General features: G+C 42.5%; 38 protein-coding genes and 3 pseudogenes (1 of these 41 running past the window's edge). 21 read left to right on the forward strand and 20 right to left on the reverse strand.

The window, feature by feature from the left end; translation table 11 throughout:
* The first annotated feature begins 182 nt into the window (after nt 1-182).
* Complete coding sequence (locus ACP7AE_RS00960; protein ID WP_426241045.1) at nt 183-1,451, forward strand: tyrosine-type recombinase/integrase; 1,269 nt, start codon at nt 183-185, stop codon at nt 1,449-1,451.
* 254 nt (nt 1,452-1,705) lie between these two features.
* Here ACP7AE_RS00960 and lldD read toward each other — a convergent pair whose 3' ends face one another.
* The 3 genes from lldD to ACP7AE_RS00975 all read right to left on the reverse strand — a co-directional run bounded on the left by lldD (nt 1,706) and on the right by ACP7AE_RS00975 (nt 6,451).
* Nucleotides 1,706-2,848, reverse strand: a complete 1,143-nt coding sequence (gene lldD / locus ACP7AE_RS00965) for an FMN-dependent L-lactate dehydrogenase LldD (RefSeq protein WP_426241046.1) — start codon at nt 2,846-2,848, stop codon at nt 1,706-1,708.
* 127 nt (nt 2,849-2,975) lie between these two features.
* Nucleotides 2,976-4,682, reverse strand: a complete 1,707-nt coding sequence (gene dld / locus ACP7AE_RS00970; protein ID WP_198329965.1) for a D-lactate dehydrogenase — start codon at nt 4,680-4,682, stop codon at nt 2,976-2,978.
* A gap of 62 nt (nt 4,683-4,744) precedes the next feature.
* Nucleotides 4,745-6,451: an L-lactate permease gene (locus ACP7AE_RS00975; RefSeq protein ID WP_193007398.1), complete on the reverse strand. Its 1,707-nt coding sequence runs from the start codon at nt 6,449-6,451 to the stop codon at nt 4,745-4,747.
* A 294-nt stretch (nt 6,452-6,745) separates the two neighbouring features.
* Between ACP7AE_RS00975 and ACP7AE_RS00980 the strand changes: the two genes are divergently transcribed.
* The gene (locus tag ACP7AE_RS00980) at nt 6,746-7,651 is read left to right on the forward strand and encodes a LysR family transcriptional regulator (RefSeq protein WP_426241047.1); all 906 of its coding nucleotides are present in this window, start codon (nt 6,746-6,748) and stop codon (nt 7,649-7,651) included.
* 206 nt (nt 7,652-7,857) lie between these two features.
* Here ACP7AE_RS00980 and ACP7AE_RS00985 read toward each other — a convergent pair whose 3' ends face one another.
* A complete protein-coding gene (locus ACP7AE_RS00985; protein ID WP_426241048.1) occupies nt 7,858-10,248 on the reverse strand; it encodes a TonB-dependent receptor in 2,391 nt (796 codons plus the stop codon).
* Nucleotides 10,249-10,677: 429 nt separating this feature from the next.
* On the opposite strand from ACP7AE_RS00985, the gene ACP7AE_RS00990 reads away from it, so the two are divergent.
* Nucleotides 10,678-10,953, forward strand: a complete 276-nt coding sequence (locus ACP7AE_RS00990) for a hypothetical protein (RefSeq protein ID WP_426241049.1) — start codon at nt 10,678-10,680, stop codon at nt 10,951-10,953.
* Nucleotides 10,954-11,142: 189 nt separating this feature from the next.
* On the opposite strand, the gene ACP7AE_RS00995 is transcribed toward ACP7AE_RS00990, so the two are convergent.
* The 5 genes and pseudogenes from ACP7AE_RS00995 to ACP7AE_RS01015 all read right to left on the reverse strand — a co-directional run bounded on the left by ACP7AE_RS00995 (nt 11,143) and on the right by ACP7AE_RS01015 (nt 16,993).
* Nucleotides 11,143-13,440 (reverse strand): TonB-dependent receptor, encoded by a 2,298-nt coding sequence (locus tag ACP7AE_RS00995; RefSeq protein WP_426241050.1) that lies wholly within the window; start codon nt 13,438-13,440, stop codon nt 11,143-11,145.
* Nucleotides 13,441-13,614: 174 nt separating this feature from the next.
* Nucleotides 13,615-14,415, reverse strand: a pseudogene (locus ACP7AE_RS01000) (siderophore ABC transporter substrate-binding protein); the annotation flags it as partial.
* Nucleotides 14,414-14,728 (reverse strand): annotated as a pseudogene (locus ACP7AE_RS01005) (iron chelate uptake ABC transporter family permease subunit); the annotation flags it as partial. The pseudogenes ACP7AE_RS01000 and ACP7AE_RS01005, both read right to left, overlap by 2 nt.
* Before the next feature lie 32 nt (nt 14,729-14,760).
* On the reverse strand, nt 14,761-15,699 hold the full coding sequence (locus tag ACP7AE_RS01010) for an ABC transporter permease (RefSeq protein WP_426241051.1): 939 nt from the start codon (nt 15,697-15,699) through the stop codon (nt 14,761-14,763).
* Between the two features lie 337 nt (nt 15,700-16,036).
* On the reverse strand, nt 16,037-16,993 hold the full coding sequence (locus ACP7AE_RS01015; protein WP_426241052.1) for a helix-turn-helix domain-containing protein: 957 nt from the start codon (nt 16,991-16,993) through the stop codon (nt 16,037-16,039).
* Between the two features lie 193 nt (nt 16,994-17,186).
* On the opposite strand from ACP7AE_RS01015, the gene ACP7AE_RS01020 reads away from it, so the two are divergent.
* Entirely contained in the window at nt 17,187-17,492 is a 306-nt protein-coding gene (locus tag ACP7AE_RS01020; protein WP_201540808.1) for a cupin domain-containing protein, read from the forward strand.
* Nucleotides 17,493-18,017: 525 nt separating this feature from the next.
* Here the strand turns inward: ACP7AE_RS01020 and ACP7AE_RS01025 are convergent.
* Together ACP7AE_RS01025 and ACP7AE_RS01030 are read right to left on the reverse strand one after the other, a co-directional pair.
* The gene (locus ACP7AE_RS01025; RefSeq protein ID WP_426241053.1) at nt 18,018-18,377 is read right to left on the reverse strand and encodes a hypothetical protein; all 360 of its coding nucleotides are present in this window, start codon (nt 18,375-18,377) and stop codon (nt 18,018-18,020) included.
* 340 nt (nt 18,378-18,717) lie between these two features.
* Entirely contained in the window at nt 18,718-19,674 is a 957-nt protein-coding gene (locus tag ACP7AE_RS01030) for a hypothetical protein (protein ID WP_426241054.1), read from the reverse strand.
* Nucleotides 19,675-19,911: 237 nt separating this feature from the next.
* Between ACP7AE_RS01030 and ACP7AE_RS01035 the strand changes: the two genes are divergently transcribed.
* The 9 genes and pseudogenes from ACP7AE_RS01035 to prpF all read left to right on the forward strand — a co-directional run bounded on the left by ACP7AE_RS01035 (nt 19,912) and on the right by prpF (nt 30,880).
* Entirely contained in the window at nt 19,912-20,925 is a 1,014-nt protein-coding gene (locus tag ACP7AE_RS01035) for a LysR family transcriptional regulator (protein ID WP_201540805.1), read from the forward strand.
* Nucleotides 20,926-21,211: 286 nt separating this feature from the next.
* Complete coding sequence (locus ACP7AE_RS01040) at nt 21,212-22,510, forward strand: NRAMP family divalent metal transporter (protein WP_426241055.1); 1,299 nt, start codon at nt 21,212-21,214, stop codon at nt 22,508-22,510.
* 354 nt (nt 22,511-22,864) lie between these two features.
* A complete protein-coding gene (prpB, locus tag ACP7AE_RS01045; RefSeq protein WP_045454699.1) occupies nt 22,865-23,755 on the forward strand; it encodes a methylisocitrate lyase in 891 nt (296 codons plus the stop codon).
* A 93-nt stretch (nt 23,756-23,848) separates the two neighbouring features.
* Nucleotides 23,849-24,490, forward strand: a complete 642-nt coding sequence (locus ACP7AE_RS01050; RefSeq protein WP_426241056.1) for a DUF2059 domain-containing protein — start codon at nt 23,849-23,851, stop codon at nt 24,488-24,490.
* 104 nt (nt 24,491-24,594) lie between these two features.
* Nucleotides 24,595-25,734: a bifunctional 2-methylcitrate synthase/citrate synthase gene (prpC, locus tag ACP7AE_RS01055; protein WP_426241057.1), complete on the forward strand. Its 1,140-nt coding sequence runs from the start codon at nt 24,595-24,597 to the stop codon at nt 25,732-25,734.
* 343 nt (nt 25,735-26,077) lie between these two features.
* Entirely contained in the window at nt 26,078-28,711 is a 2,634-nt protein-coding gene (gene acnD, locus ACP7AE_RS01060; RefSeq protein WP_426241168.1) for a Fe/S-dependent 2-methylisocitrate dehydratase AcnD, read from the forward strand.
* 201 nt (nt 28,712-28,912) lie between these two features.
* A pseudogene (locus ACP7AE_RS01065) lies at nt 28,913-29,173 on the forward strand (type II toxin-antitoxin system Phd/YefM family antitoxin); the annotation flags it as partial.
* A 101-nt stretch (nt 29,174-29,274) separates the two neighbouring features.
* Nucleotides 29,275-29,535 carry a Txe/YoeB family addiction module toxin gene (locus ACP7AE_RS01070; protein ID WP_037025847.1) on the forward strand — a complete coding sequence of 87 codons (261 nt, stop codon included), beginning with the start codon at nt 29,275-29,277 and terminating at the stop codon, nt 29,533-29,535.
* Nucleotides 29,536-29,626: 91 nt separating this feature from the next.
* Nucleotides 29,627-30,880, forward strand: a complete 1,254-nt coding sequence (gene prpF / locus ACP7AE_RS01075; RefSeq protein WP_201539057.1) for a 2-methylaconitate cis-trans isomerase PrpF — start codon at nt 29,627-29,629, stop codon at nt 30,878-30,880.
* Here the strand turns inward: prpF and ACP7AE_RS01080 are convergent.
* The gene (locus ACP7AE_RS01080) at nt 30,877-31,341 is read right to left on the reverse strand and encodes a DMT family transporter (protein WP_426241058.1); all 465 of its coding nucleotides are present in this window, start codon (nt 31,339-31,341) and stop codon (nt 30,877-30,879) included. The genes prpF and ACP7AE_RS01080 overlap by 4 nt on opposite strands.
* Before the next feature lie 141 nt (nt 31,342-31,482).
* Between ACP7AE_RS01080 and ACP7AE_RS01085 the strand changes: the two genes are divergently transcribed.
* The 3 genes from ACP7AE_RS01085 (at nt 31,483) to ACP7AE_RS01095 (ending at nt 35,696) form a co-directional block, all read left to right on the forward strand.
* A complete protein-coding gene (locus tag ACP7AE_RS01085) occupies nt 31,483-33,309 on the forward strand; it encodes an ABC transporter ATP-binding protein (protein ID WP_426241169.1) in 1,827 nt (608 codons plus the stop codon).
* A 71-nt stretch (nt 33,310-33,380) separates the two neighbouring features.
* Nucleotides 33,381-34,007 carry a GNAT family N-acetyltransferase gene (locus ACP7AE_RS01090; protein ID WP_426241059.1) on the forward strand — a complete coding sequence of 209 codons (627 nt, stop codon included), beginning with the start codon at nt 33,381-33,383 and terminating at the stop codon, nt 34,005-34,007.
* A 144-nt stretch (nt 34,008-34,151) separates the two neighbouring features.
* The gene (locus ACP7AE_RS01095; RefSeq protein ID WP_426241060.1) at nt 34,152-35,696 is read left to right on the forward strand and encodes a bifunctional 2-methylcitrate dehydratase/aconitate hydratase; all 1,545 of its coding nucleotides are present in this window, start codon (nt 34,152-34,154) and stop codon (nt 35,694-35,696) included.
* 117 nt (nt 35,697-35,813) lie between these two features.
* On the opposite strand, the gene ACP7AE_RS01100 is transcribed toward ACP7AE_RS01095, so the two are convergent.
* The gene (locus tag ACP7AE_RS01100) at nt 35,814-36,605 is read right to left on the reverse strand and encodes an SDR family oxidoreductase (RefSeq protein WP_426241061.1); all 792 of its coding nucleotides are present in this window, start codon (nt 36,603-36,605) and stop codon (nt 35,814-35,816) included.
* Between the two features lie 240 nt (nt 36,606-36,845).
* Between ACP7AE_RS01100 and ACP7AE_RS01105 the strand changes: the two genes are divergently transcribed.
* Both ACP7AE_RS01105 and ACP7AE_RS01110 read left to right on the forward strand, forming a co-directional pair.
* Nucleotides 36,846-38,210, forward strand: coding sequence for a DUF2868 domain-containing protein (locus tag ACP7AE_RS01105; protein ID WP_426241062.1), 1,365 nt, complete (start codon nt 36,846-36,848; stop codon nt 38,208-38,210).
* A gap of 130 nt (nt 38,211-38,340) precedes the next feature.
* Nucleotides 38,341-39,981 carry a DUF3482 domain-containing protein gene (locus tag ACP7AE_RS01110; protein ID WP_426241063.1) on the forward strand — a complete coding sequence of 547 codons (1,641 nt, stop codon included), beginning with the start codon at nt 38,341-38,343 and terminating at the stop codon, nt 39,979-39,981.
* Between the two features lie 34 nt (nt 39,982-40,015).
* Here the strand turns inward: ACP7AE_RS01110 and ACP7AE_RS01115 are convergent, their stop codons facing one another.
* From ACP7AE_RS01115 to ACP7AE_RS01125, 3 genes are all read right to left on the reverse strand, one after another.
* Nucleotides 40,016-41,035 carry an ArsA family ATPase gene (locus tag ACP7AE_RS01115; RefSeq protein ID WP_426241064.1) on the reverse strand — a complete coding sequence of 340 codons (1,020 nt, stop codon included), beginning with the start codon at nt 41,033-41,035 and terminating at the stop codon, nt 40,016-40,018.
* A 33-nt stretch (nt 41,036-41,068) separates the two neighbouring features.
* Nucleotides 41,069-41,362 carry a cory-CC-star protein gene (locus tag ACP7AE_RS01120; protein ID WP_201539064.1) on the reverse strand — a complete coding sequence of 98 codons (294 nt, stop codon included), beginning with the start codon at nt 41,360-41,362 and terminating at the stop codon, nt 41,069-41,071.
* 112 nt (nt 41,363-41,474) lie between these two features.
* Nucleotides 41,475-43,154 (reverse strand): carbon starvation CstA family protein, encoded by a 1,680-nt coding sequence (locus ACP7AE_RS01125; RefSeq protein WP_055125815.1) that lies wholly within the window; start codon nt 43,152-43,154, stop codon nt 41,475-41,477.
* A gap of 296 nt (nt 43,155-43,450) precedes the next feature.
* On the opposite strand from ACP7AE_RS01125, the gene ACP7AE_RS01130 reads away from it, so the two are divergent.
* Entirely contained in the window at nt 43,451-44,119 is a 669-nt protein-coding gene (locus ACP7AE_RS01130; protein WP_055125814.1) for a hypothetical protein, read from the forward strand.
* Between the two features lie 102 nt (nt 44,120-44,221).
* Nucleotides 44,222-44,785 carry a hypoxanthine-guanine phosphoribosyltransferase gene (locus ACP7AE_RS01135; RefSeq protein WP_045447249.1) on the forward strand — a complete coding sequence of 188 codons (564 nt, stop codon included), beginning with the start codon at nt 44,222-44,224 and terminating at the stop codon, nt 44,783-44,785.
* A gap of 80 nt (nt 44,786-44,865) precedes the next feature.
* Here ACP7AE_RS01135 and ACP7AE_RS01140 read toward each other — a convergent pair whose 3' ends face one another.
* The 4 genes from ACP7AE_RS01140 to ACP7AE_RS01155 all read right to left on the reverse strand — a co-directional run bounded on the left by ACP7AE_RS01140 (nt 44,866) and on the right by ACP7AE_RS01155 (nt 56,835).
* Nucleotides 44,866-45,384 (reverse strand): MepB family protein, encoded by a 519-nt coding sequence (locus ACP7AE_RS01140; RefSeq protein ID WP_426241065.1) that lies wholly within the window; start codon nt 45,382-45,384, stop codon nt 44,866-44,868.
* A 37-nt stretch (nt 45,385-45,421) separates the two neighbouring features.
* Entirely contained in the window at nt 45,422-47,635 is a 2,214-nt protein-coding gene (gene recD / locus ACP7AE_RS01145; protein WP_426241066.1) for an exodeoxyribonuclease V subunit alpha, read from the reverse strand.
* Between the two features lie 74 nt (nt 47,636-47,709).
* A complete protein-coding gene (locus tag ACP7AE_RS01150; protein WP_426241067.1) occupies nt 47,710-52,239 on the reverse strand; it encodes a UvrD-helicase domain-containing protein in 4,530 nt (1,509 codons plus the stop codon).
* Between the two features lie 69 nt (nt 52,240-52,308).
* Nucleotides 52,309-56,835, reverse strand: a complete 4,527-nt coding sequence (locus tag ACP7AE_RS01155) for an exodeoxyribonuclease V subunit gamma (RefSeq protein WP_426241068.1) — start codon at nt 56,833-56,835, stop codon at nt 52,309-52,311.
* Nucleotides 56,836-57,292: 457 nt separating this feature from the next.
* Here ACP7AE_RS01155 and ACP7AE_RS01160 point away from each other — a divergent pair, with 457 nt between their 5' ends.
* Nucleotides 57,293-57,671 carry the 5' portion of a hypothetical protein gene (locus tag ACP7AE_RS01160; RefSeq protein ID WP_426241069.1) on the forward strand. 143 nt of this gene lie beyond the right edge of the window, so the window shows 379 of its 522 coding nt (coding positions 1-379); it begins with the start codon at nt 57,293-57,295; its stop codon lies off the right edge, out of view.

Genomic DNA, 57,671 nt, shown 5'->3' on the forward strand with positions numbered 1-57,671 from the left:
GTTTTATAAAATGATTAATGAATAACAGTGTCCATGTTGGTGTCCAATAGCTATCTAAGCTTCCCAGAAGACGCTTCTCAGGATTTATAAAACGTGCGCAAAGGTTGTTCTAACTCTAAGTATAGAGATAATAGATTAACATTCACAATTTACCTAGCTTATAAAGCTGACGGATGTACATCATGGCTGTCGATAATTTAAATGATATCAATAAACTTGAATGCCGAGATAAAGATTACTCGGTCAGTGTCTCAGGTATCGCGGGTTTAAGTATTCGTATTTATCCAAATGGTAAAAAGGAATACTACTTACGGTACGCTCATCCGCATATCGATGGTAAGCGCCCCAGAATAATGCTAGGTAAGGTCGAAGATATCAGTCTATATGAAGCTAAGTATAAAGCAGAAGCTGTACTTAGCACGGTCGCACAAGGCTCCGACCCTAAAGCCATTCATAAAAAAGAACAAGTCAATAAGTATGCTCATCTAAAGAACGCCACATTTTCTGAAATCACACAAGCGTGGCGAGATCACAAAACGTCAAGTCGTCACCATAGTAAATCTAGAAAGCGCGCGTTTAGTGACTCAACCCTTAAATTTTGGGATTTGTGTCTAGGATATATGTGCCAAGAAATTGGCGACTTAAGAATGAATGATATCACGAGCGAGATGATATTGAGTGTATGTGAGGCGATTCAAAACAATGAAAATCAAGCAACCTTCGTTGGTGCCAGCACTCGGCTTTATACTGAAAAAGTCTTCTCATTTGCTGTCGCAAGAGGATTATGCGATAGAAATGTAGCTATTGATACACGTGGCGAGCTCGCACCTGCCAGTTCAGGCAACCACTTACCAGCCATTACCAAGCCTGATCAGTTTGCCACCCTCCTGAACGATATGTCCAATTTCAAAGGTGCAAGTAAAATCACATTGGAGGCAATGAATTTACTGCCATATGTCTTTGTGCGTAGTATCGATTTGCGGTCTATGCGTTGGCAAGATATAGATTGGGATAATAAGCTATGGGAGTTTTCCCCAACAAAAGGCGAAGGTCGTGATGACATGGTATCGCACTTAGTTGTACCACTAGCCACTCAAGTAATTGAGCGCTTAAGAAAAATACAATCAGTCACAGCTCATAAAGAACATGTATTTGCATCGATACGTGCCTCAAGTAATCCTTATATTAGCAAAGCAACACTAGTACAAATATTTCATAGGCTTGGCTACAAAGATATTCAATGCGCTCATGGATTTCGAGCATCTGCTAAAACCTTACTTATGGAACAGCCTGAACTGCGTTATTCAGATATCGTGACTGAGCTGCAATTAGGACATCGAATAAAAGATACGCATGGTGGCGCTTATAACCGATTAGATGAAATAGATACTCGAATACTGATGATGCAAGATTGGGCTAATTATATAGATAAGCTTCGGGGTTCAACGTAATGATTGCTTTACGTTGATCATATCACTCAACAATAATATGCCTATTAGCATTCACAATAATCTTTTGCATAGCATCTCATTCCCAGTCATCACATAACAACCAAAACACCCTAACATTCGATTGTTGGTAGCCTAGATATTGGAATTTCTGCAACCTCGCGCTTGTGTTCAACGACCAAGCCGACGGCTTCTAAGCTCCGGTATCTTATTTGCAATAGCTCACTTCGTGTACTGACAAACTCTATAGCCTCGGTTTAATTATCCAGTTTTACCAAACAGTCAGAATTAATATCAGCAATCGTTTTGGCACCAGTCAAGGTCATTGCGACGCGTATTTCTTTATCTAGAAGTTCTAACAAATTGCTTACCCCTGCACTGCCATCCGCTGCTAAAGCATAAATAAAGGCGCGCCCTAGCATGCAAATATCAGCGCCCAAAGCCAACATACGCACAATATCTAAGCCATTGCGTATTCCAGAGTCGGCTAAGATTTTAATCTCTCCTTTAACCGCATCGGCAATAGGAGGCAGAGCACGTGCACTGGATAAAACACCGTCCAGCTGTCGCCCACCATGATTGGATACGACTATGCCGTCGGCTCCAAAACGCACCGCATCTTTGGCATCTTCGGGGTCCAAAATACCTTTGATGACCATAGGCCCATCCCAGTACTCGCGAATCCAATCTAAATCTTTCCAAGAAATAGAGGGGTCAAAGTTATTACCTAGCCAGCCTATATAGTCTTCCAATCCTGTTGTCTTGCCTAAATAAGTAGAGATATTACCCAGATCGTGCGGACGGCCATTTAGTCCTACATCCCATGCCCATTGCGGATGTGTCATAGACTGGAAGTAACGGCGCATAGCGGCATTTTTACCGCTCATACCGGAGTGCATATCTCGGTAGCGTGCCCCTGGTACTGGCATATCTACCGTAAAAACCAAGGTCGAACACCCCGCCGCTTTGGCACGCTCCAAGGCATTTTTCATAAAACCTCGGTCCTTTAATACGTAAAGCTGAAACCACATTGGACGGTTAATTTTAGGCGCTACTTCTTCAATCGGACAAACCGAAACTGTCGACATGGTAAACGGAATGCCTTTTTGATCGGCTGCCATAGCGGCCTGCACTTCTCCGCGGCGGGCATACATGCCTGTCAGACCCACGGGTGACAACGCGACAGGCATAGACAGAGTTTCATTAAATAACTGCGTCTCGAGACTAAGCTGTGACATATCATTCAGTACACGTTGTCTAAGGGCAATTTTTGATAAATCTTCAACATTATGTTTTAAGGTATATTCCTCATAAGCACCGCCATCTATATAATGAAATAGAAATGGTGGCAGTCGGCGCTTGGCAGCAGCCCTGTAGTCGTTTGGAGATGAAATAATCATACGCTTGCCCTTATTCTGTTAGATATCTATGTAATATTTTTGAATCTCTAATTATTTATTGATTAGTGCTAAACGATGGATGCAATTGGCTTGTTTTTGAAGCAGCAAGCTTAGCCCAAACTGCCTATTACAAACAGCACGAGCAGTTACGTTTGGTTTTTGACATTTTACCGATGCCGGGATTAAAGCTATTGGTTGGGTCTAGACTTTTATAGAAATTCTGCAAATCAGGCTCTGCTTCGTATAGATGACCGACATTATGCTCAGCAGGATATTTGGCTCCGCGTGCGCTCAATAGCTCTAACATCATCTTTTTAACAAGCTTGGCATCACTGCCCTTCTTTAATATATAGTCTTGATGAAACACATAACAAAAGAAATGTCCGTAATACAGCTTCTTTTCTAAGTGTTTTTCAATGTCTTCAGGCAAGCTTTCAAGCCACTCTAGCTCGTTACGTGGTATGGCAATATCCAGCGCTAATATCTCACCGACCTCTTTTTCATGTATAACTTCATAGCGTAATGCGGCACCGGCTGCGGCAAAACGATTTAAAAGCGCGCTTTCTGATTCTTCCTGACTACATTCAAAATAGTTACCCGTGTCCGACGCATCAAAAAACGTCTTCAGAAAATCTTGAGCCTCTGCTATACCTTCATCACTCATTTTTATGATGAGGTGATGCTCGTATTGATTACGGTACTCCATCATGCGCTTGGGCAAATGCTTTGGAAATAGAGTAGCGATAAACTGCATGACTTTGTCAGTGAAATGCTTTGGCATCCATGACCACTTATGAAATTTTGCATCCATAGCGCCTTTGATAGAGAACAGTCTAGGTAAAGCATTTGTACCGAGATGCTTGATACTCAAGAACGTGTCTTTACCGTATTTAGCGGAGACATCAAATATATCACGATGCATATACTCGCCCACTTCAGGGATATTGTCGAAGCGGGATAGTATCTGTCTTCTGAGCTGTGCAAGCTCACTCACACTGTTGGTGCCTATGTAGAAAGTTTGCTCTTTTGCCGCTATTGGATAAGTGTCAAGACGTACTGCAAATACGGCAAGCTTGCCAGCACAGCCGCTTGCTTCATACAGTCTGCGCTTGTCCGCATTAAAGCGACTGGGCGTGCTTGCATCAACATCTTTTACTCGGGCGATGTACTCTCTGTCAGATGCGAGCTTACCAGTGTCAGGTAATTCTCTTCTATCAAAATGACCGTTTTGCAAATTCGTTAATATTTCTTCAGGAGTATCACCCAACTTGACGTCTAGATGATTGACTAGCACCAGTTGACCGTGTTCATTTATTTGGGCAAACAATGCAAGCTCGGTGTAAGCAGGCCCTCTTTTAACCAGAGCTCCACCAGAGTTATTAGATATACCACCAATAATAGACGCACCTAACGTCGAGGAACCGATGACAGAGTGAGGCGCTCTATTGACAGCATTAAGCTGACTTTGCAACTGATGCAATGTCGCCCCAGACAAGCTAATCACTTGCTCGCCATCATTCACCAAATACAACTGGTTTATGGCAAGCGTATTAATCACCACAACGGGTCTATCGTAGTCATTACCGCTTGGTGTTGAGCCTTCAGTCAGGCCTGTTTTTGCCGCTTGCATAATGATAATACAGTCGCCTTCAACGCACACTTCTAGGCTACGCCAAATGTCCAGCAATGTTTGCGGAAACAAAACCGCTAAGGCACTGCCGCCACCAGAGCGCCACCCCATTCTATAGTGCTCATTTTTCTCTGGATCAGCTTGTACATTACTCGCGCCTAGCAAGTTGGTTAGTTTATCTAACACCTGATCAGGACTAAGCATGCCTTGAGAAGCTTGATTTGACGAAGATATATGACGCTCCTTATCTTGTAATGGTGTGTCACTCATGATGCCAAGGGACCTTGAAAACCAAAAATATAAATGGCGGCCATGACGATGATGCCACAGAACAACACATAGTATATGGTGGGTAAAATAGTACGCCTAAGTGTGGCGCCCTCCATACCAAGTAAACCCACCGTTGCTGATGCAGCCACCACGTTATGTATGGCAACCATATTACCGGCTGCGGCACCAACCGCTTGCGCTGCGATGATTAGAGAAGGTGAAATATGTAAGCTCATGGCGGCTTCATATTGGAATTGACTGAACATCATATTAGATACGGTATTAGAGCCTGCGATAAATGCACCTAAAGCACCAATGGTTGCACTAATCAATGGAAAAACATTGCCAAAAGTACCTGAAAACAACTCTGCACTGGCGACTGGCATACTCGCCACATCTGATAAGTTTATGCCTGAATTAATAAAAATTCTAACCATTGGAATCGTAAAGATAAGTACAAAACCTGCCCCTAACACAGTCTTACCTGATTCTTTAAAGGCACTGTTTAGTGCGCTGACGGGCTTTCTAGTTTGAAAAGCGGCGGCAACCAAAGCACTAATTAGTAACAAGCCGCCCGGTAAGTATAAAGGACTAAAACTGGCACTGATATCTGTCTCACCTAAAATCGAGGTTAGGTCTACTGCTACACTGTTAAGTAAAGACTGAAAGCCTGTAAATACTCTTGAAAACACCAGTAAAAGGGCAACCAATAAATAAGGGAACCACGCCATAAGGGTGGACATCTTCTTATCACTCAAGGTTAGCGTAATATCTTCTTTACTGACCACTAACTTACCAAGCCATTCACTCGGCCAGTTTTTTTGCGGTTCAAAATCCCATGTGGTTTTTGGTACCAAAAACCCTCTTTTAGCAGCATTAACAACGACAGTAATACTGACCAAGCCACCGACCAGTGACGGAAACTCTGGCCCTAAAAAAACACCGGTTATCATATAAGGGATTGTAAATGCCAAGCCTGCAAAAATTGCAAACGGCCAAATCGCAAAGCCTTCCCGCCAGCTTTTGTTTTTACCAAAGAAGCGAGTGAGCATCATCACCATAAAAAGTGGCATAAACGTACCAATGACACCGTGAATAATGGCGACTTGACTGGTAATCAGTTGTAAAAATTCGCCCCACTGTACTCCTTGTTGTGCCAGTTGAGCACTAATGGCAGCTTTATCTAACCCATCATTTACCCCTATCACAATAGGCGTACCGACCGCACCAAATGATACAGGTGTACTTTGTATCATCATTCCCATCAACACCGCACCCAGCGCCGGAAATCCTACTGCCACCAGCAAAGGCGCTGCAATAGCGGCAGCTGTACCAAAACCAGAGGCGCCCTCAAGAAAGCAACCAAAGCACCATGCAATAATAATGGCTTGCACACGCCTATCTGGCGATACATTAGTAAACCCAGCACGGATAACGGCGATTGCACCAGTATGTTTTAATGTATTCAACAAAAAAATAGCACCAAAGACTATCCACAATACCGAAACCGTAATGACCAAACCCTGAATAATAGATGATGACACTCGGTTAAGCGTCATATCCCATATAAAAATGGCAAGCGCAGCGGTAACCACTAAAATGATAGGCATTGTTTTTTTAGCTGACCATTGCAAACCTATCAGAAAAATACCACAGAGAACGATTGGCAGTAATGCCAAAAGCCCATATATTGTTTGATTCAAAATTACATCCTTTTGATTGTGTGATCTTCCTTGAACTAAGTCATCGAAGCCTTTATTTTGACGAATCTATGATGACTAAGTTGTATTAAATATTCACAAATAGGGACTGCTTATTTACTAAAGCTGTCTTGTAGACAAAGCCGAGCACGACTTGCGACAGTTTATGTCCCAATGTTAAAAATGCCCTGAAATAGTCTACGCCTTGTTAATTCATTGATATATTGCATCAATGGACAATGTTATTTTCCTTTTTTGCTATAATTAGAAACACATTACTAAAATTGGAGAACAAGTGTGACCAAAGCTGACGACATGATTTTATTCGTTCAAGTTGTCGAAGAAGGGTCATTCTCTAGAGTCGCTGAAAAATTATCATTGACGAACTCGGTAGTGAGCAAGCGCATTGCGAGATTAGAAGAGAACTTAAATATACAACTGCTTTATAGAACCACTAGAAAGTTGAGCTTAACCGATGCAGGCAGGGCGCTTTATAACAAAGCTAAAATTGCTAAATCCGCCTTTCAAGAAGCTGAAAATGCTGTCACGGGTTACGGCGAAGATATGAAAGGTCATATACGTATAACCATGCCTGTGGTCTCTGCGAATTTCATATTTAGCGAATCTATTGCCGAATTCTGTAAACAACACCCTGAAGTATCAGTAGAGTTACAAATTACCAATCGATTGGTTGACTTGATAGAGGAAGGATTTGATTTGGCACTAAGGACCGCTGTGCTTGAAGATTCTTCACTCATTGCAAGGCGCCTTATAGATAGCCAGTGGATTATATGCGCGACTCCAGCCTATTTAGAGCAACATGGTGCGCCTCAAACTCCTGAACAGTTACAAAATCATGAGTGCTTGGTTTATAGGTTTGATAATACGGCTAACAGTACATGGCCGCTATATATAGACGGCAAAGAGCAATTAATATCTGTCCCTGGTCGGTTTCATAGCAATCATCTGAGTGCAATTAAACAAGCCGCGCTTAGCGATTTAGGTATCGCTTTTTTACCACAAGTGTTGATCTATGAGGAGATACAGAAAAATACACTCACGCAGATTTTACAATGTTTTACCAGCAAGAAGCTGGGGCTATATGCGGTTTATCCTAAGGCCAGACAACCGGATCAAAAGTTAAAACTGCTCGTTGCACATTTACGAGACTCATTACATCAAAAACAGGCTTACTACTACTAAGTAATAAGCCTGTTTTTGATGTATATAAAAAAACTAATGAAATAAAAAAGCTAATAAGAGGTTGTAATGACTATGAGCCATAGAGATTACTTTTTTTGTATATATGGCATGTCATTAATTAGAACATTCAAGGATTTAGCGGTCTTAAAATTAAAAATATAGTGAAGAGTTTTTTATGAGCAATAAAAACTGATCTGATATTATTTTTAATAATCCACAGTGTAGCTCAAGCCGTAAGTTGTACCCGAGGCAGGCAAACGATTCAAGTCGCCATAGGTTGTTTGGTGATAGACCGTTAGATAATCTTTATTGAGTAAGTTATAAATCCCATAGTCTACTCGACCTACCGGCATTTTGACTTGTCCTAATACATCAAGTGTCATATAACCTGTGACTGGCAATGCGCTAGAATCAGGGTCTTTTTGTTGATCCTTAAAGGCTTTATCATCACCGCCAATTGCTAATGCTTGTAGACGTACATTGCTGCCTTTATCAAAGTTGTATTGCGCAAATGCAGTGCCTTTAAGGGGTGTCAAGCGTACGGCATCAAGCTCCAACCAATCACCATCTTTATCATACTGACCACGAGTATAGGCGACACTGCCACCCACTTGCCATTGATCATCAATATCATGGCTGAGCGAACCTTCTATTCCGTAGACGCGCTCATCAGTATCGACCACTTCTACCGTATAGTCATTGGTAAAGCGTACCGTTTTATCTGATTTATTATAAAAACCGCTCAAGCGTGCAGCAGTATTGCCATGCTTGCCCTGCCAGCCCAACTCGTAATTGTCGATTGCGATAGGTTGTACATTGTCTGAGTTGACGACAAAGCCTGCCCGTACATCACGTAGCGCACGCTGAATGTCAGCAGTGGTAAAGCCTTGTGAAAAATTGGCAAATACTTGGTCATTTGGGGTTAATTGATAGCTGGTACCGATATTAAATAGGGTTTTATCGTGGTCTGTATTGCCCTTTTCCACTTGACCAGCCTGATAGTCAATGCCATAATCATCACTGACACCACTGATGCTAGGATCATTAAAATACTCTTCGAGCAATTGCTCATAAATGGGCGTGAAAGTAGCCGTTTCTGCTTTGAGTTTTTGATAGCGCACGCCAGCACTGGTATGCCATTTATCAGTGATATCTATATCCGCATTGACAAAAGCGCCCCATTTATCGATGGTGGTATCTGGTCCGCCATTATAAGTAAGACCATTAGTTTGAGCGCTCAAACCATTACTAGCAATAAACATGTTTAAGTCTTGACCTTCATAGGTTTGCTCACTTTTTTCGCGTTCAAAGTCAGCACCATAGCTAAATAGCGTCTTTTTACCTGCGATTTCGCTATCCGTTTGCATGGCTGCGCGTAGACCCATCACTTCAATATCTGCTTCTGATTGAGTGACGAATGTTGCCGCGCCCAAAAGCTTACCTAGCGTGTCTTTATCAGTAAGGCCATTGGTAGCCCAAACTTCAGCTGCTTGGTCTGCTGCACTTTTCCCAGAAGGATAAAAACGGCCTTTTTCGTCTCGATAGTAGCCAGTCACGCTCAAATTTGAGCCTGCAATATCATCATTATTATAGTTTAAGTTCACCGATGTTTTAGTGGTATAAGGCTCGTTTTCTACATTGGCACCGTCAATCGCTTTTAAAGATGGTGGTAATTTTTTCGGTTTTAATAATACTTGTAAATTTTTACCATAGTCTGGACCATAGTCAGTATCCTGCTCATCATTATAGTAAGTCACTGCCAAATCAAGACGTTGGCTGTCAGTGAGCTCTATACCCAAGCTACCATTAACACTTAGCGACTCGGTATCTTGTTGGTCAGTTTGATTGACGTCTGGACTGATGCGATTATCGTGGCTATCGAATTTGCCGCCCTTACGATCATAATCCACATCTAGGCGACCATAGACTCGCTCACCGCCATAACCCAATGTTTGCCCCACATGATAACCCACTGAATCTGAGTCAAAATTACGACTGCTACTGACGCCGACTCTGGTTTGCCTGATAGAGCCATAACCTACCATAGATTTTGTGACGAGATTAATCAGACCACCAGCCGCGCCAGCCCCATAAATACTGGTCGCACCAGAGAGCACCTCTACCCGCTCAAGCTGCGCAGGGTCGATACTGTTTAGCTCGCGTGAAAGGCTGCGTGAGCCACTCAATGGCACACCATTCAGCAAAAACTGCACGGGACGGCCATGCATGGTCGTGCCGTAGTTACTGGTTGAGCCACTACTTGCCCCCAAACTTGGAATCAGCTGAGCCAATATATCTCCAGTAGTACGATTGCCTGTCGCCTGCATCTGCAGCTCATTTTCGGTAATTACCTGTGTGACGGCGGGCATCTCACTAATTTTTTGTGCCAAAGCCGTTCCTGTCCTTGCTGTAGCAGTGACCGTAATGGTATCTAAAGTCACGTTTGGTAACTCACTTGAGACGGCGTTGACAGCTAAGTCTTCTGAAAGCATCGTATTTGAAGCGATGTCCATAGCACTGACATTGTTTTGTGCATATAGTTGCTGGCTGATACAAAGGGTAAGAAAGGATAGAGCAACTTGATGGTGGCGTTTCATATTCACTTCACTTAATTGGAGGATCAAAGAGTGGTAAAAGTTATATTTAGCTAATAATGCTGTGTGTACTAACTTTGTGAACAATATTGTAAATGATAATCATTGTTGTTTCTATAATTATTTACAATATCGAAAACCCTTATTGCTCCCAAAAAATACTGCTCCAGCGTCACTCAAGATTCGATATCTATCTATGATTGCCTTGGTAGAATAGAGGGTGCCAAACGTACCAGAACGCCAAATGAAATAGCGCTGACTATATTGCCTTTTGAGAGAACGGCAATATAGTCAGCGCTATTATTTCAGCGGCTTTATTAGTTTGCTTAATTTTGACAACGATTGGCGTAGCAGTCATGAGCCGAATGCTCAAGCTAAGGTGATTGTGATCTTTGGATGGGCGGTGGAAGCTGCTGGTGACGTCGATATACTATGGATTTAGAACAACAATTCACAGAAGTGGCTCGCCGTGGTAGTACGCTACTGCTCATTTCATTAATATTAGACCAATACGGTCTTATGAATTTGCCGGCAAGAGAGATAAATACTGGCTGTTCAGTAGGTGTCACTTTCGTTCTGCTAGGCATGATTATGGAGCTGTGGCTCACTCCTTCATTTACCAACACAAGCAATGCTAAAGTTAACGTGGCTAGCAATTTAAGTGCCATAAAAAGCACTCCAATAGAGACCATTCTATTTATGCTTTAGGTAACAACTTGCCAGTAGAATAACGAGTAATTATTGATATCGCTAAATCTACGTCTCATCTACTTTTTGAGCCTTGAACTCACAGAAGAGTGAATTATATGCTAATAAATTTCCTATTTTGGTGTGGCAAATCTTTAGCACTATAATTCACTAATCTATAATGATATTACAAACACGCCTTAACTCAAATCAAAAATCCATTGTGGCTGACAGCATAAATGTACGCGGCTCACCCAAGCCAAGACTGGTATAATGTGGCTTTGCCCAATAGGCTTTATTGGTTACGTTAGCAACACTTGTTCTCAATGTCAGCGGCTTTTTATCAATAGAGGTGGCATAACGTGCGCCTAAATCGTATATAGTGCGACCTGGTAATGACAGTGAGTTGCCTGCGTCAAGATATTGCTTAGATATCGAGTTTGCATTAGCTGTTAATGTTAAGACTTGAACGAAAGGTAGATCCCATTCAACACCAAGCTTAGACTGCCATTGTGGGACACCTGTAGCTCTATTACCCTCATTAACGCTACCAAGCGTCTTGGTTAGCTTCGCATCAATATATGAAACCCCACCCATTAGGCGTATATCTTCAATGGGTGAGCCAAAAAACCCCCATTCAACACCTCGGTTACGCTGTTCGCCAGCATAAGAAAAGATATTACTAACAGGGTCTAAATAGCTATTAGGTTTCTCTATTTCATAAACACTTAGGGTGTGTGAGAACTCACCAAGATCAAGCTTTACGCCAAATTCTTTTTGTTGCGTCTTATAAGGGGCAAACATTTCACCAGCATTTTCTGCATCTATCGGTGCAGTAGAACCTTGGCTCAAACCTTCTATATAGTTAGCATATAAAGAAACTTGATCGTTTACTTTACTTAGTAGCGCTATTGATGGCGTAGTCGCACTTTCGTTGTAATCCTTTGCTGATGCCAGCATACCTGCTTGTTTGCTTTCTACCTGTTGATGTCGCAGTCCTAAAGTTAGCTGATATTTATCCTCAGCAAAAGACAGTGTGTCTGCAAGACCATAGCTGGTCAAATTCGTTTTTGTGTTCAGTAGCGCAGGAGAATTGAAGGGAATATTACGCGACTCCCATACTGGTTTATATATGTTCGTGACCCAATCTTCAGCTAATAAACCCCTTCTAGCACTTAAATCATAATCCTCCTGATAGTCAACGATGTTAAATGCCAATTGATGATTAACTCGTCCTGTTTGGAATTTACTTTTTAACCCTATCTCAGCAGACTGTCTTTCGACTTCATCATCAACTTCTCCAAGATTAGTCCGATAATCTCCTGCGGCATTGATAATCTGCGCGACAGAGGCACTCTGCGACTTAAATTTTGTTTTGCTATTTCCGCCCGCACCATAAATCATTAAATCGTCAGTCACATCATATTCACCACGTATCATTATTCCCTTATCTTCACTATCATTAAATGCCCAACTTGGGTTCAATAAAGTCTCTGGTTTGGGCGGCTTAGGAATCGACAATCCTGGTGCTAGAGTGAGACCGCGAGTCGGTCCATCGACACGATCTTTACTGTGATAAAGAGCTGTCGAGAGTCGAGCACGCTCTCCTTTCCAATCCAGTGCAATAGAAGCCAGTTGCGCTTGTTTTTCTTGATCATTTACTGCACTATCACCCTCTCTATAAGCACCATTAATCCGAACACCAAACTGCTTGTCTTCACCAAAACGCCGTCCTACATCCACATGCCCACCAAGTTGTGAGTCTGATAAATATCTTGCCGTCACTCGCGTCAACGGCTCATCGCCTGCTCGTTTAGGCACTAGGTTGACTGCACCGCCTACTGAGCCTTTGGGCGACATACCATTCAATAAAGCTGAGGGCCCTTTGAGTACTTCGATACGCTCAAACATCTCAGGTGAGCTACGATAATAAGGTGCCATACCGAATAGCCCGTCTACCGTAACATCACCAATGTCTGAAGAGAATCCACGGATAGAATAACTTTCAAGATTCTGGCCACCAACCCCACTGCTAAAGACGGCAGGATCAGTAGCAGCGATGACAGCCGTAATATCGGTGGCTTGCTGATCTTCAATAAATTTATCGGTATAGCTGATGGCACTAAACGGCGTCTCTAAAAAATCCTTATTTCCCAAGAATCCAGCGTGATTGGTATAGGTCACCTGCCCACCTGAGTAGATAGGATTGTCATTGCGTTCTGCCACTACTGTTATCGCAGGCAAGGTCACTGTAGGAACGTTGTTATCCTCCTCTAACGGTGGGTTTTGCGCTCCATTGCCAGACTCAGTGGTTTGCTCACTATGTATCACATTACTATTTGTCTGTGCATACGCTGATGGCATACAGATGAATATCGTCCCAGCGACTAGGCTCAAAGACATGGCAAGTCTTGCTGATACGATATAATTGAGCGCGAAAGAAGGTTTGGTCAGTGTCGCCCGCTGTTTGACCCTATTTTTATGATCTAGGTGTTGAAGTTGGTGCATGGAAACGTCCTCTTGTTTTGATGGAAAATAATAATGCGAATAAAAACACAAATGATAATCATTAACAATTTAGGATAAAAAGAACCCTCTCTTTCTCACTTAATCATTCACTAGGGCGTGTCCTAGTCCTACGTTAAAAAACATCGTTCGTCTTAGAAGGTTCCTAGAGTGTCTCTAGAACGTTGGCTGATAGCCTTTGAGGACATCGTCCATTATGATGTTTAATGAGGTTGGGCTAGCGGCTGCTATATACCACGCATCTGCATCAACAAAAACAACACGACCATTTTTCCATGCTGTTGTTTGACGAAGTAAAGGGTTGCTCACATCATCAGGATTGATAATAGCGCGATGCTCCATGACAGCGGTACGGTCTACAATATAAAGAATGTCTGGATCTGCCTGCTGTATAAACTCACTAGAAATCGGCTGTCCATGTAGGCTGGTCTCTACAATCGTACTCGCAGGCTTGACACCCAAGTCATTGAAGATAAAACCATAGCGTGATTGCAGCCCAAAATTGCTAAAAGCCCCATTATTGTGTAAGACAACCAGTGCTTTTTCTGGGCGGGTTTTTGTGAAGTCCTGAACCTCTTTGACTCTTGCATCTAACTGCGTGGCTTTTTGTTCTGCCAATGCCTCTTTATCAAAAATACGACCTAGAGTTAATAAGTGACTTTTAACACTGGCTATATGCTGCTGACTGTTATTAAAATTCACATCGAAATGCAGAGTCGGTGCAATCTCTGACAGCTCTTGATAGTTAGCGGCGTGCAGCGGGGTCATCAAAATCAGATCAGGATGTAGCGCATGGATACGTTCCATATTTGGCTGAACAATAGCGCCCAAGTCCTCTACTGCGGCATCCTCTTTATACTGCGAAAGAAAGTGGGGAATATAGTCTTTGACCATTCCTGCAATCGGAACATCGAGCTGATCCAAAAAATCAGCTTCATTCATATCCAGTACCGCGAAGTGCCCAAGAATATGCCAGCATCAATACGATTGATACGATAAAATTACCACTGACACCCAGCAGCATCAGTCCATTTGTACCCATCACAAACAGCAGCAGTACTTGCCACAGTAAATAAACAGCCTCATAGCCCATGATAGAAGGTGCCAAAATACGATTACCAACAATAGTTTGAAAGATTATAGATGAAAAAGCTAAGCATATACTACCGAGAACAATAGTCGCTAGACGCATCAAACGCTTAGGAATTAAGTAATTAAAATCTAAATCAGAGCCTATAAATAAGAAAATAAGCGCCAGCAATATAATCATTATCAAGGTCGTCCAAATCTTTGCCGCAGTACTCATCTTACTCCCCTCATGATTAACACAAGGAATATCACACCGCCTACCCCGCCTGCGGTAAGGCCAATAGGAACCTCAAAAGGATAAATAATGAGCCGCCCAAAAATATCACAAATTAGTAGTAAACAAGCACCGCCTAAGGCGACTAATGGCAGTGTCCGCGACAGGTTTTCCCCGTACTTTAGAGCGACTAGATTTGGAATAACGAGTCCCACAAAAGGTATGGCGCCGATGGTGATGACTGAAGCGGCCACCGTTACTGAGACTAGCATAAGCCCGAAGGCAGCTGTCGCCGCATAGCCGAGTCCTAGACTGGCGGCCATGTCCTCGCCCATACCCAGTACCGTAAAGCGATGGGCATAAATATAGGCTAATACAATGATGGGCAAAATAATATAAATAAGCTCGTAATGACCTTGTACAACCCTTGAAAAATCTCCCAATAACCACCCTTGCATACTTTGTAAAATATTATGGCGATACGCATAAAACTCCGCAATTGAGCTCAGCACACTGCCATACATCAACCCAAGGACAGGAATAAGCACAGCGCTCTTAAACTTAATACGGCTAATAATGAGAATAAAAAGCAAGCTTGCGGCAAAGCAAAAAACCAGCGCAAAGATCATTTTACTACTCGTACTGGCATTGGGAAGCATGGTGAGCGAGACCAAAATGCCAAGTTTGGCAGCATCCACCCCCCCTGAAGTTGCGGGCTCAACAAACTTGTTACGGACGATGTGCTGTAAAATCACGCCGCTAACAGACAAACCCACTCCTGTCAGTACCAGCGCAATCAGCCGTGGTATACGGCTCGCCGTTAAGGTCAACCATGCATCGTTGGAGAAATTAAAGAGAGCGATAAGTGAGGTCTGTTTTGAGCCCAGCATAAGAGAAACGGCACAGAGCAAAATAAGTAACAAAGATAGTGAGCGCATTATTGAAGTTCTTCTTACTTATTACGAATGACTTTTTACTACGCTGAAACATACCACCAACAGTCTATAAAACTCATTGCTAGGATTTTTCATTAAAGCATAAATGAGAATCAATCATACTATGCTTGTTTGAATAGGTAAGTTGAATATAAGGTGAAATTGGGAAGTTATACCGTGAATAAGGGAAATTATTCGGAACGATACCTCAGCATTTACCAAGGTTTAAAGATTGAATTAACTCAGGCGCAACATAGGTTTGGCATAAATAAGTCGTATATCAGCAATGCTTATTTAGCTGATTTTAGAAGATTGTGGCAGCTTGACATCTATTGGTTGGCTAGATAAGTTGTGTGGGTGTAACGCCATAAAATTTGGCAAAAGCTTTACTGAAATTGCTAGGATCACGATAGCCAACATACCATGCAGTCTCTTGGACGCTTTTATATTCATCTAGCAACAAACGCATTGCTTCCTGCATACGCAGTTCACGGATAAAGCTGCCGATTGTTTTACCCGTTTGTTGTTTGAACTGTTGCTTGAGATAGCATTCGTTTATACCCACTCTTTGAGCCAACAAGGAAATTGTTAATTTATTACTGTACTCTTGGCGAATAATATCAACGGCCTGATCAATTTGGCTTTTTTGGTTTGCTAATCGGCCTGATATATCTTGAATGCCTAAAATATCTTGGCAAAGCAGCAATGCTTGACTCTCTAAAGCTAATCGGTCACTCAAAGTACAGCAAGGTAAAGAGAGGATATAAGCTGCACGAGCAAGTAGACGCGGCTGGTTGGATAAGCTGACTTGAACCATTTCAGGATCTTGATTATCAAAAGGTAATAGCCATGTTGGAACAGCGAAGCTTTCTGCCCAGCGCGACAACAATGTTTGATTAAAATCGATTGTTACGATATGGCTATTTATAGGGGAATTCTGCAAATATTCAGTATCAACTATAGAGTTTATATCACCAAAATCTCCTGATCGTCGCCAAATTTGCTGCGAATGAATACTTGTATCAGTCCGTAAATTACTAGCATGTAAGGTATAGTTCGCATCTACAATTAAGTGCATCCCTACATCACAAGAAAATGGTGCGGCGGGTTCCACCAAAGATTGGCTGCTAGCAATGCTGTTTCGACCGAGCACGATACCATTATGCAAGCTCAGTAAGTCACCATAACCAGAGCTGCCATCATAAGTTGGACGTTTAATCAAATAGTCAGAATCAGGATGATCGAAAGACCAGTATTCGGTCTGATAGTGGTCGTAAAATGCATGTAAGTTTGCCATATAAATACAATCAAGATGTTTTGGTATGTGTGTTTATGTTATATCCAGCTAAAAATAGCTTTACACGTATAAATAGCCAGTTCTCCAGTCTTGAAGCAATAATAGCATTATTAGTAATAAACAATCATCTTAATGTTAATGATTATCAATTAAATATAATTCAATGGTATTCACATACCAAAAAGGAGTAAGCATGAGTCTGCTGATAGTGAATATAAAAAAAGAGCTTGATGATATTGAACAGTTTTGGAAGCCTACTGATATTGCTCAGTTTAATCAATTAACAGTAAAACTGGCTAAATTGAAAGGTGAATATGAATGGCATAATCACGAATATGAAGATAAGTTATTTCACGTATTGTCAGGACAGCTATTTATTATATTAGAAGACAAAACCGTAGAGGTGAACGCTGGTGAAGTTGTCGTTATTCCTAAGAATAGTAACCATAAACCTTATGCGCCTACTGAAACGAGTGTAATGTTTTTTGAACCTTTATGAATATAGAATTAAATCTATAACAATGTTTCTATTACAGCTATTTGATTGAAATGCATCTGAGCACTCAGTATTAATAATTTGTAAAGCCGTTAAAAATACCGCCGCCTTTGTAAATTAAATGTCGAAAATGCAATATGCATAATAAACTTATCAACCATTTATTGAATACGCACTTTGCTTTTTAAAGAGTGGTCAGCCAATCACTCTTGGAGATTTTTCTCCTAATGAAGGTGTGAATATTAGCATTCTCATTACTCGCGTTTATATTATTTCAATATCAGGATATAACGAGGCTAAGTTATCCAAATTCGTCCAATGAGTAGGGGCTTCTCTGCCTGCTTACAAAGCTATCTGGAGATATGCATATGTCAAATAGCTGGTTTTAAATAAGTCGTCATCTGCGTTTCAATTCTATTGTATTAGACTATAAACTTGATTATTTTTCCTCACGGTATAAGATGTTTTTTGCTTCTACTCTAAAATCTTCATGACTAATGGCAGGCTCAATGCTAGCTGTATTTAGGTTCACACGTGAGACAGACGCTGTTGAGCATGCTTAGCTTCAACATTAGCCTGATTGTGATTATTTTTAACTTTTGCTAGCCGTGAGCTATCTGCTACCGTCTCGTTAATTTGATGAGTAGCTACCGTAACAGGTAGATGAACACTTACCATGGATGTTTGAGGGATTGTTGAAAAAAAACGAGCCGACACGAATATAGTCATTAACAACAAGACGCCCACTATAGCAAACCATTTTACATGACTCAGCAAACTGTCTTTTGCTAGCTTTGCTGTGTCGGTTGCTAATAGTGGCTCGTTATTAGAATTACTGGATAAGCCAACACTTTTATTGATATCATTTTTATTGTCTGAGATAGTCATAATTCAATACCGAGTCAATCCATGTTATGAACGGCCTATCACCGTATCCTTGATCTCAGGATACGGGCTCTCGGGTATGTTGCAATGATTTTTGGTATGAGCGATAGAATTGACTGATAAGCGGCTTGAAAGCACTATTATTGTATGGCTAGTTGCTGATGAGCAATTCGAGAAATGGTGATAAAAATGAGATGAATTGCAGTCTAATAAGTAAAATAGCACAGATTATCTCGAGGTATTAAGCAGATGTTTAACGCTGCTTGGCAAAATTCAGTCCATTTGAATTGAGAATATACCTTAGATTAAATGACTAGTTGAAATTATGAATGTGCAGCAGACCCTAATCATTGGTCTCACGATACAAGGTACTTTGGGATTCTTCTCTAAAGTCATCATAAGTGATGGCTGCCTCAGCTGCTGGCATGGTCGATGGGGCTTTAGTAGTCTCTACCCCATTAGGATTAGTGTCTGGATTCTCAGTGGAGGATTCATCTGGTTGCGATATCACTGTCGATTTGTCTATCGCGCCTGTATCAGCAGAAGGTTGGTTGTCATCGGTTACTACTGCTTTGCCAGTGCTAACAGCTGGTGCTGCATCTGTCGTTGTTGTTTTCGTCTCTGCACTATCAGGTGCAATCGTTTTCGTTGAGGTCGATAGAACGCCGGTGAAAATTAGTGTTGCTACAATAGTAGCAATCAATAATGAGCCAAAGATCATGCCAATAATAAGTGGTTTTTTGCTACTTACTTGCTTTTCCTTTGATTTTGCTAATTGTTTAGCAATAGCATTGTCATTTACAGCGTCGTTATTATTAGATAGTTGTTCGTTTCTAAATTTTTCAGCTGCTAATCTTTCTGAATCTTGACGTTTTAAATCATCAGCATTCGCGCTGTCCGCGATATATAAAGAAGGTTTATCGTTATTTGCATCAGAGTCTAAAGAGTTGTCAGTATTAGCTATCGGTGCATGATTTGTCGAAAAACCCTCGTCTTTATCGTCATCAGAAAAATCTACATTAATACCTGTGCTCACGCTTTCTTGCTCTAAATTCGCAAATAATTCTAGCTCTGTGGCGCTTAATGGCTCGTATGATGAAAGATGGTTGGTATTTTTTAGTGGTTTTAATGCATTTTCTTTGAAAGTAGCGTTATCCTCATTACTATCGACATTTTCGACACGCGTGATGAAACGCTCGTAGATATTATCTTTACGCATACGCTTACGTGGCTTAGTATTAGCAATTTTGGCTAAATTTGCCTCTAACTGCGCATTAGGGCTATTTTTTTTGTCGCTCATGAAGTAATACCAAACCAGTTTTTACCGCGAAAAAGTAGATAACAGCTAGAATTAAGAATAAAGTTTTTATTGTTTGCTAAAGTGTAACACTAACGTTAACAAACAATATAGTAGCTCGCCTCGTTCGCTTCAAGCATAATTTGTCTCTTACTGCTCTTATTCGGATAAAATAATCAAAATAGCAAAAAAAATAAGCCACAAGCAACGATGACATCATAAACAAGTGAGCATAAAGATATGGATTTAAAACAGCTCAACGCTTTTATTGCTATCGCAGATTCACGGAGCTTTAGTGCCGCAGCGACTAAAACTGGATTGTCACAACCAAGCTTGAGTCGTCTTCTTAAACAGCTTGAAACGGATATGGGTGTGGAATTGGTCGATCGCTACCATAGACCGCTACATCTGACTGAAGCTGGTACATTCTTTTACGACAAAATCAGCGCCATATTGACAGAAATTGATACCGTCACCAGCATGACGCAGAGGCTATCTACGCCCAGTAGTATGCTGAATATTGGCTTTGTCCCATCCGTGCTTTATGGATTGCTTCCTGAAATTATTGCCATGCTAAAGCAATCCAGCCCCGATATTGAAGTCAATCTCAAAGACATCAGCTCATATCAACAAATAGAGGCGCTCAAATCTGGTGAGATAGACATCGGATTTGGGCGTTTCCCCCATCAAGATCCATGGATTCAACAAATACTACTGCGTCATGAGCGTTATGTCGTCGCCTTACCAAAAGCCCATCCTTTGGCGCATGTAAAAGAGCAGCGATTGATAGACTTAGCAAACAATCGACTGATTCTCTACCATCAAACCCATTTACCGATAGCGACGAGCCTAAGATCAACCAGTGCAAAGCTGGATAGTAATACAAAATCCAGACGCATAAGCGCTGAGCAATCCACACTTAGCGCGCCTATTACGGAGCCGTTGCTACACTTATTCGCACAATACGGTATTTCGCCTTTTATGACTACGACGGTGAGTGACTTGCAAGTAGCGCTAGGCTTGGTGGCGGCTGGCGAAGGCATTACCCTTGTGCCTGCTAGCCTAAAGACCGTGCGTACCGACCAAATCAGTTATCAACGTTTAGTACACGAAAACGTCACCTCCCCTATTTATCTACATACACTCAAAGATTTCGTTCATCCCAGCATTTCTGATTTACTGAGCGCCACCTATCAAGTATATGAGCAGCGCGGCATCACTTATCGGCAGCAAAAATTTGTGTCACAGCCTTAAATTATCAGATATTGAATGGATATTGTGTTATAAAGAACCGCTAAAAAATAATCAGCCTTAATACTTGATATTAGCAACTTATTATGCTAACTAAAAAGAATGGCAATGCAAACAAATAGTAATAACAACTAGAATAATCATTCTCCTGACTGGCTTCGGTGTGCTAAAGTCGATACAAGATGAATCGTTTTATATTTAAGCAGTTTATAAAGCGCTTCTCTCATGATCATTGGCAAGCTGACACAGGTAAGTGATAATTTGCCGTTTTAACCATTTAGAGGTATTCATGACCACACAACCACTCAATAATCCACGCACCAACCCAAATGCCACTGACGATACCGCGACCTCGCCGCAAGAAGGCTTTAGCTGGCGCATCTTTGGTCCCGGTATTTTGATGGCAACCGCTGCTATCGGTGGCTCACATTTGATTTCATCGACGCAGGCTGGCGCTATATATGGCTGGCAACTGGCCATTATGATTATTTTAGCCAACGTTTTTAAGTATCCATTTTTTCGCTTTGCAACCGACTACGTCTATGACACTGGCGAGAGTTTGATTGCAGGCTATGCCAAACGCTCAAAAGTATATCTGTGGGTATATTTTATACTCTCTATCCTATCAGCTGTCATTAGTACGGGTGCGGTCTCGCTCATCGCGGCGGTGATACTAGGCTTTATGCTACCCGCCTCCCTTGGTCTTTCGACGATGGTGCTGTCATTGATTATCGTGGCGGTTTCTTGGTTCTTTTTAATTGCGGGTCACTATAAGCTGCTCGATGGTGTGACCAAATGGATTATGATTGCCTTGACGACTGCGACCGTCGCTGCTGTCATCATTGCCGCTGGCAAGCCGACAGTCATGGCTGCTGACTTTGTCGCCGCCTCTCCTTGGAATTTAGCAACTTTAGGTTTCATCGTGGCACTTATGGGCTGGATGCCAGCACCGCTTGAGTTTGCCGCCATTACCTCGATGTGGACTTCTGCCAAAGTCAAAGCCGATCACACCACCCATCGCCAAGGTTTGCTTGATTTTAACGTCGGTTACGCCGTCTCAGCGATTTTGGCATTGTTCTTCTTGTCATTAGGCGTGTTTGTACAGTATGGCTCAGGACAAGAAATTGAGCTGGTTGGTGGCGCTTATATAAATCAGTTGATCAACATGTATACCGCAACCATCGGTGAATGGTCACGTCTATTGGTCGCTTTCGTCGCCTTTATGTGCATGTTTGGCACGACGATTACCTGTGCAGACGGTTATGGCCGCGCCAACGCTGAGTGCTGGCGTCTAATAAAAGGTGAAAGCGAAATCAACAAAAAACAAATCGCTTTTTGGACGACCTATGCTATCGGTGGTGGGTTGATGATTATCACTTTCTTTACTGGACAATTAGGTACTATGCTTAAGTTTGCCATGATATCGGCGTTTGTCTCAGCGCCTATCTTTGGCTGGTTAAATTACTCACTGGTTAAAAACCATAAAAAACTATCTTTTGGCATGAATGCACTCTCTATCGCGGGACTCATCTTCTTAACGGGTTTTGCGCTGTTATTTTTAGCCAATCTTGCTGGACTATTTGGCTAGGTATCGGTTTTAAAAATATCTATTTATATCATAAAAGCCCTTTTAGCTTAGCTATTAGGGCTTTTTGGTAAGCTAAAATCATGAATCGATAAAAATAAGCGCAACCACTATTGTAAATAAATGTAAATCATGGGCTATACGTGTCTTTGCAAATTCAGCAATATGAATAATAGTTTGAGCAAACCATTACTTTATAGATAATGCTATTCATATAGTGAATGATATTAATTTTAATAAACTAGTTATTTAAATTATTTAAATAACTGTGCTTAAACAATGCTTTTCACTCACTGATTATTGAGTATAATCGAACACAATAACGATAATATTATCTCTCTATGCAAGGACACTCACATGACTTCACCTTCAGCAGGCGCACGCTTTCGTAGTGCTTTGACCCAAAAAAACGATAATAACCAGCCACTACAAATTGCAGGTGCTATCAATGCCTATACTGCAATGATGGCGACCCAAGTCGGTCACCAAGCGTTATATCTCTCTGGTGCTGGTGTGGCAAATGCCTCATTTGGTCTTCCTGATTTGGGCATGACTAGCCTTGATAATGTGCTAGAAGATGCACGACGTATCACTGACGCAGTTGATACGCCGTTATTAGTAGATATCGACACTGGTTTTGGTGGCGCGTTTAACATCGCCCAGACCATCAGAAAAATGGAAAAAGCGGGCGTGGCAGCGGTACATATCGAAGACCAAGTGGCGCAAAAGCGCTGTGGTCATCGCCCAAATAAAGAAATCGTCAGTATTTCAGAAATGGTTGACCGCTTAAAAGCGGCATTGGATGCCAAAACTGACCCTGATTTTGTGGTCATGGCACGTACGGATGCGCTATCTGTAGAAGGTCTTGATGCTGCTGTAGAGCGTGCAGTCGCGTTCCAAGAAGCAGGCGCAGACATGATTTTTGCTGAAGCGTTAACCGATATCGAAATGTATCGTAAATTCACCGATGTACTAGATATTCCAGTACTGGCAAACATGACAGAGTTTGGTCAGACCGACCTTTACACCACTGATCAACTGTATAGCGTGGGTGTAGAGATGGTGCTCTATCCACTATCAGCATTCCGTGCGATGAACAAAGCGGCATTAAACGTTTATCAGCATCTATTGACTGATGGCACCCAAGAAAAAGTTGTTGATACCATGCAAACCCGCATGGAGCTGTATGATTTCTTAAATTATCATGAGTTTGAGCAGACGCTAGACAAGCTATTTGCTAATAAGTAGTTAAGCATTCGTCATTGGCAACATTGAAAAGATAGCTCACCTTTGAGTGTGTTATCTTTTCGAAATCCGTCTTCATTTACTTTTAGGTCATTTATGCCATTTTTTACTGCTAATACTGCTCTTAAAACGTCACTACTGAGCAGCACGCTTGCGGCGCTATTATTCATGACGGGCTGTGATAAAACACCAGAAACCGCCGACGATACGACCAGTGGTGCAAGCACTGCTGAAGTTAATGCTACCGCACCTGCCACTCAAGATGACTTGGTCATGACAACGATTACGCTAGATACCGTCGACAGTCTATTGTTCGCACCAGTTATCAATAGTGGTGCGCTCAGTGCAGAGCAAGTCAGCTGTCTTGAATCGCGCGACAAAGACTTGGGTAAAGCCGAAGTCGATCGTTTCTATAAGAGTCAGTTTACCGATGCAGAGTTACAAGAGTTGGACGACTTTTATACGTCAAATGTGGGGAAAAAGTTGATTGCTTTTGGTAATGAGCAATTGCTCGTCATGAATGGTGAAGAAATTGCAAAGCCAATGGCTGACCCTACTCCAGAAGAGATGACTGAGATTCAGACGTTCATGGAATCACCACTGGGTGTCAAGTACATGAAAATCAATAATGCAGAAGGCGAAGGCAGCGCAATGGAAGTCTTGAATGGCCCTATCGAAGCGGAGTTTGCGCGTTGTAAGGTCGATTTAGATGGTCCGCAGCTTGAACAACCTGCGTAATGCTCAACTGGCGCTATCATAAGTCATTAACTGAAAAATTCATTATTAGAAACTTAGAAACACCGTTTTTCACCCAAAAAGCTACCCACAAAAGGAATTTCATCATGGCAGCACAAAACCCATCAACAAAAGTATTGTCAGGCGCAGGTCTACGCGGACAAGTCGCTGGCAAGACCGCTCTATCTACCGTCGGAAAATCAGGCTCTGGTCTGACGTATCGCGGTTATGACGTGTCAGAGCTGGCGGACAAATGCATCTTTGAAGAGGTGGCCTACTTGCTACTCTATGGTAACTTGCCAAACCAAACTGAGCTTGATGCCTATCAAGCCAAGCTCAAAAGCTTACGTGGCTTACCGCAGTCATTAAAAGACGTACTCGAGCGTATCCCTGCCGAATCGCATCCAATGGATGTATTACGTACCGGTTGCTCTATGCTGGGTAACTTAGAAACCGAAATGAGTTTTGAGGAAGAAAACGACCAAGCAGATCGCATGCTTGCGGTATTCCCTTCTATCATCAACTACTGGTATCGTTTTACCCATGACAACGTGCGTATCGAAACTGAAACGAATGATGCGACGATTGGCGGTCATTTCTTACATTTGCTTAAAGGTGAAAAACCAAACGAGCTACACACAAAAGTGATGAACGTGTCTCTTATCTTGTACGCAGAGCATGAGTTCAACGCCTCGACCTTTACCGCACGTGTATGTGCTTCTACGCTATCTGATATCCATTCTTGTATCACTGGCGCAATCGGTTCACTACGCGGTCCTCTGCATGGTGGCGCTAATGAGGCGGCGATGGATATGATTGAAGGCTTCAGCTCACCTGATGAAGCCGAAGAAGAAATGATGGGTATGCTGGCGCGTAAAGACAAAATTATGGGCTTTGGTCATGCCATCTATAGCGAGTCAGATCCACGTAACGTGGTGATTAAAGGCTGGGCTGAAAAACTGGCAGCGGATGTTGGTGATGAAGTGCTATACCCAGTATCAGTACGCTGTGAAGAAGTCATGTGGCGTGAGAAAAAACTGTTCTGTAATGCTGACTTTTTCCATGCCTCAGCCTATCACTTTATGGGTATCCCAACCAAGCTGTTCACACCAATCTTTGTTTGCTCACGTCTAACGGGTTGGGCAGCACACGTATTTGAGCAACGTGCCAATAACCGTATCATTCGCCCAAGTGCGGAATATACCGGTGAAGAGCTGCGTCCAGTACCAGATATGAGTGCGCGTTAAGCTTATTATTAAGTAGCTGTTATTCAGTTTTGAATGATGATTGTTCAGTGCTTTTTGCCAAATAATTACTATCAGCTAGCAATAGTGCTGGCTGGTAACGATATGATGATTGAGCCTTATTGTCTGTTTGGGCTTAATCGTCATACGCTGTCTTTTTCATATAAACATTTCTTTATATAAACCACGTCTTTTTACTTTTCAATATCGCTTCTTTAGCAAAGCCTATAATAACGAACGATGATTTTGCTAAAGGAATGACTTTTACCTAATATTGACGTTTAACGATTTATTATAATTAGCCAACAGCCAAAGGTGACTTATGGACAACGCCCTCGTACAACCAATGAACGAACAATTCAAAAAACAGCTTCCAGATACTGATCTTTATTACTTTGACACCCGTGAGGCTGTCGAGAGTATCGAAGCTGGTGCTTATGACAAGCTACCATTCTGCTCAAAAGTATTGTGTGAAAACTTGGTACGCCGTTGCCCACCAGAAGAGTTAACCGATGCGCTAAAGCAGCATATCGAAGGCAAGCAAGACCTCGACTTTCCTTGGTACCCTGCCCGCGTGGTTTGTCATGATATTTTGGGTCAGACGGCGTTTGTTGATTTGGCAGGTCTACGTGATGCCATCGCTGAGCAAGGCGGTGACCCATCAAAAGTAAATCCGATTGTACCAACGCAATTAATTGTCGACCATTCACTAGCCGTTGAGCATGCAGGCTTTGAAGAAAATGCATTTGAGAAAAACCGTGCTATCGAAGAACGCCGTAATGATGACCGTTTTCACTTTATCAACTGGTGTCAGTATGCCTTTGATAACGTCAACGTTGTACCACCTGGTAACGGCATCATGCACCAAATTAACCTAGAAAAAATGTCACCTGTGGTACAAGTGGTAAAAAATAAAGCCGGGGAACAAGTCGCTTTTGCTGATACCTTAGTCGGTACTGACAGTCATACACCAATGGTTGATGCTTTAGGTGTCATCTCAATCGGTGTTGGCGGGCTTGAAGCTGAAAGCGTGATGTTGGGCAATCCATCATATATGCGCCTGCCTGATTACGTCGGCGTTAAGCTAACGGGCAAACTGCAAAAAGGCATTACCGGTACAGATCTCGTACTGGCGATGACGGAATTCTTGCGTGATGCAGGTGTGGTCTCTACTTATATTGAATTCTTCGGTGACGGTGCGCGCCAGCTTACTGTAGGCGACCGTGCCTCTATCTCCAACATGACGCCTGAGTATGGCGCAACGGCTGCGATGTTCTATATCGATGAACAAACCATCGACTATCTACGCCTAACCGGTCGTAGTGAAGATCAGATTAAACTGGTTGAGCAGTATGCCAAGCAAGTGGGTCTATGGGCTGACGGCATGGAAAAAGCCGAATACGCCCGCGTCCTAGAGTTTGATTTGTCAGCTGTCGTCCGTAATGTGGCGGGTCCTTCACGCCCGCATGCTCGCGTATCAACCACAGACTTGGTTGCCAAAGGCATTGCCCACGCTCCTGAAGATAAATTGCCAGAACCAAAAGACGGGTTAATGCCAGATGGTGCGGTTATCATTGCCGCCATTACCAGCTGTACCAATACTTCTAACCCGCGCAATATGGTTGCTGCTGGCTTAGTTGCTCGTAATGCCAATGAAAAAGGCTTATTACGGAAACCTTGGGTGAAATCCTCATTAGCGCCAGGCTCTAAAACGGTAAAAATGTATTTAGAAGAAGCAGGTCTTATGTCTGAGCTACAAGAAATTGGCTTTGATGTAGTCGGCTTTGCTTGTACGACGTGTAATGGTATGAGCGGTGCATTAGATCCTGATATCGAAAAAGAAATCATCGATAATGATCTATTCACTACCGCAGTGTTATCAGGTAACCGTAACTTTGATGGTCGTATCCATCCGTATGCCAAGCAAGCATTTTTAGCATCACCACCATTGGTGATTGCCTATGCTATTGCCGGTAATATCCGTTTTGATATCGAAAAAGACTCGTTAGGAAAAGACCAAGACGGCAATGACGTTTATCTAAAAGACATCTGGTTCGATGATGATGAAGTTGATGCCATCGTGGCTAAAGCGGTAAAACCTGAGCAATTTAACGCTGTTTATATTCCGATGTTTGACGAAGCCAAAAAAGACACCGGCAAAGCATTAAGTCCGCTCTATAACTGGCGTGAACAGACGACTTATATCCGCCGTCCGCCGTATTGGGAAGGCAAAATGGCAGCGATGAATAAGCTAAAAGGCATGCGTCCGTTAGCGGTATTGGGTGATAACATCACTACTGACCATTTATCACCGTCTAATGCGATTCTGGGTGACTCAGCAGCTGGCGAGTATCTTGATACCATGGGTCTGCCAGCAGAAGACTATAACTCTTACGCAACCCATCGTGGCGACCACTTAACGGCGCAGCGTGCGACCTTTGCCAATCCTAAGCTATTGAATGAAATGGTACGTGACGAGAAAGGTGAAGTAATACAAGGTTCGCTTGCTAGAGTAGAGCCTGAAGGTCAAGTCATGCGTATGTGGGAAGCCATTGAAACCTATATGAACCGCGAGCAACCGCTTATCATCATCGCCGGCGACGGCTATGGTCAAGGCTCAAGCCGTGATTGGGCTGCTAAAGGTGTGCGTTTAGCAGGCGTTGAAGTAGTGGTTGCTGAAGATTTTGAGCGTATCCATCGTCAAAACTTGGTCGGTATGGGCGCGCTACCCTTGCAGTTTAAAGAAGGTGTCAATCGTAATACCCTAAATATCGATGGTACTGAAATATTCGATATCGAAGGCGAAGTGTCGGCTGGTGGTGAGATGACATTGGTCATTAACCGCACAGATGGTACTGTCGATAAAACCTTAGTGAAATGTCGTTTAGATACCGCTGATGAAGTTAAAATGTATAACGCTGGCGGTATGCTCCAGCGCTTTGCTAAAGAGTTTATCGATGGCACGTTAGATATTGCGTAAGCATCATAAGTTTTGAGTAATCAAAGAGCCGATGTTATATAGAGATATGGCATCGGTTTTTATTTTCTTTTGCACTCTATAAACTTAGCCTTCTTGCTTATATCTGAATATTGGATAATAGCTAAATATTGAGTTTGTCTTACCAATAGCGTAATATGTACTATATATTGTACAAGTTATATATTATTAGAGGAGTAAGCCATGAGAGTCGTTAGTTTTTCAGAAGCTAGAAAGCATTTAAAATCTGTATTAGATACGGTAAACGATGATGCCAACGCCACTATCGTGACTCGCCGTGACGCTGATGATGCAGTCGTTATGTCGCTTGATTATTACAATAGCCTAATGGAAACCGTCTATCTATTAAAATCTCCTGCCAATGCGGCGCACTTAGCGGACTCTATTGCCCAGTACAAAGCTGGCAAAACTGTTAAGCGCGAGCTAATTGATACAGCAGAAGACAGTGACAAAAGTGATGATAGCAGCAATCACAATGAGCATACGGATAGCGATATTGAGAACGCTTGAAATCGAAGGCTTCAATAAATCTAAAAGGTCTAATAATGAGTGAGCAACTAGCATGGACAGATGCCGCATGGAAGGACTACCTATACTGGCAAACCCAAGATAAAAAGACACTCAAACGTATTAACAAACTCATCACCGAATGTAAGCGTAATCCGTTTGAAGGCATTGGCAAACCTGAACCGCTAAAAGAAAACTTATCTGGATTTTGGTCAAGACGCATCGATGACGCCAATCGGTTGGTGTACGCCGTTGATGATAACTATTTGACGATTATTTCGTGTCGCTATCATTATTAACGGGCGTTCTTAGTCGTTCATGTTTACTTACTGATGGCAACATATCCATTCTATATCCATTCTTATAACAATATAAAAAGGACTTAATACAGTGGCTAAGACTAATTCTCAATCAAACACTCCTTTCGCTCCACAACTATCTGTCCCAGCCACCTATATGCGTGGCGGCACCTCAAAAGGCACATTTTTTAAACTGTCTGATTTACCTGAGCGTTGCCAAGTCGCTGGCGAGTCGCGTGATAATTTCCTATTGCGGGTTATCGGTAGCCCTGATCCTTATGGTAAGCAAATCGACGGCTTAGGCAATGGCAGCTCTAGCACCTCAAAAACAGTCATCTTATCTGAGTCTTCTAGATCAGACCACGATGTGAACTACTTGTTTGGACAGGTCAATATCGCCAAGCCAATGATTGATTGGGCGGGTAACTGTGGCAATTTGACCGCAGCAGTCGGTGCCTGTGCCATTAATATGGGTCTGGTCGATGCCGACAAAATTACTAATAGTATTGATGAGAATGCGGACAGCGGTATTTGTGAAGTACGCATTTGGCAAGAGAATATTGGTAAAACGATTATCGCTCATGTACCTGTTTATACTGATGGGCAAGGAAAAGTGCAAGTACAAGAAACCGGCGATTTTGAACTAGACGGTGTGACCTTCCCTGCTGCTGAAGTCAAAATCGAATTTATTGATCCCGTTGATTCATCAAGCGACATGTTCCCCACTGGCAACTTGGTCGATGATTTTGATGTCTCTGGCTGTGGTCTAAATACTGATAGTGTCAAAGCAACCTTTATCAGTGCAGGTATTCCAACCATCTTTATGAAAGCAGAAGATTTAGGCTTTACTGGCACTGAGTTGCAAGGTGATATTAATAGCGATAGTGAGCTACTTGCCAAGCTTGAAAACATCCGTGCCAAAGGCGGCGTTGCGATGGGTTTATTTGAAGACGTCAGTGAAGCACAAACCAGTCAACATATTCCTAAAATCGCTTGGGTTGCTCCTGCGCAAAGTTATACCGCTTCAAGTGGCAAAGCCGTTGAGGCGAATGAGATTGATTTAGTTGTACGTGCCATGAGTATGGGTCAATTACATCATGCGATGATGGGCACAGCAGCGGTTGCAATAGCAGCGGCAGCAACGACACAAGGTACATTGGTCAATGAAGCGGCAGGTGCAGGCGAGCTGACCGAGGTGCGTTTTGGTCATCCTTCAGGGACACTACTCGTCGGTGGAAAAACCGAGCAAGTCGATGGACGCTGGCAAGCCAAAAAAGTCTCGATGAGCCGCTCGGCACGCCGTATTATGGTTGGTGAAGTGTTTGTACCAGCGGATAGTTTTTAACCATTAGCTTTACTCTCGCCATATATCATTAACATCCCGCCTATAGTGACTAAGGCTAAACCAGAGATTTTATAGATATCTATTGTTTTAACCTCTAAGCCAAATAAGCCAGTTTGGCTTAGAATCAAGGCAAAATACATTTGCCCTAGAAAAACCCAGAGCAATGTATTACCTGCGCCTATTTTTGGCGCAGCAATAAACATAAACAAGATATAAAAGCTGCCCAAAAATCCTGGTAACCACATCCACCATGTCGCATTTTCAATTATTGGCGGCTTGATACCACCACTCATCATATATGACAGCACTAAAGAAGCCAATGCACCTCCTAAGTATAAATAAAAGGTAGACTGGATCTGCGAGGCTTGCGTACTTTCTCGAAAAGCGTTGACAATAGCCAGCTGTAGCGGAACAATGGCACCGCCTAACAGGCTAATCAAGATATAAGGAAGCATTTTCAAATGGCTTCTACCAAAAGAGAACAAAGAATGGTTCTACATAATACCAAACTTTATTTCAATAATTTAATATGAATATGATTTAGTAAAATATTAAAATCCATGAGCTAAGTTTTTATGCCAACATCTTCCCAAACACGCCGTATGCCCTTAGATAAAAAACCGCCAGTCGAGAAGAAAGAACGGCGGGCGCTGCTGTGGGATATCCTCAAAAAGCTTGCCGTTTTTGCCGCGCCATATAAAATTTTAATTATTGCCACTTTGATATTGACCGTACTGGGTTCATTTACTGCTCAGGTCAATGCCTTTGTGCTGCGCTATGCCGTTGATACCTTGACCGAAATCGCTACCCTCGCTGAGCCTTGGGAAGCTGGCGTGCGCATGCTAGGTATCATCAGTGCCGTACTCTTAACTAAAGAGATACTGTCGATATTCATCTCTTTTGGTCAGCGCTTTTATGGTGAAAAAATTCGCATCAATCTCTCGCGTGATTTATCGCAAAAAATCATTGAGCGCATCCTCACCTACCGCATGGCATTTTATACCAGTAGCGAAAACGACAGCGGCAAGTTGCAAACGCGTATCGACTATGGCGTTAGTAGTCTTACAAGCTTAGTGCAAAACTTCTTTATCGATATGCTGCCATTGTTTGCCAGTGCGATCGTCTCACTCATCATTATGTTTTCGACCAATTTTTGGATAGGCTTGGTCGGTCTTATTATCATCCCGATATATTTCTTCATCAGCCAAAAACAAGCACGGCGTCTACAAGGATTCCGTCGGCAGATGCGTGGCTATAGAGAAGCCAAAAGTGGCTTGGTTATCTCCTTGATCAACTCCATCAGCGTGGTGAAATCCTTTGTTCGTGAGTCGATAGAAGCAGAAAAGCACTTAACCATTCAAAAAGACATGACTGACAATCAGCTGCGCATTCGCAGTATTGGTTTTATTTATGATGCGATAAAGACCTTTATTGAGCAAATTGGTGTGGTCGTTATTATTCTACTGACGTCCTACTTTGTTTTAAAAGGCGAGATGACCATCGGTATGATTTTATTCCATGTCATGCTATTCCAAAACGTCGCCGCCCCTATCCGCCAATTGCATCGTATCTATGATCAGATTAATAATGCCCTGACTTACGCTGAAGGCTTCTTTGATATATTAGAAGATGAAAGCCAAGTTGAAGATATCACGGGCAGAAGTAGTAAAAATTTAAAAGGTCATATTGAGCTGAAAAACGTCGATTTCACGTATCCGAATGGCACGCAAGCGCTCAAAGATGTCAGCTTTACTATCAAGCCCAATCGTATTACTGCGCTGGTGGGTTTAAGCGGTGCTGGCAAGAGTACGGTTATCAGCTTATTGGTAAAGTTTTATGCGCCAGATAGCGGCACCATATGGCTAGACGGACATAATTTAGCCGACTGCGATACTCATGAATTGCGTCAAAATATTGGCTTGGTACTACAAAGTAATCATATATTTTCGGGGACGATTAGCGAAAATATCCGATATGGCGATATGAATGCGACAGATGAAGATATTATTATTGCAGCAAAAAAAGCCTCCATTCATGAGCAAATTATTAATTTAGCAAAAGGCTATGAGAGTACAGCAAAGTCATTGTCTGGTGGTCAACAGCAACGTATCGCGCTGGCACGGATGTTTTTAAAAGATCCGCCTATTGTGTTTTTGGATGAGCCAACCGCTAGCCTCGATGCCATCGCCAGCCAACAAGTGAAGAAGAGCCTAGATCTCATCAAAAAAGATCGTACCGTGATTATGGTTTCGCATAATATTGCCCAAATTATCGATGCGGATGACTTGGTCGTGATAGAAGATGGTCGCGTGGTTGAAACCGGTACGCATGAAGCGCTATACGAGAAACATGGCAAGTATTTTGAGATATTCAATGCCATGTCGGATAGCCTAAATTTGGATAAAATCAGCCAGACTCTAAAGGGTTAGGAATGGTTAATGTGTGCCTAAATCGTTATAATGCCAATCTTTTACCGCCTATTTCCAGAAGCTAGCCCACTATGACTTGTGAATTTTCTATCAAAACCTTTGATGAGCTGACCTCAGTTGATCTCTATCATATTTTAAAAGCCCGATCACAAGTGTTTGTGGTTGAGCAAAACTGCGCTTATCAAGATATGGATGAGGTGGACTTTGATTGCCTACATCTGATCGCGCATCAAAACGAGGCGTTGGTAGGCTACTGCCGTATCATTCCGCCTGAATTTAATAAATTAAAATCCAATCTATCGGTCGCTGACCCTACGATTAAGACCAATCATACTGCTATGCCTGCCATCGGTAGAGTGCTGGTATTATCAGAGCACAGAGGTGACGGTATAGCGCGGCAGATGATGATTCATGCCATTGTGCACTGCCGTAAAAAATATGGCAAGAAGCGCCCAATTATACTCTCTGCACAAGCCTACTTACTTAGCTTTTATGAGTCCTTGGGGTTTGTACCTGAAGGCGATCATTATCTCGAAGACAATATAGAGCATGTAAAAATGGTTCTATACGTTGCCAAGAAAAACAAAGTACAAAAAGAGCGTACTGAGTCTGCCTCCACAACGAACAAAGCATTAAGTTTTCTGCTGTTTATCATGGCGGCTTTATTTGTGTTAGGTCTTCTATATTTGATGATTTAAGCGAGCCGCAAGGTTTTAATTTTTAACATAATTCAGTTTGGTTGTTTCATATTGAGTATGCTACTTTTAAATGATGGCTAATTTAAAAAGATGACCGAGATAATAGGTCAAGGAAATAGCATACTCAAGGAAGAGGAGACAACCATGTCAAATGATAATTCAGATACAACACATTCAAATAAAAATGATGCAACGGTAGAAAGCAATGTCCGTCCAGAATATGACATTGAGATTCAAAAGATTGCTGATTATGTACTTAATTATTCGATAGATAACGACTCCCCCAATAGCGCAGATGCTTGGAATACTGCGCGTCATTGCTTGATGGATACGCTTGGCTGCGGCCTGCTTGCGCTACGTTTCCCTGAGTGCACCAAGCATTTGGGACCTGATTGTGCCGATCAGCTCACACCTAATGGCGCGCGCGTTCCGGGTACAGCCCACAGACTAGATCCTATCAAGGCCGCCTTTGATATCGGCTGTATGGTGCGCTGGCTCGATTATAATGACACGTGGCTGGCTGCTGAATGGGGGCACCCTTCGGACAATTTAGGCGGTATCCTAGCAGTCGCCGATTATATCAGCCAACAAAATGTCAGTCGCAATCATCAGCCATTAACCATGCGTGAGGTGCTTGAGGCTATGATTATGGCGCATGAGATTCAGGGGGTAATTGCACTCGAAAACTCATTCAACCGTGTGGGTCTTGACCATGTGTTTTTAGTTAAATTGGCCTCTACCGCTGTGGTCGCCAAGCTCTATAAATTGCCGCGTGAGCGTATTATGGCGGCAATATCCCAAGCAATCGTCGATGGTCAAGCGCTACGTACTTATCGTCATGCACCCAATGCCGGTAGCCGTAAATCTTGGGCGGCAGGCGACGCTACCAGTCGCGCAGTACGCTTGGTTGATATTACTCGTCACGGTGAAATGGGTATCCCTGGGGCACTCTCTGCACCGCAGTGGGGGTTTTATGATGTATTGTTTAGCCATAACAATAAAGACTTAGCCCTCAAACCTGCAAACGAACGCCGTTTTACTTTCCAGCGTGAGTTTGGCAGTTACGTGATGGAAAACATCTTATTTAAGTTAAGCTTTCCTGCCGAGTTTCATGCGCAGACTGCTTGTGAGGCTGCTGTAATTTTACATCCACGTATTGACGATAGAATCGACGATATTGAAAAAATTGTCCTGACCACTCATGAATCCGCGATTAGAATCATCTCTAAAGAAGGCACATTGGCCAATCCTGCGGATCGAGATCATTGTTTGCAATATATGGTCGCGGTGCCTCTACTAACTGGCGATTTAATGGCAGAAAATTATGAAGACGATTATCATGCACAGCACCATGTGTTAATTGATGGTCTACGCCGCAAAATGATCGTAGAAGAAGATGCGGGTTATTCAAAAGATTACCATGACCCAAGTAAACGCTCGATTGCCAATGCCATTCAGATATTTTTTAAAGATGGTAGCAGTACCGACAAGGTTGTGGTCGAATACCCTATCGGACATAAGCGCCGCCGTACTGAGGGCTTGCCAATATTAGAAGCCAAATTTCGTGCCAGTTTAGCAACGCGATTTATCGACAGTCGCTGTCAGGATATTTTTGCGCTTTGTAGCGATCAAAAACGCTTAGAGCACACACCTGTACATGAGTTTATGGACTTGTTTATGGCGAATTAAGCATTTGCCTATTTGAAAATTACCTTTATTTTATCAATAACATAGGGCGTGTCATTGTCTTTAATATAATGACAACGACACGCCTTTTTTTATTTATTAATAACTAGCTTCTAAAAACTACCAAGGTATGGATTCCCCTGCCCAGTCAACAAAACTGCCTGATTGCATCGCCTTCATACGGTTAAGCACTTCTAATAAGCATTCCGCACTGTAGGCTGGCGAGAACAACTGACCTTCGGCCACATTACCTTGAAAAGGGGCAGATAGTTGCGTATTTACCGTTCCTGGTTGCATGACAACCACGCACACGTCTTTAAGCGAGCGACTCCATTCAATACTCAGGTTTTTCATGCCCATATTGAGTGCCGCCTTACTCATACGATAGCTATACCATCCGCCCAGCTGATTGTCACTGATACTGCCAACGCGCGCGGAGATCGTCGCAAATATTGCGGGCTTGTCATTACTACGCGCAGATTTGGCTAATAGTGGCCTAAAATGCTTGGCAATAAGCAAGCTGGCTAAGGCATTCACTTGCATGTTTTGTAAAAAGAAATCAGTCTCAACCTGACGCAGCGCTTTTTCTGGCTGCTGCGTCGCCGTATGTAATAACCCTGCACAATTGATAATCCAATCAATATGAGTGGTTTGCTGCTGAATAACCTCGGCTGCTTGTTGGATACTCTGTTCGTCGCAGAGGTTCATGGATATCCAATGCAGATTGTCAGCCTCAAAATCAGGTACATTGCGATGATAAGTCGCAAAGACATGGATACCTTGTTTTCCACCATTATCGGTATTCGCATGCTCATCCTTATTGTCACTGGCAGTACCATTTAATAAATGTTCAATCATCGCTCTACCAATGCCGCCTGTACCACCAACGATTAGATATGTTCTATTATTCATGATGATTCCTTTTTTGGATTTTCTTTAACAGCGTTTTTTCACCCTCTGTTCTTTTACACTATTGTCATTATCATTTTGTTCATTATTCATTTTGGCTGATTTTTATTGTCTTTACCATGATAAAAATGCTTAATAAATGTTCATTTTTTAACATTTGGCGAAGGCGTGTCCTCATATATACGCTACAATAATCAAGAATTATCTCCTACATAAACGCCTTTATATGGATGTTATCGCATTATGCTATCACCCCAAGATCAATTGACTGAGTTGGTACGCACGCTTGAGACGCAGCAACATGTCTTTGCCACTGACCCGCTACTTATCACGGAAAAGCTACAAGGTGAGGATGGCAAACCCATTCAAAAATTGCACCGCCGAGCCTCACGTATCGATAGTAACGGTGCGCTGGCACGAGTATTGGGCAAAATTGACGGGCGTATTAAAGGCATCATGGTGGTCATGAGCGTGGTGTGGTGTCTCTCGGGATTTTTGGGATTATTCACCTTACTACAGACCAATGTGGTGAATTTCTTTTATGTATTGGTTTGTTTGCTGGGTTTTCATACCATTATGCTGTTAGGCTGGCTAGTCATGACTTTGATTAATCAAGGTAAGCAGTCGTCAAATTGGTTTGCCAATTTTGTCAGTCCCAGTTATCTGATACGTGGCAAGGATGATGTTACCAAGGCGGCAGTCGACTTGTACGAGCGCCAATTACAGCATAGCGGGGTGCGCTGGTATTTGGGGCGATTTAGTCATCAGTTATGGCTGGCAACGTTGACGGGCATGCTGCTGGCGATTATTTTTCTGTTGATTGTGCGTCAGTATAGCTTTAGCTGGGAGTCGACTTTACTATCCGATCAAGCACTAATTACTTTGACACAGGTACTTGGCTGGTTACCAAGTATGGTGGGATTCGATGTGCCAGATAGCAACGCTATTGTACAGAGTCGCTTGGTGACTGATGCGATGCCATTGACTGTCGCGCGGCAATGGGCAGGCTTATTGGTTGGTAGCTTGCTGATGTACGGTATTGTGCCAAGAGCGATTGCTTGGGCGTTTTGCGCATTGATGTTCCGTCATAAAAAGATGCGTTTGGACATCAAGCAGCCTTATTATCAAAAGATTTTAAACTTTTGGCAACGTCAGGTGGTAGATGCTGATGACTTTAAAGAAGTGCCTGCGTCTATTGCGCCAAAAGCAGCGGTCAGCGCTGGCAAGAAGCTGGTTGCTTTGCTTGAGTATCCATCAGAGCAGGATAACTGGTGGCTTGCAGGTCTGGATGCCAATATTAATAATAGCGAGATAGAGAATTTCGGTATCGTTGATGATCGTGACGATATGGCACGTCTGAAGACGTATTTAGACAATCATCCAGTGCAGGTCTTACTTGGTATTCATCATAAGGCCTTACCTGACCGTGGTACATTGCGTAAACTTGATCAAATCGCTGCTCACGCCAAAGATGGGCTGATTGTGCAGCTGCTGAGTGATGCAAGCGCTTTAGACTTAACCAAGCAGGTTGCAGACCATCAAGATGTTCGTTATCAGCAGTGGCAAACCGCACTCTCTGCCCGCAACATTGGTCTAGTGAATACTTGATTGACTAGCCAAAATGGGATTATCAGTTACTTAAGACAAATGGTTAGTATTAATACCGAAATAGCACATAATTTGTTCTACAATAAAAGCCACTGTATGTTTTGGTCATTAATAAATATAAGACGATATTATGAATAATGATAATAAAAAAGAGAATTATGAACACAATAAGCCTGCTGGTCTCTTTGCAGATAAGGCTTATGAGGCAACCTCTAATACCGCAAACAGCACTTTAAAATCAGCTGTAACTCAGTCAGTGGAAACTCAAGACAATCAACCTTTATCAACTGAACCATTAACAACAACGACAAGTATGACAAGGAAAACCATCGCCAGTGGTGAACCGCTAAAATTGGCCGTCGTTGGTCATACCAATACGGGCAAGACATCCATACTGCGTACACTATTGCGTGACGTCTATTTTGGTGAAGTCAAAAACGAAGCCGCAACTACCCGTCATGTAGAGCAAGCCAAATTAACAGACAGCCAAACGGGCGAAGTGTTGGTGGTATTGTATGACACACCGGGTTTAGAAGATGCGTCAGGATTGATGGATTGGTTAGAGGACAATACCGCCAGTCGGCGTGATGGCATTGAGCGTTTGCAACAGTTTTTGGCAGCAGACATTGCCCAAGGTGGTGATGCGCTAAATATAAATAGCAATGAGGACTATAGCCAAGAGGCCAAAGTGATTCGGCAGCTGCTGGCAAGTGATATGGCCATTTATGTCGTCGATGCACGTGAGCCAGTACTCGGTAAATATAAAGACGAGTTAGCTATTTTATCTTGGGCAGCGATTCCTGTTATGCCAGTATTTAATTTCACTGACGCTCAGGATGCCAATATCGACGAGTGGCAGACTATGCTGGCACGTCGTAATTTGCATATTTCGACGCGTTTTGACTCCGTGGCTTTTGAGTTTGCAGATGAAATGCGCTTATGGCAGAATTTAGCCACCATGCTTACCCACTCTGAGATGCTTGAGCAGTTGATGGCACGTCGTACTGAAGACTGGGCACAGCTAAATGACGAGGCCAATATTATCATTGCTGATTTTTTAATCAATGTTGCTGCTTTTGTTCGTGAGATTAGTGAAGATGACGACCCAATGCCAGTATTACAGCAAATGCAAGAAGCTGTTCGCCAAAGCGAACGTGCGATGCAGAACAACTTGCTCAATTTATATAAGTTTTATGACAATGACGTAGCAGCAACGCCACTTGAGCTAAAAGCTTATCAACAAGATCCGTTTGACCCTGAGCTGCTAAAAAGTTACGGTATTCGCACCACTTCTGGCGCGGCAGCTGGCGCGTTATTGGGTCTTGGCATCGATGCTGCAGCACTTGGCACTACTTTAGGATTAGGTGCTGCCATTGGCGGTATCGCAGGTGGGCTGTTATCTAATACCAGTAGTATTGCCGATAGAATCACTGGGGTAAAACGTTTATATATCGATCCTGCTACTTTAACGCTATTAGCCACGCGAGCGATAGATTTACTCACCGCCCTGCGCCATCGCGGTCATGCGGCAACCGATGCCACGCAATTGCTGTATAAAGGTGAGAAATCCAGTATTGAACAGTCGTTAGATGACGAAAGCACCACTGTCACACCATGGCCAACACATAAATTGCCCAGTGAGCTAAAAAAAGCTCGTGGTAAACCGCAATGGTCATCACTCAGTAGTGGTAAGTCTGAACAAGCGCAGCTATTACGAGCAGATATGGCATGGTCGCTGGCAAGTAAGCTACAGTCATATAAACCTGAGTAATTATCGTCAAGTTTGACTAAAGTTGTAGATGTTATTATTTAAGTACTGGTCGCAATAGAGCACCTAGTGCAACAGTACCGCGTACGTCCGTTTGCTGCAAATAAATGGGATACAGCGGATACTTGGGAAAGCTTTGCTCAATATCTTGCATTAGCTGTTGCTGGCGCTCAGCTCGATGACGCCAAAACGTATCAGACTGAATTGGTGCTATCAACTGATTAATAACGATGGCGGCTGGCATGAGCTTACTGTCTTCTAACTGCTCTATCGCTCGCTTTGTTTCAGCCAGTGGCAATACGTCAGCCGTCATAACCAATACAATGGCGGTTTGTGTACGGTCATGCAGTAGCAACCCTGCCTGACGAAACAGCTGCTTGCGTTTTTCTAGTACGGATACTGCCTGCTCCCAGCGGTCGGATTTTTTTTCGGCAAATGGATTGGCTAAGTCATTTTTGTTATTGTGTGGTTCATGACTGCCTAAATGATTTGCCACTGAGCGAAGTTTTGCTTGCCTTCGCTGCTGAGCGAGCAATCCATCCGTCCATGCCCCCATCATCTCAGGCAGGACTAATAAACGCAGTGTATGTCCCGTCGGTGCGGTATCAAAAATAATATGCTCATAGCCGGCATCTGCTGCTGCAACCAAGTGCTGGCACATAGATTCGAGCATCGCGGCTTCTTGTGCACCAGGCGCTGATTTTGATAGCCGTAGATGCTCGCGAATTTTTGGCATCATGTCTGGGTTTGCATAGGAAGTAATGGTGCGTTCAACTTGGGAAAAATGCTCATCGACGATGATATCAGGGTTTAGTTCAATAGCATCTAGACAAGAAGTTACTGCTGTTTTTTGGTTTTTGAGCGGGACGTTTAACACATCGCCCAAGCTGTGTGCTGGATCGGTCGAGACAATCAGTGTCTTTTTGCCATGATTGGCATAATAGCTGGCAAGTGCGGCGGCAGTGGTGGTTTTACCGACACCGCCCTTGCCACCGATAAATATAATCGGTTGGGTTGCCAGTTGCTCTACCAATGCGGGTAAAGGGTGTAATGCCATACTTATATCTCATTTTGATGAATTCAAAGGAAACTAACAGCAACCTACGTGGTCAAAAGGGCATCTATCCATGCCCATACGTGTATGCCATTCATGGAAGTTTTCTAAAAACAAAGGCTGCAATTCTAGCGTATAAAAGCTGGCTGGATTATCGATACCTAAGCTTTCCGCAAACATGAGTAGCATAAAAAAATCTTCCTCATCACGCGCAGCGCGTGCCATCGTTTGACGATAAGGCGCATGATAAAACTCGTTTAACCCAGCCGCAAACCGTTGCCACCATGGCGCAATATTTTTTATAGATTTTGTTATATCTGCCTTTTCCATAATGACCCTTATTTTGCGTATATTTATTATCTATCATGCCTATATGAGACAAAAAACGCCAGCAATTGCTGCTAGCGTTTTATCTGACATTTCATTAATTATTTAAGAGGGTTTAGAGATTACTTTTGCCTCTGTGTATCGACCATTCTTTACGGAGTACTGATAAACTCTCAAACGTTACTAAGATTGTGGCTATCAAGATAATGATATCCATAATAATAAGTAACCAGTTACCGTCATTGAAAAAGGTTTTTAGCTGAATCAATAACGCAAAAACCGTCATGACCAGTAAGAATGACAATGGCCCCAAGGTATACCACACAGGTCTGCCTTTACGTAACAAGATAACAGTGACAATCATCAAGGTTAATGCAGCCATTAGCTGATTCGTCGTGCCAAATAACGGCCAAATAATCATACCGCCAGCACCATCGATGCCACCAGCACCAAAGGCTAATAACAAACAGCTACCAACGGCAAGCAATGTTGCCACCACACTCTTATTCAGCACAGGCAGTTTATAAATTTCACCAAATTCTTGGAAAATATAACGTTGCAAACGTACCCCAGTATCCATCGTGGTACCAGCGAACAAGGCTGCCATTACCGTTAGCATCGTCTGCGATAAAACCATATCAATGCCGACGCCTGCATTCAGTATGGTTGCACCGCCATCAATAAAGGCACCAATAGAGCCGTCGCCAAATTTTTGATAAACGGCTTGCCAGTCGCCAAGGGTTGCAAAGCCCGCCGTTGCCGCAAGTATCGCACCCAGTGCCAGCATCCCCTCACCCATGGCACCGAAGTAACCAACGAAACGTACATCCTCTTCTTTATCAATCTGCTTAGATGTCGTACCCGTTGCTACCAAACCATGAAAGCCTGAAATTGCACCACAAGCAATGGTCACAAACAATAAAGGCACCATAGATGGTGTACCGATTGGCAATGCCGTGTTTATCGCTGGCGCGACAATATTCGGCGTCGCAATAAAGATGGCAGCGTATAACAAAATCAGACCGACAAATAATTGTAAGCCATTGATATAATCGCGCGGCTGCAAGAGCATCCAAACCGGTAATAAAGAAGCGATTGCCGCATAGGCGAATAAAATAATAATCCAAACAGCATTGTCAGGTAAGCCTAAGAATGTCTCAGGTAATACGACAGGGAACATAGGGCCAAGATAGATAAGCCCATATAAAGCTGTGACCCCAATGATTGATACCCAAACCAGATTCATCTTATAGCGATAAATACACTGACCGATAATAAAGGCGACTATCAAAGCCCCCCAAACAGGTAGCACAGCGGATGGGGTTTTTATCATCATATTAGCAATAGCGACGCCGAATACCGCATTTACCATGAGTAATAATAAGAAAATAACGATCATCATCAAGCTACGCACACGTGTACCCATGACGGTACCGGCAATCGAACCAATCGACTGACCTCGATTGCGCATACTAGCCCAAATGGCTGACATATCGTGGACACCTGCCATAAAAATCGTGCCCAATACTACCCAAATGATAGCAGGTACCCAGCCCCAAATAACGGCAATGGCAGGACCAATAATCGGAGCCGCTCCTGCAACTGAAGTAAAATGATGTCCCCATAGCACGTATTTATTGGTGGGGATATAATCCACCCCATCTTTCATAGTATGCGCTGGCGTGGGGATACTGTTATCCAATGCCAAGATTTTAGTAGCGATAAATTTTGAGTAAAACAGATAACCGCAAAGCATCGCGGCAACAGCAAACACTAGCACGATTGCACTATTCATCTTATCTCTCCTTAGACAAGTAATAGGTAGCCTTATAAGTTCAAGCTTTTTAATTTAGAATATAAAAAATATGTTAAATTAGTCGGCGACTAGTGACTTAGCGCACCTGTCCAAAGGCTGTTTATAGAAGTACTGTGGTATCATCATCCATTAATAAGGCTTTGCATTCTATCGTTAGCACATGTCACTAGTCAGCATATGGTGAGTCTTTGACTGCAACCCATTTAGATACTAACTGATTTAACGACAAATGTAACGCTGGTTAAACATGAAAAACAACAAATAAAGGAAGCACCATGGCGCATTATTTTGGGTTTGTACCTTCAGATAAATTGAAAGCATTAATCATTGACGCTGAGCAAGTGATTGCCTCAAATGAGGAGGTCGAATACTACCCATATCGTGATGCCCTGACGCATCAAACAGCACGTGATCTAATCGACAATTTGTTGATTGGATTGGTAGATATTATTCCAAACCCTGAACGTCAAGCTTCGATGCGCAAAATTGTTGGCACAGTTGAAAAAGCGACAGATACGCTGCTTAATATCTTACTCGGTAAAGAGAATAACGAAGAAGTAATGCCAAGCTTTCATTTCTTGAGAGATCGGGCGACGTTTATTGATAATGAAGGCGTAAAACGAGTGGGTTTCAAATTATCTGATGCAGATGCGCAAACCATCGAAAAAGGCTTTGCTGCTATCACACCTGAGCAAGTAGATATGAAAGCATTTAAAACAGCGCTTGAAACCATGAATGAAGAGACATTGACTCATTTTATCAGCCGCTATGCTGAAACGCTGAAACTTGGCATGATTAAACGCAAAGCTGTTCCAGTTGCCAAAGCCGCCATTGATAAAGGCATGAGTATGGCCTTAAATAAGTTGCTACCCGACCTACCGGATCGCTCTTTAAATCGTTTAGCAAACTATTACCGCCCTTTCATCGTAGAAAAGCCAGAATAAATGCCAGTATTTGATTAATTTTGTCTCAAAAGACAGATGGTATTGGGCAAATTCACTAAAATTTGCTAAAATAAGCGGCACTTTTTACCGAAGGCGCACCCGATGACCCAAATCAGCAACCAAGAAATTGAAAAAACATTACGCAACTCAGAGTGCCTTATCAGTAGCATCGAAGTAGCCGCTGCTTATGAGCGCCTTGCCGCCCAACTCAACCTACATTATGCTGGTTTAAATCCAATCGTTATGGTTGTTATGAATGGTGGACTTATTCCAGCTGGTCAACTATTGACTCATTTGACGTTCTATCATCGCATGCATTATATTCATGCATCACGCTATCGTGATAATGCAGGCACCAATGAGCTAGATTGGAAATTCAAACCTGATGTTAGTATCGAAGGTGAGCATGTATTGCTGATTGACGATATTTTTGATGAAGGTATCACGCTAAAAACAGTTGTCGAAGAATTAAGTAAAGAAAAACCTTTATCACTTGAATGTTGTGTGTTGCTTAATAAAGAGCATGATCGTAAAGTTGAAGATTTTGATGTTGATTTTGTCGGTATCAATGTTGCAGATCGTTATGTCTATGGCTGTGGTATGGATTTCCATGGTTACTTGCGTCATCTGCCTGGCATCTATGCCATCAAAGAAGACAAAGTTTAAGTTCTACATTTGAGTTCAAAAAAAGCATCCGATTTGGATGCTTTTTTATTGCTTAGATTTTGCACTTACTGTTAATTTTGCTACTCATACAATGCCCGTATTTTTTCTGTAGGCAGTATTTTTGTACCAGTCACCACGAAGAAATAATCGAGTTGCCAATTCTGTGTCTTCTTAGCGGTATTACTGGTTGGCTTATCCCAGCTAGGATACACCCTGATACCCATCTTACCTTTTGTAAAATGAGACTGAAGAATATTATGTCTAAGCAAGACATTTTTTGGAAAAACAAATTGCCCAAATGTATGGTTGTCTTTAAATGCGGTGATTACTAACAAGTCTGGTGACGAATCATATTGAAAAGATTGATTAATACCTTTGGAATCCTTTTCCCAAAAGGTAACGAACTGCCCTACTTTGGTAGGTGTTTGTTTAGCTACTCTGAATCTAACTGTTTTGACAGTCAGTCTGTTCATTAATTCAAATGTACCAGCAGCATATTCTAGATTTTGTTGTTCTTCTTGAGTTGAAGCAATAATCAATTGGTTGGGCTTATAAATAATTTCATTAATATGCTCTAGCACAGTATCAAAGGTATACAACTCTAGTCCTCTTTTTATATTTTTTAGTATTTATCTATTAACGCTGAGAAAACTGTAATGCCAAACCTGTGTGACGCTCAGTAGGTGTTTGAACAGCCTTTTCAAAAGCAGATTTTGTACTATATATGGTTACCTGTTTCTTAGCACGGGTCACCGCCGTATAAATAAGCTCTTTGCTTAGCAATCTAGCATGACTATTATCAAAAGTAATGGCAACGTGCTCAAACTCAGATCCTTGCGATTTATGAATGGTCATCGCATATGCGGTGGCAATCACCTCTTCGTTTAGCAGATTGACGGGAATCCCCTGTGTTTTATTCTCGAAAAACACTTCTAATCGACTTCTTTCATCCGATGTCTGTAAGCAAAAACCAATATCACCATTAAATAATCCTAACTCATAGTTATTTTGTAAAACCATCACAGGACGACCATGGAACCATGTGTTTTGACCCAGTGGTAGCTTTAGCTCAGTTAGGTGCCATTGAGTGAGATAGTTATTAATGTAGTGATCGCCCCATTCACCATTATGACCAGCACTTAGAATTCTGAACTCATTAAATGTTTCCATTAGTGATGTAATCGTATTTTTTACTGATTCTGGCATGGATTTTTCTATTGGAGTTTTTAGGAGTCTTTCAACTTTATTTATATATTTAATATATTTTAGCGATATTTTTGAAATAATTTTTTTATTACTTAGGCTATTTTTTGTCTTATTATCTTTAAACTCATTTGTTTGCAGCGTATTTACATATTGAAAATTCAAGGCTTCATCCTGCCTTAACAGCTGCCAGATGGCTTGAGTATCTACCTCTGCCTGATTAATTTGGTAGGCAAGTTTGCCAATACCTGATTCTGCGCTAAATCTGCGGCTTTCGGTTAACTCTGCATGAATGGGTTGTAACAGTGGAATACGGCACAAGTCCGCCAACACTGCTCCTGCATCTACCGCTGCTAGCTGGTTTGCATCGCCCAATAGTATCAGCCTTGCACCTGGTTTTACTGCACTTACGAGATAATTAGCCAACTCGACCCCAAGCATCGACGCCTCATCAACGATGATGATATCTTCACCAAGTGGATTGTTAGTATCGTAGCGTGGTCTACCCGTCCGACCAATACCTAACAAGCGATGGATGGTTTTAGCTTCTTGTAACTGTAGATCAATATCTGCTGTATCGAGAGCAGCTTGTAAAGATTCTTGCATGCGCTGGGCAGCCTTACCAGTCGGTGCTGCCAATGCCAGACTGGCACTGTCCGTACTGAATCTAATATTTTCAGCCCCGTATCCCCCACTCTCTGTCGCTTGTTGCAGCGCGATGACTAACTGAGCAACGGTATAGGTTTTACCTGTGCCTGGGCCACCAGTGATAATGCTAAATGCATTATTATTAGCCACATTAATAGCTGCTATCTGCTGATCGTTTAAATTTTTGGGTATTGATATATTTAGAGGGGTTATCTGTTGATTTAAAATAGTATTAATGTGCTGTGCTAAGTTAAATTCTGCTTGCCATGCACGATGTAGCCAAAAAGTTAGTAATACTGCTGAACCTTCTGTGTTTTTGCTGTTAACTTGTTTATAAATAATAGGTTGATTTTTTTTGCTTAGGCTATTTACTTTATCGTTATTATTAATGCTACTATTAACCTCAGCAAACAAATCATGTTCGTTAACTAGGCGTATAAAAAAACTTAAGTCCGTATTTTTCAATAATTGGTATAGCGTAGCAATCATGTCAAAACGCTTGGTTAGCACCTCTTTTTCATGGTTGCTAAGCGCCAATTGCATCCACAGGTGATCTCTCTTATCAAATAGCGTGTCTAGCAATACGAATAGCGACCTTTCAGTTATAGAATCATCTTCTGATTGCGTATTTATTTGGGTATTTATCAGCGCAAAGATTGGCATTGCTAGCATCTCTAATAACTGTTGCTGCCAAGCATATAGCGTAACTGCCTCATCATTGATTTGACCTTGCAATGCTTCTTCATGCTCAGAGGCCTCAATAGTTAATACGGTATGCCCCTCTTCCAAATGAGTCGCTAACATAACGAATAGAGCGGTGAATAAATTACTTTCTTCTGTTTTATCGATTTGCTTACTATCAGTATTAGCTTTTGCCTCTGTTGCGTTATAAGCTAAATACGTTTGCTCGCGGCGTAGCAAGATATAATCACTGATGTTACTAGCCCAGCTTTGTTGTAGCCCAATTACTGCCTTGCTCTCTTTTTTATTATTACTCATAGTATGCTTGTCTCTATGTTGAAATAGTTAATCGATATCATGTCTTTTAGCATTTAATCATTACTTATAGCCTACTAATCGGGCATGCCAAACAACGCATCCAAACCTTTAATAAAATCGATTGGAATATCCCATGTCACTAATCCATAGCGGTCGTTATGCATTGAGTGGCTATTATCAGCCTCTTTAACATCTTGTGATAGATCATCAGCTATTTGAGAATTGGGATCGTACACACCTCGTAAAAAAACATACTCCACAGCGCCTAAATACTTATCTTCATTGCCTGCATAATCATGAATTCTCATTGAAAGGAATCGATGTAACGCTACTTGATAAATCGCTGCTTGTAGCCAGTACCCTGCCTTGGACATTGCTTGCTTAAGTGTATTTTCATTATAATCACTTAGGCTATTTCCTAGAAAGTTGCTTTTATAATCGACAACGTAATACTTGCCTGCATGTTCGTACACTAAGTCAATTTCGCCGCGTAAATAACGATACAAATGTGCTTTATTTTGCGGAATAAGAGTGACGTGTTTGTCCATCTCATTAGGGAGATACTGTTGGAAGAGTTTACTGATATCCTGTGCTTTAAAGTTCTCTGACAACCCCATATTGAACTCTAACTCAGAAAATCTCTGACCTGCATTAAGGGAAAATAAAGATTGATTCGAGGCCAATAGCGGCGCATGTAGTACTTCTTCAATCCAAGCAATTAATGCCTCATGCTTGGTAGCATCTATTGAAGCAAGATCAAGTGAACTAGTATTAAATGAACCGTCATCGCCTTGCTCTTGTTTCTTCGCTTGTGATCGACGGCCTTGCTGCTCAGCACTGCTATATGCCAGTGGCAATTGATAGCTACTGATGGCTCTATCGATAACATGAGACCACTGCGCTTTATTGTTGAAATCAATTTTTTCAAATATCTCATGTAAAAACGTACCCGCATTAGCACCTTTTACAAAGGTAAAGCGGATATCATCTTCTGACTTGAGGCTTAGGTCACTGTCTTGTTCGAGAGGCTCTTTGCTATTAAGTGAATGGAGATCTGAAACTGAAGACTCTGTCATATCGATGTCTATCGCATCATCAATACGCTCATCGACTATCGCCATTGTTTGTGTAGATTCATCGAGCTGACGAGCCAAAGCGGTAAAGCTGGTCTTAGCCCAGCCATAAAAATAATTGGTCTTCATGACCTCTGAAAAAAGCGCGTATTCAATAGTCTCTGTGGCAGGCTTATGAGCATTTGACTCGGTTGCGGCTAGCTGAACATTGTCATTTACGCCTGCTGATTTAGCATCGTTGCTTGCGTAATTCTTGTCGTAGAACTCATTAACTTTATGCCCTCTGAGCATACCTATCGTACCTTTAAGTCTATCTGGTAGTTCAAACTTTGGTTCTGGCGATTCAAACCAATAAAACACTGGTTTTCGCTTCATATCTCTTGTGTCATTAGGGTCTCTCAGAACAACATAAAGCTGCTCACTGGCACGGGTAAAGGCCACGTAACCTAGTCGTCGCATCTCATCGAAATCTTCCCGCGTTTCGATATCGGTGTAGTAGTCGTCTGTGGTAGCAGAACCTTGTATCGGTGAGAAGCGGCGTTGATTTCCTGTTGATTGACTATCTAGTGACTGCTGTACTAATGCTGAAGGTGCTTGATCTGCGTTATATAAATACAGGCCATACTTCTCATTGGTGCCTGACTTTCTACTGGCATCACCCATTCCCAGTACATAGACAATGGGAAACTCAAGCCCTTTGGACTTATGAATGGTCATCAGCTGCACACCAGATTCTGTAGGCAGTGGATATTGCTTAGCCCAATCACTATTGGGCGCTGCATCTATGTTTTGTCTAAACCAAGCCAGTAGCTCATGCTCGCCCATACCTAAGCCATATTGCGCCAAAACATCCATCACATGACGCAAATCCATAATATGACGATCGCCTTCTGGATGAGCCGCTAGCGCTTGCCAAACGCCTTGCAGCTGTATAGGATTTTTATCTAATAAGTAATGCAATGCTGATAAGATACCAAAGTGCTGCCAACGCTGTGCACCCTCTTTTAGATAGGTAATAAAATCTTGATAACTTTTTTTATTATCAGTAACCTCATTAACTGAGGCATCCTTCGAATTAGAATTTTTTGAATGAGAGCTTGTTTTACTACTGCCCTCAGTAATTCCTGACTCATGGTCCGTCATCATGGCTTTGATGTTTTTAATACTTAAGCCATATAAATGACTGGTCAACACCCGATTAATCATGTCATGACGATACGGATATAGCATGGCACTCAGCAGCGCCGCCACATCTTCTGCCATGATGGTTTCAAAGATACTGACATCACTGGTAGTCAAGGTCGGTACATTAAGCTTAACCAACTCATCCTCAACCCGCTTTAAGTCTTTTTTAGTACGTGCCAGCACACCGATATCACTAGGCTGAATAGGCTTGCCTTTTAAAGTCTGACCACTACTAAGCAAAGTCGCAATATGACGCGCCGTGATTTCATGCTCATCGTACTCAAGCTCTTTGTGTTTATCATAAGGCAGATGTAATACGCTCACTGGCTGGGCAGAGAGCACCTCAGTCACTAAAGTAGTGCTGTGAGCGTCTGGTTCATTAAACCAAGACAGCTCATATTCTGGTTTTGCCGCTTTGATATGCTGGTAATAAATACCTGCGCCTAATTGAGCTAATTTATTCTCACCAGTGGTTACATCAGCCATGCCGAACCAACAGTTTAGGGCATTAATCACGCCAGCATTTGAGCGTCGGTTAATATCGAGCGTCCAAAGCGTGCTTTTATCAAATTGAGCTTTCATGTAGTTATAGTTGGCCACATCGCCACCACGAAACCCATAAATAGCTTGCTTTGGGTCACCAACCAATAATAAAAATTCATGGCTGGCTTTTTTAGTAGCTGACTGTTTATCATTATCAGCAACCTTGCCCTTTTTCTTTGGCAAATAGATGCTTTCAATCATAATGGCTTGCGCGCCATTGATATCTTGCGACTCATCAATCAACGCCACAGGATAGTGATGACGAATATAACGTGCCAGCTTCTCTCCTTGCCGACCAGTTAATGCTTGGTTTAAACGTACCATTTGCAGGCTAAAGGTAGTCTCGCCACGCTCTTCCAAAATAATTGGTAGCCTGTCACGTACCGCAAGCACGATATGACGATTAAGATTGGCTAAAACAGTCACTATGTATTCGTCTAGCTTTTTGCTTTCTTCAATATAGCGTTTAAAGTCACGAACGACCTGCAACTCATTAAATATCAGATTAACTCTTTCGCCATCTTTGGGTACACGAAACTGAGAGCCGATATTGTCCGTTTTTTGAAAAGCCTCGATTAACTTTCCTGTATGATTTTTTGCGTCTGATATAAATTTAAAAGCGGCTGGACCAAAATCTTTTAATGCTTGAATGATTTTGGTCCAAGAGTCTCTATTATTTTGTAGCTGTCCTTTTGGAACGTCATAATACTCGCCGTCAGGTTTAAAAAAGATATCAAGCTCATCGCTGCGCTCAATGATAGTATTTATAAGCCGCTCATAGCCCTCAAACGAAAAGTCATTTACTACAATCTCATCAATTGGCGCAGAAATAAAGTTAAGCGAGCGAGTCACATATTTTTTATGATCACCAACTGCAGTCAGCTTGCCTTGTTGATCCATAAGCGCATACAGTTTAGGCTGCTCATGATGCAAGCGGCTTTGAAACTGACGCAGCTCATCATGAATAATACTGTCTGTCACCTGCTCGATACTGCTGTCTTCAATAATAGCCATACCTTGCTGATGACCCGTCTCGCTACTGTACTCCTTCAGCCATTTTTGTGCCAAGCTATCGAGCGTACCCACAAACAGTTTATCCAACGTGGTTAAAACCAGTGCGGTACGCCTGATAGCTTCCGTCATTGGATAGCTGTACACGTGATCCAGCAAATAACCAACGAGATGCAGGTTAATGGGATCTTGCATGATGCCATCTAAGCGCACATATTTAGCCTGTGCTACCAACCAATCTTCACGGTCTTTTTTTGCTTGCGCACGCTTTGTGGCAGCAGCTTGCTTATCATTAGCAAGGTCTTGGTTTAACTCATCAGCGCCTATCTCAGTATTTAAATCCGTACTTGATTTTTTGCCCTCTTGTTTATCCTTATCGCTTTCAGGCATCACCTGCAATATATTGGGATACAAAGCCTCCTTATTACTGATGTCAGCACTTAAACTGTTGACCCACTGCAATAATTGATAAAAATCCACCAAACGATCATGAATACGCTGACGCATCTCAGCGGCAGCGGCTCGCGTAAAGGTAGTAGCAATAATTTGCTCTGGCGCACGTCGTGCTTCAATTAGCAGGCGCAATACAATGCCTGTTAGCGTCCAAGTTTTACCAGTACCAGCTGAGGCTTCAATTAGGTGCTTTCCCGTTAGGTCAACATCAACTGCTGGTATTACATCAGCCTGACGCTCACTCATAGGATCTGAGTGAGGCGTATCTGAGTGATCATCGAATAAATGTGGCTGTGTAGAAAGTTCAATGATATTGGTTAAATCAGTCAAGTCTGTCATATGGGCGCATACTTTTAATTATTATTTATTAGATCAGGAGAGCAGAAATCGATTATTCTAAATGGCTAGCTAGCCATCTAAGTCAATTAACGCAGTAAACATCGGCTCATATAATGGTTGAGCCAAGGTAGTCAATGCCGCTGACAAAGCCTTAAATGCATCTTGATCACGTAGTGCGTACTGCCAAATGGCGTGCTGCGAACAAGTATCGTATACCGTGTCTGAGTTGTAGTTAGGTCTTATCCAGTCTGAGAAGTCTGCACGTTTTGGCCAATAACTACTGCCTTCACTATCTTCAGATTTTGAACACTGATCAAGGTAATTGAGTGCATATTCAGGCAATAAAGTAATAGGCACTTGTCCAGATAGCTTGGCAAAAACCGCCCATTTTATCAGCTCAATCACAGCGTCTTCATAGACAATTGGGCTTAGTTTAAATGCGATTACTTTCTCGTACTTTTTGACTTGCGAGCTAGGCTTATTAAAGCGCCAAATACTCACCCCATCATTTAATGCCGCTTGCTCGGCAGTGGTACGTCTGGCCACTTGCCAATACAAATGTGATAACCAAAACTTGAGTAAATGCCTAGGACTGGCAGAATTGGGCAATATATTTAACCACTGCTTGGGTGATTGCTGAGCATAAGGCATGCCCGCCTGAATTGATATGGGCGCCAATATAGGTACTGAACCTTTGATCTTAATGACTTTTGGCAACAGCTTAAGCAGTGCTTCTATCTCTTTAATATCTGTCTGATTGCTTGACTCGTTGTCAGTGCTACTAAGTATATTTTTTAGCTCTACCTGAACAGGATGCTCGGCGGTTGGCGTTAGTAGCTGCAAATCTGTCGTACCCTCTATCCCATCTTCATTGGGTACAATATTTTCGCCAAAACCATTAGCTATTAACTGCTCTTTAAATTCCAAACATTGCTGTTGCAGTTTTTGTTGTTGATTGGGTAGCGTGGTCTGGCGAGCAACACCAGCTGGCATGATTTTTTGATACATCAGGATTGGCGTAGTGGTTTCAGCCGCTGCATTACTATTATTCTTACTCTCATCAGTAACCAACTGTTTAATCAAATGATCTTTGATTTGATAGGTAGTCAAACTGTTTAGAAATAATGGCTCTTGATGCGACAGTGCTTCTTTACCTTGTACCACATGCACCTTTTGCGAGCGTAAGAACGCTTTGGCAGGATGGCGCACTTGGTACGCCAATACTCCTTCAACGTCTATCTCTCCAATATTAAATATGCTATCAGATACCGCTTGGGTAAGCGCATCTATCATGCTACTAGTATCGCTAGTATTAGCTACTGTATCTAGTGCCAGCATTTCAACCAGTGTAGCCAAGGTTTGATTGTCTACTCGACCTAACTGACCCAAACCTTGACCTAGCACCTGAGCGATGGACTCATACTGTGCTTTTGTGGGTAAGCTCACCAGTTGCGCATGCTCACTAGAGGCTCGCTCTTTTAACGTATGAAACACAGCTTGCCAAAGCGGTGCAGGCGGAAACTGCTTTTTTTGCGCCAGTTTGGTTTTGCGCATGGCTGTATTTAATAAAGTATCCAACTCATCAATCATATCGACAGGGCTGGTATCCTGAGCATTGATATTAACGTTGGCATTAGCATTGCCATCAATATCAGGAGGCGCTTGCTCAAAAATATCAGCGCCTTCAATTTCTGTTTCAAACAAACTCTCATGAAAAGGCAGAGCAGGATGCTCAGTCACCAACCACTGCTTAATCAATTTTGGTAAGTAGCGCTTGAGACTCTCGGTAGTTGGATCAATATCCTTAGGTAATGTCTCAAGCGAGTTCACCTGCCATTGCACCTCGCCTTGCAAGAATTGCAATAACTCACTCACTGGGTTGGCTGGCAGGTGCTCGTGGGTGTCCGTCAGGCTTTGACCGTTGTAGAACATCCAACAAGCACTACGTGCGCACAGCAGGGCATCTAAAAATGCGCCATTATCATCATCTTCACTGACTCTGTCACCGCGGCGTGCATTGGTCGCTTTCATCAAATCATAGCGGTTATCACGGTCACGCCCAGGGAACTCTGAGAGATCCATATTTAGCATGACCACCAACTCAAAAGGCACGTTCCTTAAAGCACCAAACTTACCAAAGGTAATCACCCCAGTCGGCTCCGCACTGACTTGCTGACTTTCAAGCTCGTTTTCAATACTGTCTAACATAAAGCTTAATTTAAGTGGCAACTGCTCCACACCTGCCAGCCTTTGCTCCACTTCTCTGTTGTCGACATAACCACTCGAGTACTGCCTATAGTGACGATTGGCTCGCAGACTTGATTTAAGACCATTCATCGCATTATAAATGGCACGCATGGTACGCGTTTGATCCACATCACCAAAGTAACGATGAATCACTTGTCTCTCAATCTGATCGAGCCAATCTTCCGCTTTCATTTTTTGTATATGGTCATCCCGTCGTGCGACCAAACCGGTATAAATGCGGCAAAGCGCTTCAACAATCAACGCATCATTTAAGCTCACTTGCGGTAGTGGCAAGCTCATTTCTGGTAAGGCAGTGCTTGGCCATTCATCTTCATTTAGAGCATATAAGCAATCACTCAACTCAGCTTCTGGCATGACCAAACCTAGGGTCAATCTGTCTAACGCTTGAGCAAAGCTAAAGCGATAGTCGTAATCATTACTATCCAACGTTTGCTTAAGATGCAGCTCGTCAAAACCGCGAATAAAGCCCGCCTCTACCAATAAATCACAGCCACGGCTCATTTGCTCATGAGTCAGTCCAAAGCTTTCAAACAAGGGCGGCAACATCAACCAGTCTAAGACTTCAGCTGCTTCAAAACGGGCGCTATGGCTACCCAATAGTTTGTAAAAACCGATAATCGCTTCCCATAACTGCCGAATGTCGGCATCAACAACACCAGTTACCTTAGCAGGCAAAGTCAAACCATCTTGACCTCTGCCACTGACAAAGATAGAGCCAATCAGTGCATGATGACGCTCAACATCGGGTAGCAACACAACAATATCGGATATGTGGCGTTTTTTCTCACCAGATTTGATAGGCTCATTTAGCCAACGACCAATCATGATACGCAGCACTTCAAGTTGACGCTGCAAACTATGACATGAGTGAATGCTTAGGCTATTATCTTGCGAAGAAATTGCCCAAAAACGGTCTTTCTCAAAGCGCTTCTTCTCCAACGCCTCATCGTCATACCAAGCCGTTGCTTGCTTATCCTCATCACCGCTTGGCGCTATCTGCTGACTCACTGCTTGCGAGACCGTAGCAGCCGTTGCCTGCTGGGTCGATTGCTCATCAAGCATCAACACATCGTTCTGCAAACGTCGTAATAAACTTGGGCTATGTTGTGCATCTTGAGCACTGGCATTATCAGTATAAATGCTTTCATCCATACCATTACTAAGCTCATCATTTAAACCACTTTCAAAATTATCTTGCCATTCCACCAGCGCATCGTCGTATTGCTCATTACCCGACAAGTTAGCAAGCATGGCAAACGCATCACGCGATTGCTTCCCTAGACGCGACAACAAACTATGACCGTAATCACGTAAAAAGACACTCTCAGGGTTGATAATCTGTTGACGCTGTAACCAAGATTTATCGACGATATCCGCCCAAAACAGCTTTGATGGATTGTAATGCAATAGCGTGATATTCATGTATTTTGACAAGCGCTGTAAAAAATCAAGCTCGGTCTGTGGCAGTTGCTGAATGGTAAATATACGCAGCACTTTGGGCAACTGTGCGCGTTCATCCGCCTTGTTGTCTTTCAAGGCTGACCAGAAAGCACGCTCCAGTGCCACACGGTGTAGATGAACGTCAGCAAACAAATGCGACCACAAAAATCGTTGCGCAGCCTCTAACTCAATATAATGCTCAACCAGCCATTCAGGCGTGCCGCGTGCATACTTATCAAAACGCAGTGACAATGCATCTTTCTCTGCGATCAACTCATCTACATTCAGCGGTTTGTTGTACGACCATAAATCCAGCCAATCCTCACGGTGTGTTAAGTATCGGTTAAATACTCTTGCCAAATCGCTTGCTAGTTGCCAGATACGGGCGTCTTGTTGTGCCTTGTCTTTTAGCACACTGTCTTGCTGTAAATTGTTCTGTTGTACATTATCTTGTTGAGCACTTGCCTGTGGGTCATCAATCAAAGATGCTAGTAATGGATTAACCGGATGTTTTTCATCTGCAACAATCGCCTCTTGATAGTAGGTCAAATACCCAAACAAGCGCCATTGCATCACTGTGGGCGATAACACCGCCACTTCTGGCACATTTAGGGTTGCCGCTTCGGAGTCATTCTCTAACAAATACGCGTTATGGCGGGTTAACACATCCTGCATGAGCGTCCACTGATACTGACCCCAAAACTTAGTACGCACCAAAGTACTAATACCAGCACGGCTAGCAATGGTTTTGTCCAACCAATCGCCCAATACCATTGAGGGCACAATGACAATAAAAGGCTCAAAAACAGGCTGATCCTTAGACTGATATTGCACAAGCAGTTGATCAACAAGGTTTTCGGTGCGGTGCGATTGAATAATGGTAAACATAGAGGGTAGTCTGATTGAAGTTATAATATGAGTGATAGTGTGATGTAGACGGTCGTGAATGCCTGAAATGGAATAGCATTTGCGTTAACTTTCTAATGCATATTGATGGCTGCTAAGGAATACCACGAAGGATACTCACCAATCTATGTTTCGCGGTCGTTACTACAATGTATTTCTGCTAGCATGGCTGTCATAAACACGATGCAAATGACAACAACGATTAACTATCATTGCATCATCAGTGATTATTTATAACAATCATAAAATAGGCTGCTGATTAGTGTGCCATCGATAGCTATCGTTTACTAGTATATGTGCCACTATTATAATATCTTGCGACAGATAGTGTCGCATTGATAAGTCTCATATTTATGAATAGAGAAGTCAGTGCTGCTGTCAGATCAATTGCTGTAATTTTTATGTCCATAACCCTTTTTTAACGGAATAATTTAATACTATGCCCTTGCGTCCCATTGATGCCATTTTCGTTCATCCTAAACGACGTCTATATGTTGTATACTATCGCGGTGAATTGTGGCAATTGCCACGTATGAAAATTGACGACAGATCGTGGCAAAACAGACAGCCCTATACTGATGACAGTCGCTCGCTTTATTTGAGCATCCATCAAGCCATTAACGACCCCATACTTGCACAAAAACTGCGAACATTGAATCTGCCTGTCGCGGTGCGTGGGAGCACGTTGCCACGCTTTGAAGCATGGTGGGAAGCCCATGGTTTTGAATGGCTTAAAGACAAGCTTACGATGGGCGAATCGCCATTGGCTGCACACCAAATAAAAGCCATTGACAACGATGTTACCTCGCCTTCAAACG

It is taken from the genome of Psychrobacter sp. TWP2-1-2, from assembly GCF_049896785.1.
Lineage (GTDB): Bacteria > Pseudomonadota > Gammaproteobacteria > Pseudomonadales > Moraxellaceae > Psychrobacter.

Excerpts from the sequence above, each read along its gene's own strand:
- ACP7AE_RS01090 (WP_426241059.1), top strand. The coding sequence starts at position 33,381 with ATGACTTGTGAATTTTCTATCAAAACCTTTGATGAGCTGACCTCAGTT.
- ACP7AE_RS01085 (WP_426241169.1), top strand. The coding sequence starts at position 31,483 with ATGCCCTTAGATAAAAAACCGCCAGTCGAGAAGAAAGAACGGCGGGCG.
- dld (WP_198329965.1), bottom strand. The coding sequence starts at position 4,682 with ATGCTTAGTCCTGATCAGGTGTTAGATAAACTAACCAACTTGCTAGGC.
- ACP7AE_RS01020 (WP_201540808.1), top strand. The coding sequence starts at position 17,187 with ATGAGTCTGCTGATAGTGAATATAAAAAAAGAGCTTGATGATATTGAA.
- ACP7AE_RS00990 (WP_426241049.1), top strand. The coding sequence starts at position 10,678 with ATGGATTTAGAACAACAATTCACAGAAGTGGCTCGCCGTGGTAGTACG.
- ACP7AE_RS00960 (WP_426241045.1), top strand. The coding sequence starts at position 183 with ATGGCTGTCGATAATTTAAATGATATCAATAAACTTGAATGCCGAGAT.
- ACP7AE_RS00995 (WP_426241050.1), bottom strand. The coding sequence starts at position 13,440 with ATGCACCAACTTCAACACCTAGATCATAAAAATAGGGTCAAACAGCGG.
- ACP7AE_RS01030 (WP_426241054.1), bottom strand. The coding sequence starts at position 19,674 with ATGAGCGACAAAAAAAATAGCCCTAATGCGCAGTTAGAGGCAAATTTA.
- ACP7AE_RS01155 (WP_426241068.1), bottom strand. The coding sequence starts at position 56,835 with ATGTTTACCATTATTCAATCGCACCGCACCGAAAACCTTGTTGATCAA.
- ACP7AE_RS01035 (WP_201540805.1), top strand. The coding sequence starts at position 19,912 with ATGGATTTAAAACAGCTCAACGCTTTTATTGCTATCGCAGATTCACGG.
- ACP7AE_RS01125 (WP_055125815.1), bottom strand. The coding sequence starts at position 43,154 with ATGAATAGTGCAATCGTGCTAGTGTTTGCTGTTGCCGCGATGCTTTGC.
- ACP7AE_RS01150 (WP_426241067.1), bottom strand. The coding sequence starts at position 52,239 with ATGACAGACTTGACTGATTTAACCAATATCATTGAACTTTCTACACAG.
- lldD (WP_426241046.1), bottom strand. The coding sequence starts at position 2,848 with ATGATTATTTCATCTCCAAACGACTACAGGGCTGCTGCCAAGCGCCGA.
- ACP7AE_RS01040 (WP_426241055.1), top strand. The coding sequence starts at position 21,212 with ATGACCACACAACCACTCAATAATCCACGCACCAACCCAAATGCCACT.
- ACP7AE_RS01110 (WP_426241063.1), top strand. The coding sequence starts at position 38,341 with ATGAATAATGATAATAAAAAAGAGAATTATGAACACAATAAGCCTGCT.
- acnD (WP_426241168.1), top strand. The coding sequence starts at position 26,078 with ATGAACGAACAATTCAAAAAACAGCTTCCAGATACTGATCTTTATTAC.
- ACP7AE_RS01115 (WP_426241064.1), bottom strand. The coding sequence starts at position 41,035 with ATGGCATTACACCCTTTACCCGCATTGGTAGAGCAACTGGCAACCCAA.
- ACP7AE_RS01120 (WP_201539064.1), bottom strand. The coding sequence starts at position 41,362 with ATGGAAAAGGCAGATATAACAAAATCTATAAAAAATATTGCGCCATGG.
- ACP7AE_RS01025 (WP_426241053.1), bottom strand. The coding sequence starts at position 18,377 with ATGACTATCTCAGACAATAAAAATGATATCAATAAAAGTGTTGGCTTA.
- ACP7AE_RS01130 (WP_055125814.1), top strand. The coding sequence starts at position 43,451 with ATGGCGCATTATTTTGGGTTTGTACCTTCAGATAAATTGAAAGCATTA.
- ACP7AE_RS01010 (WP_426241051.1), bottom strand. The coding sequence starts at position 15,699 with ATGCGCTCACTATCTTTGTTACTTATTTTGCTCTGTGCCGTTTCTCTT.
- ACP7AE_RS01100 (WP_426241061.1), bottom strand. The coding sequence starts at position 36,605 with ATGAATAATAGAACATATCTAATCGTTGGTGGTACAGGCGGCATTGGT.
- prpC (WP_426241057.1), top strand. The coding sequence starts at position 24,595 with ATGGCAGCACAAAACCCATCAACAAAAGTATTGTCAGGCGCAGGTCTA.
- ACP7AE_RS01105 (WP_426241062.1), top strand. The coding sequence starts at position 36,846 with ATGCTATCACCCCAAGATCAATTGACTGAGTTGGTACGCACGCTTGAG.
- ACP7AE_RS01015 (WP_426241052.1), bottom strand. The coding sequence starts at position 16,993 with ATGGCAAACTTACATGCATTTTACGACCACTATCAGACCGAATACTGG.
- ACP7AE_RS01050 (WP_426241056.1), top strand. The coding sequence starts at position 23,849 with ATGCCATTTTTTACTGCTAATACTGCTCTTAAAACGTCACTACTGAGC.
- ACP7AE_RS01070 (WP_037025847.1), top strand. The coding sequence starts at position 29,275 with ATGAGTGAGCAACTAGCATGGACAGATGCCGCATGGAAGGACTACCTA.
- prpB (WP_045454699.1), top strand. The coding sequence starts at position 22,865 with ATGACTTCACCTTCAGCAGGCGCACGCTTTCGTAGTGCTTTGACCCAA.
- recD (WP_426241066.1), bottom strand. The coding sequence starts at position 47,635 with ATGAGTAATAATAAAAAAGAGAGCAAGGCAGTAATTGGGCTACAACAA.
- ACP7AE_RS00985 (WP_426241048.1), bottom strand. The coding sequence starts at position 10,248 with ATGAAACGCCACCATCAAGTTGCTCTATCCTTTCTTACCCTTTGTATC.
- ACP7AE_RS01095 (WP_426241060.1), top strand. The coding sequence starts at position 34,152 with ATGTCAAATGATAATTCAGATACAACACATTCAAATAAAAATGATGCA.
- ACP7AE_RS01135 (WP_045447249.1), top strand. The coding sequence starts at position 44,222 with ATGACCCAAATCAGCAACCAAGAAATTGAAAAAACATTACGCAACTCA.